Annotated in this window: 56 protein-coding genes and 1 pseudogene (1 of these 57 running past the window's edge); 22 read left to right on the forward strand and 35 right to left on the reverse strand. The window is 39.8% G+C overall.

Going from position 1 to position 57,671, the window contains the following annotated elements; all coding sequences use genetic code 11:
• Positions 1-258: 258 nt before the first annotated feature.
• The 4 genes from rplT to thrS form a co-directional block, all read right to left on the reverse strand.
• Positions 259-603, reverse strand: coding sequence for a 50S ribosomal protein L20 (gene rplT / locus Q0064_RS09045; RefSeq protein WP_094485147.1), 345 nt, complete (start codon positions 601-603; stop codon positions 259-261).
• Positions 604-696: 93 nt separating this feature from the next.
• Complete coding sequence (gene rpmI, locus Q0064_RS09050; protein ID WP_094485146.1) at positions 697-894, reverse strand: 50S ribosomal protein L35; 198 nt, start codon at positions 892-894, stop codon at positions 697-699.
• Positions 895-931: 37 nt separating this feature from the next.
• Positions 932-1,486 (reverse strand): translation initiation factor IF-3, encoded by a 555-nt coding sequence (infC, locus tag Q0064_RS09055; protein ID WP_094485145.1) that lies wholly within the window; start codon positions 1,484-1,486, stop codon positions 932-934.
• 23 nt (positions 1,487-1,509) lie between these two features.
• Positions 1,510-3,462 (reverse strand): threonine--tRNA ligase, encoded by a 1,953-nt coding sequence (gene thrS, locus Q0064_RS09060; RefSeq protein WP_298147471.1) that lies wholly within the window; start codon positions 3,460-3,462, stop codon positions 1,510-1,512.
• Positions 3,463-3,836: 374 nt separating this feature from the next.
• On the opposite strand from thrS, the gene Q0064_RS09065 reads away from it, so the two are divergent.
• Positions 3,837-4,217 carry a hypothetical protein gene (locus Q0064_RS09065; protein WP_298147473.1) on the forward strand — a complete coding sequence of 127 codons (381 nt, stop codon included), beginning with the start codon at positions 3,837-3,839 and terminating at the stop codon, positions 4,215-4,217.
• A gap of 10 nt (positions 4,218-4,227) precedes the next feature.
• Here Q0064_RS09065 and Q0064_RS09070 read toward each other — a convergent pair whose 3' ends face one another.
• Positions 4,228-5,070: an isoaspartyl peptidase/L-asparaginase gene (locus Q0064_RS09070; protein WP_298147476.1), complete on the reverse strand. Its 843-nt coding sequence runs from the start codon at positions 5,068-5,070 to the stop codon at positions 4,228-4,230.
• Between the two features lies 1 nt (position 5,071).
• Positions 5,072-5,968: a cyanophycinase gene (locus Q0064_RS09075; protein ID WP_298147478.1), complete on the reverse strand. Its 897-nt coding sequence runs from the start codon at positions 5,966-5,968 to the stop codon at positions 5,072-5,074.
• Between the two features lie 252 nt (positions 5,969-6,220).
• Between Q0064_RS09075 and cphA the strand changes: the two genes are divergently transcribed.
• The 8 genes from cphA to Q0064_RS14755 all read left to right on the forward strand — a co-directional run bounded on the left by cphA (position 6,221) and on the right by Q0064_RS14755 (position 16,976).
• Entirely contained in the window at positions 6,221-8,845 is a 2,625-nt protein-coding gene (gene cphA / locus Q0064_RS09080; protein WP_298147481.1) for a cyanophycin synthetase, read from the forward strand.
• Positions 8,826-9,530: a hypothetical protein gene (locus Q0064_RS09085; RefSeq protein WP_298147484.1), complete on the forward strand. Its 705-nt coding sequence runs from the start codon at positions 8,826-8,828 to the stop codon at positions 9,528-9,530. Before cphA ends, Q0064_RS09085 begins: the two co-directional genes overlap by 20 nt.
• A 65-nt stretch (positions 9,531-9,595) precedes the next feature.
• Positions 9,596-11,713: a DPP IV N-terminal domain-containing protein gene (locus tag Q0064_RS09090; protein WP_298147486.1), complete on the forward strand. Its 2,118-nt coding sequence runs from the start codon at positions 9,596-9,598 to the stop codon at positions 11,711-11,713.
• Positions 11,714-12,136: 423 nt separating this feature from the next.
• The gene (locus tag Q0064_RS09095; RefSeq protein WP_298147489.1) at positions 12,137-13,090 is read left to right on the forward strand and encodes an acetyl-CoA carboxylase carboxyltransferase subunit alpha; all 954 of its coding nucleotides are present in this window, start codon (positions 12,137-12,139) and stop codon (positions 13,088-13,090) included.
• A 141-nt stretch (positions 13,091-13,231) separates the two neighbouring features.
• On the forward strand, positions 13,232-14,788 hold the full coding sequence (gene dnaB / locus Q0064_RS09100; RefSeq protein WP_298147492.1) for a replicative DNA helicase: 1,557 nt from the start codon (positions 13,232-13,234) through the stop codon (positions 14,786-14,788).
• A 482-nt stretch (positions 14,789-15,270) separates the two neighbouring features.
• On the forward strand, positions 15,271-15,597 hold the full coding sequence (locus tag Q0064_RS09105) for a hypothetical protein (RefSeq protein ID WP_298147495.1): 327 nt from the start codon (positions 15,271-15,273) through the stop codon (positions 15,595-15,597).
• 850 nt (positions 15,598-16,447) lie between these two features.
• Entirely contained in the window at positions 16,448-16,669 is a 222-nt protein-coding gene (locus tag Q0064_RS09110) for a hypothetical protein (protein ID WP_298147498.1), read from the forward strand.
• Positions 16,650-16,976, forward strand: a complete 327-nt coding sequence (locus Q0064_RS14755) for a putative toxin-antitoxin system toxin component, PIN family (RefSeq protein ID WP_366095050.1) — start codon at positions 16,650-16,652, stop codon at positions 16,974-16,976. The genes Q0064_RS09110 and Q0064_RS14755 overlap by 20 nt, the downstream gene beginning before the upstream one ends.
• A gap of 418 nt (positions 16,977-17,394) precedes the next feature.
• Here the strand turns inward: Q0064_RS14755 and Q0064_RS09115 are convergent, their stop codons facing one another.
• From Q0064_RS09115 to Q0064_RS09125, 3 genes are all read right to left on the reverse strand, one after another.
• Entirely contained in the window at positions 17,395-17,637 is a 243-nt protein-coding gene (locus Q0064_RS09115) for a hypothetical protein (protein ID WP_298147501.1), read from the reverse strand.
• 53 nt (positions 17,638-17,690) lie between these two features.
• Complete coding sequence (locus Q0064_RS09120) at positions 17,691-18,071, reverse strand: hypothetical protein (protein WP_298147504.1); 381 nt, start codon at positions 18,069-18,071, stop codon at positions 17,691-17,693.
• A 500-nt stretch (positions 18,072-18,571) separates the two neighbouring features.
• A complete protein-coding gene (locus tag Q0064_RS09125; RefSeq protein ID WP_298147507.1) occupies positions 18,572-23,233 on the reverse strand; it encodes a T9SS sorting signal type C domain-containing protein in 4,662 nt (1,553 codons plus the stop codon).
• A 229-nt stretch (positions 23,234-23,462) separates the two neighbouring features.
• Between Q0064_RS09125 and Q0064_RS09130 the strand changes: the two genes are divergently transcribed.
• A complete protein-coding gene (locus Q0064_RS09130) occupies positions 23,463-24,725 on the forward strand; it encodes an asparagine synthetase B (RefSeq protein ID WP_298147510.1) in 1,263 nt (420 codons plus the stop codon).
• 385 nt (positions 24,726-25,110) lie between these two features.
• On the opposite strand, the gene Q0064_RS09135 is transcribed toward Q0064_RS09130, so the two are convergent.
• The 19 genes and pseudogenes from Q0064_RS09135 to tgt form a co-directional block, all read right to left on the reverse strand.
• Positions 25,111-26,013 carry a hypothetical protein gene (locus tag Q0064_RS09135; RefSeq protein WP_298147513.1) on the reverse strand — a complete coding sequence of 301 codons (903 nt, stop codon included), beginning with the start codon at positions 26,011-26,013 and terminating at the stop codon, positions 25,111-25,113.
• 138 nt (positions 26,014-26,151) lie between these two features.
• Positions 26,152-26,481, reverse strand: coding sequence for a superinfection immunity protein (locus tag Q0064_RS09140; protein WP_298147516.1), 330 nt, complete (start codon positions 26,479-26,481; stop codon positions 26,152-26,154).
• Between the two features lie 181 nt (positions 26,482-26,662).
• Positions 26,663-27,544 carry a TPM domain-containing protein gene (locus tag Q0064_RS09145; protein ID WP_298147518.1) on the reverse strand — a complete coding sequence of 294 codons (882 nt, stop codon included), beginning with the start codon at positions 27,542-27,544 and terminating at the stop codon, positions 26,663-26,665.
• A gap of 530 nt (positions 27,545-28,074) precedes the next feature.
• Positions 28,075-28,581, reverse strand: coding sequence for a hypothetical protein (locus Q0064_RS09150; RefSeq protein ID WP_298147520.1), 507 nt, complete (start codon positions 28,579-28,581; stop codon positions 28,075-28,077).
• 179 nt (positions 28,582-28,760) lie between these two features.
• Positions 28,761-29,363: a hypothetical protein gene (locus Q0064_RS09155; RefSeq protein WP_298147522.1), complete on the reverse strand. Its 603-nt coding sequence runs from the start codon at positions 29,361-29,363 to the stop codon at positions 28,761-28,763.
• Positions 29,364-29,602: 239 nt separating this feature from the next.
• Positions 29,603-29,998, reverse strand: coding sequence for a GNAT family N-acetyltransferase (locus Q0064_RS09160; RefSeq protein ID WP_298147524.1), 396 nt, complete (start codon positions 29,996-29,998; stop codon positions 29,603-29,605).
• Between the two features lie 402 nt (positions 29,999-30,400).
• A pseudogene (locus Q0064_RS14760) lies at positions 30,401-30,622 on the reverse strand (hypothetical protein); the annotation flags it as partial.
• Positions 30,623-30,642: 20 nt separating this feature from the next.
• On the reverse strand, positions 30,643-30,879 hold the full coding sequence (locus Q0064_RS09165) for a hypothetical protein (RefSeq protein ID WP_298147527.1): 237 nt from the start codon (positions 30,877-30,879) through the stop codon (positions 30,643-30,645).
• Positions 30,880-31,111: 232 nt separating this feature from the next.
• Positions 31,112-31,603, reverse strand: a complete 492-nt coding sequence (locus Q0064_RS09170) for a hypothetical protein (RefSeq protein WP_298147529.1) — start codon at positions 31,601-31,603, stop codon at positions 31,112-31,114.
• A 196-nt stretch (positions 31,604-31,799) separates the two neighbouring features.
• A complete protein-coding gene (locus Q0064_RS09175; RefSeq protein WP_298147532.1) occupies positions 31,800-32,090 on the reverse strand; it encodes a helix-turn-helix transcriptional regulator in 291 nt (96 codons plus the stop codon).
• Between the two features lie 2 nt (positions 32,091-32,092).
• Positions 32,093-32,437, reverse strand: a complete 345-nt coding sequence (locus Q0064_RS09180; protein ID WP_298147535.1) for a type II toxin-antitoxin system RelE/ParE family toxin — start codon at positions 32,435-32,437, stop codon at positions 32,093-32,095.
• A 684-nt stretch (positions 32,438-33,121) separates the two neighbouring features.
• Positions 33,122-33,325, reverse strand: a complete 204-nt coding sequence (locus tag Q0064_RS09185; RefSeq protein ID WP_298147537.1) for a hypothetical protein — start codon at positions 33,323-33,325, stop codon at positions 33,122-33,124.
• Positions 33,326-33,337: 12 nt separating this feature from the next.
• On the reverse strand, positions 33,338-34,114 hold the full coding sequence (locus Q0064_RS09190; RefSeq protein WP_298147539.1) for a hypothetical protein: 777 nt from the start codon (positions 34,112-34,114) through the stop codon (positions 33,338-33,340).
• 1 nt (position 34,115) lies between these two features.
• The gene (locus Q0064_RS09195) at positions 34,116-34,316 is read right to left on the reverse strand and encodes a hypothetical protein (protein WP_298147541.1); all 201 of its coding nucleotides are present in this window, start codon (positions 34,314-34,316) and stop codon (positions 34,116-34,118) included.
• A gap of 217 nt (positions 34,317-34,533) precedes the next feature.
• Positions 34,534-36,882: a DEAD/DEAH box helicase gene (locus Q0064_RS09200; RefSeq protein ID WP_298147543.1), complete on the reverse strand. Its 2,349-nt coding sequence runs from the start codon at positions 36,880-36,882 to the stop codon at positions 34,534-34,536.
• Positions 36,849-37,760 carry a Hachiman antiphage defense system protein HamA gene (locus tag Q0064_RS09205; RefSeq protein ID WP_298147546.1) on the reverse strand — a complete coding sequence of 304 codons (912 nt, stop codon included), beginning with the start codon at positions 37,758-37,760 and terminating at the stop codon, positions 36,849-36,851. Before Q0064_RS09205 ends, Q0064_RS09200 begins: the two co-directional genes overlap by 34 nt.
• Positions 37,761-38,179: 419 nt before the next feature.
• Entirely contained in the window at positions 38,180-39,064 is an 885-nt protein-coding gene (locus Q0064_RS09210) for a DMT family transporter (protein ID WP_298147549.1), read from the reverse strand.
• Positions 39,051-40,163, reverse strand: coding sequence for an LptF/LptG family permease (locus Q0064_RS09215; protein WP_298147551.1), 1,113 nt, complete (start codon positions 40,161-40,163; stop codon positions 39,051-39,053). The genes Q0064_RS09210 and Q0064_RS09215 overlap by 14 nt, the downstream gene beginning before the upstream one ends.
• A gap of 1 nt (position 40,164) precedes the next feature.
• Entirely contained in the window at positions 40,165-41,295 is a 1,131-nt protein-coding gene (gene tgt, locus Q0064_RS09220) for a tRNA guanosine(34) transglycosylase Tgt (protein WP_094487423.1), read from the reverse strand.
• A 323-nt stretch (positions 41,296-41,618) separates the two neighbouring features.
• Between tgt and Q0064_RS09225 the strand changes: the two genes are divergently transcribed.
• The 5 genes from Q0064_RS09225 to Q0064_RS09245 are packed head-to-tail and all read left to right on the forward strand — an operon-like array spanning position 41,619 to position 45,083.
• A complete protein-coding gene (locus Q0064_RS09225; RefSeq protein WP_298147554.1) occupies positions 41,619-42,224 on the forward strand; it encodes a SatD family protein in 606 nt (201 codons plus the stop codon).
• The gene (locus tag Q0064_RS09230; RefSeq protein ID WP_298147556.1) at positions 42,212-42,928 is read left to right on the forward strand and encodes a DUF3307 domain-containing protein; all 717 of its coding nucleotides are present in this window, start codon (positions 42,212-42,214) and stop codon (positions 42,926-42,928) included. Before Q0064_RS09225 ends, Q0064_RS09230 begins: the two co-directional genes overlap by 13 nt.
• A 6-nt stretch (positions 42,929-42,934) precedes the next feature.
• Entirely contained in the window at positions 42,935-43,465 is a 531-nt protein-coding gene (locus tag Q0064_RS09235) for a DUF1003 domain-containing protein (protein ID WP_298147558.1), read from the forward strand.
• An 11-nt stretch (positions 43,466-43,476) separates the two neighbouring features.
• Complete coding sequence (locus Q0064_RS09240; RefSeq protein WP_298147560.1) at positions 43,477-43,893, forward strand: hypothetical protein; 417 nt, start codon at positions 43,477-43,479, stop codon at positions 43,891-43,893.
• Positions 43,890-45,083, forward strand: coding sequence for a chloride channel protein (locus Q0064_RS09245; RefSeq protein WP_298147562.1), 1,194 nt, complete (start codon positions 43,890-43,892; stop codon positions 45,081-45,083). The genes Q0064_RS09240 and Q0064_RS09245 overlap by 4 nt, the downstream gene beginning before the upstream one ends.
• Here the strand turns inward: Q0064_RS09245 and Q0064_RS09250 are convergent.
• Positions 45,080-45,535: an META domain-containing protein gene (locus Q0064_RS09250; protein WP_298147564.1), complete on the reverse strand. Its 456-nt coding sequence runs from the start codon at positions 45,533-45,535 to the stop codon at positions 45,080-45,082. The two genes, Q0064_RS09245 and Q0064_RS09250, sit on opposite strands and share 4 nt — an antisense overlap.
• An 89-nt stretch (positions 45,536-45,624) precedes the next feature.
• Here Q0064_RS09250 and Q0064_RS09255 point away from each other — a divergent pair, with 89 nt between their 5' ends.
• From Q0064_RS09255 to Q0064_RS09280, 6 genes are all read left to right on the forward strand, one after another.
• Positions 45,625-46,407 carry a DUF2490 domain-containing protein gene (locus tag Q0064_RS09255; RefSeq protein ID WP_298147566.1) on the forward strand — a complete coding sequence of 261 codons (783 nt, stop codon included), beginning with the start codon at positions 45,625-45,627 and terminating at the stop codon, positions 46,405-46,407.
• Positions 46,408-46,588: 181 nt separating this feature from the next.
• A complete protein-coding gene (locus Q0064_RS09260; protein WP_298147570.1) occupies positions 46,589-47,983 on the forward strand; it encodes an FAD-linked oxidase C-terminal domain-containing protein in 1,395 nt (464 codons plus the stop codon).
• A gap of 94 nt (positions 47,984-48,077) precedes the next feature.
• Positions 48,078-49,352, forward strand: a complete 1,275-nt coding sequence (locus tag Q0064_RS09265) for an AAA family ATPase (protein ID WP_298147573.1) — start codon at positions 48,078-48,080, stop codon at positions 49,350-49,352.
• Between the two features lie 7 nt (positions 49,353-49,359).
• Entirely contained in the window at positions 49,360-50,118 is a 759-nt protein-coding gene (locus Q0064_RS09270) for an HNH endonuclease (RefSeq protein WP_298147577.1), read from the forward strand.
• A gap of 59 nt (positions 50,119-50,177) precedes the next feature.
• Positions 50,178-50,285 (forward strand): FAD-linked oxidase C-terminal domain-containing protein, encoded by a 108-nt coding sequence (locus Q0064_RS09275; RefSeq protein WP_298147580.1) that lies wholly within the window; start codon positions 50,178-50,180, stop codon positions 50,283-50,285.
• 127 nt (positions 50,286-50,412) lie between these two features.
• Positions 50,413-50,889: an outer membrane beta-barrel protein gene (locus tag Q0064_RS09280; RefSeq protein WP_298147583.1), complete on the forward strand. Its 477-nt coding sequence runs from the start codon at positions 50,413-50,415 to the stop codon at positions 50,887-50,889.
• Between the two features lie 128 nt (positions 50,890-51,017).
• On the opposite strand, the gene Q0064_RS09285 is transcribed toward Q0064_RS09280, so the two are convergent.
• From Q0064_RS09285 to Q0064_RS09310, 6 genes are all read right to left on the reverse strand, one after another.
• Positions 51,018-51,317 carry a type II toxin-antitoxin system RelE/ParE family toxin gene (locus Q0064_RS09285; RefSeq protein ID WP_298147586.1) on the reverse strand — a complete coding sequence of 100 codons (300 nt, stop codon included), beginning with the start codon at positions 51,315-51,317 and terminating at the stop codon, positions 51,018-51,020.
• The gene (locus Q0064_RS09290) at positions 51,305-51,487 is read right to left on the reverse strand and encodes a hypothetical protein (RefSeq protein WP_298147589.1); all 183 of its coding nucleotides are present in this window, start codon (positions 51,485-51,487) and stop codon (positions 51,305-51,307) included. The genes Q0064_RS09285 and Q0064_RS09290 overlap by 13 nt, the downstream gene beginning before the upstream one ends.
• Positions 51,488-52,149: 662 nt before the next feature.
• Positions 52,150-55,497, reverse strand: a complete 3,348-nt coding sequence (gene secA, locus Q0064_RS09295; protein ID WP_298147592.1) for a preprotein translocase subunit SecA — start codon at positions 55,495-55,497, stop codon at positions 52,150-52,152.
• Between the two features lie 96 nt (positions 55,498-55,593).
• The gene (locus Q0064_RS09300; RefSeq protein ID WP_022828503.1) at positions 55,594-55,815 is read right to left on the reverse strand and encodes a DUF2795 domain-containing protein; all 222 of its coding nucleotides are present in this window, start codon (positions 55,813-55,815) and stop codon (positions 55,594-55,596) included.
• A gap of 132 nt (positions 55,816-55,947) precedes the next feature.
• Positions 55,948-56,517 (reverse strand): cob(I)yrinic acid a,c-diamide adenosyltransferase, encoded by a 570-nt coding sequence (locus tag Q0064_RS09305; protein WP_298147595.1) that lies wholly within the window; start codon positions 56,515-56,517, stop codon positions 55,948-55,950.
• Between the two features lie 4 nt (positions 56,518-56,521).
• Positions 56,522-57,208: an ABC transporter ATP-binding protein gene (locus tag Q0064_RS09310; protein WP_298147656.1), complete on the reverse strand. Its 687-nt coding sequence runs from the start codon at positions 57,206-57,208 to the stop codon at positions 56,522-56,524.
• A 137-nt stretch (positions 57,209-57,345) separates the two neighbouring features.
• Between Q0064_RS09310 and Q0064_RS09315 the strand changes: the two genes are divergently transcribed.
• Positions 57,346-57,671, forward strand: partial view of a hypothetical protein gene (locus tag Q0064_RS09315; RefSeq protein ID WP_298147597.1) — the start only. It continues 349 nt past the right edge of the window; the window shows 326 of its 675 coding nt (coding positions 1-326); its start codon is at positions 57,346-57,348; its stop codon lies beyond the right edge, outside the window.

A 57,671-nucleotide genomic window follows, 5' to 3' on the forward strand; every position in this document is an offset into this window, starting at 1 on the left:
CGGCGACCTCAGAAGCCCCGCCGCAGCGATGCCGAACGGTTTGAAACAAACGCGCTTGAAGTGAAAGGCCCGGCCCGAAGCCTCTCCATTATTTCCACTAAACTGGCGAGGGGCTGCCCAAATAAAAAATCGGGAAAAGAAAAATGATTTGACGCTGATTGAAAAAAAATCAACATTGTAAAAAAGATTTCGAAAAGCCATAAACGAAAAAAGACCTGCTATTGCAAGTCTTTTCCGGTAAGTCAATATATTAAACGTTTATTTTACTTTGTTCAGAATAGCTTTGAAAGCTTCAGGATGATTCATCGCTAAATCAGCTAGAACTTTACGGTTAAGTTCGATTCCGGCTGCTTTTACCTTTCCGATAAATTGCGAATAGCTCATTCCCTCCAATCGTGCACCCGCGTTGATACGCATGATCCATAGAGAACGGAAATTTCTCTTCTTTTGTTTACGATCTCTGTACGAATACAACATCGCTTTCTCGACAGCATTCTTAGCAACTGTCCAAACGTTCTTTCTGCGACCAAAGAAACCTTTGGCCTGCTTCATCATTTTTTTTCTTCGTGCTCTTTTAGCAACCGAATTTACTGATCTTGGCATAATTTAATGTTTTTTTGTAGCAGGCGCTCGGCTTTCGAGACTTAATGGCCATACTCCATGGTTTAAAAATAATTTAACCTCGCAATTCTAGAATTAAACAATTCTCAATTGCTCCTTCACGCTTCGAAGATCACTAGTGTGAACTAAAGCTGAATGCGTAAGCGCTAACTTACGTTTCTTCGACTTTTTAGTCAGGATGTGGCTTTTGAAAGCGTGTTTCCTTTTGATTTTACCTGAGCCAGTAACTTTGAATCGTTTCTTAGCCGAGGATTTGGTTTTCATTTTAGGCATAATTTCCTAAGGATTAAATTGACTTACTATTATTGTGTTATTGCTTCTTTTTCTTAGGAGCAATAAATAAAATCATTCTTTTACCTTCAAGAACCGGCATGGCTTCCACCTTTCCGTATTCTTCCAAATCTTGCGCTAAACGAAGTAGCAAAATTTGTCCTTGATCCTTGTAGATAATCGATCTTCCTTTAAAAAATACAAAGGCTTTCAGCTTTGCACCTTCTTTCAGGAATTTTTCAGCATTTTTGCGCTTAAATTCATAATCGTGCTCGTCGGTTTGTGGTCCGAAACGAATTTCTTTCACCACCACCTGCGTCGATTTTGCCTTTAAAGCTTTTTCGCGTTTCTTTTGTTCGTAAATGAACTTTTTATAGTCCATGATTTTACAAACCGGTGGAACTGCGTTGGGTGAAATCTCAACTAAATCAAGCTCTTGCTCGTCGGCCATGCGAAGCGCATCGGATAATTTGTAAACGCCCGTTTCAATGTTTTCGCCTACTAGACGAACTTCCTGAATACCACGGATGTTGTTGTTGATGCGGTGTGCATCTTTCTTTTCGACCCTGGGTTGATACCCTCTGTTGTTTCTAATTGCTATGACTTAAATATTTTAAATTAAACGTTGAATGTTTTTAATGTTTTTGCGATTTCCTCGTTAACAACTGCTGCAAATTCATCGATACTCATCTTGATATTTTCACGAGATTGTTGCACTCTGCTGCGAACTGAAACAGTATTCGACTGTGCTTCTTCCTCGCCAACGATAAGCATGAACGGATATTTTTGCAACTCGGCTTCGCGAATTTTCTTGCCAATCGTTTCGTTGCGATTGTCAATTAGGGCGCGAATTTCGTGATTTTCGAGCAACTGTAAAACTTTTTTCGCATAATTTTCATATTTCTCGCTAAGACACAAGATGATAGCCTGCTCTGGAATTAACCACAACGGCAAGTTTCCTGCTGTGTGTTCTAGCAAGATTGCGATGAAACGTTCCATCGAACCAAACGGTGCACGGTGAATCATTACTGGGCGATGCAACTCGTTATCTGCTCCTTTGTACGTCAGATCGAAACGCTCCGGCAAGTTGTAATCTACTTGTATGGTACCTAATTGCCAGTGTCTGCCCAACGCATCTTTTACCATGAAATCGAGCTTCGGACCGTAGAAAGCCGCCTCGCCGTATGCCACAACAGTATTCAGCTGCTTATCGGCTGTTGCTTTGATGATGGCCGCTTCTGCCTTCTCCCAGTTTTCGTTACTACCAATGTATTTTTCTGGTTTTTCTGGATCGCGCAACGAAATTTGTGCTGTAAAATTCTCAAATCCTAAAGACCCAAAAACGTACAAGACCAAATCGATTACATTCTTAAATTCGGCATCCAATTGGTCTGGCGTACAAAATATGTGCGCATCATCTTGGGTAAATCCGCGTACACGAGTTAAACCGTGCAATTCGCCACTTTGTTCGTAGCGGTACACCGTTCCAAATTCGGCATAACGTTTCGGTAAATCTTTGTACGACCAAGGTTTTACGTTGTACATTTCGCAGTGGTGCGGACAATTCATTGGCTTCAATAAAAACTCCTCACCTTCAGCTGGTGTGTGAATGGGCTGAAAACTATCGGCACCGTATTTCGCGTAATGCCCGGAAGTTACATAGAGTTCCTTTTGCCCAATATGTGGCGAAACTACTTGCTCGTAACCTGCTTTCTTTTGTGCTTTCTTTAAAAACTGCTCTAAACGTTCGCGTAAAGCAGCACCTTTAGGCAACCACAAAGGCAAGCCTTGTCCAACACGCGGCGAAAACGTAAACAAATCCAATTCCTTACCAAGCTTTCGGTGGTCGCGACGTTTCGCTTCTTCCAACAGCTCTAAATAATCGGTTAGATCTTTTTGTTTTGGAAACGATATCCCGTAAACACGCGTTAATTGCTTATTTTTCTCGTCGCCGCGCCAATACGCACCGGCAACGCTCATGATTTTCATCGCTTTAATCAAGCCTGTATTTGGAATATGACCACCGCGACACAAATCGGTAAACGAGCTGTGATCGCAAAATGTAATGGTTCCGTCTTCCAAATTCTCGATCAATTCTACTTTATACGGATTGTTCTCTGCTTTATAGAAGGCCAACGCATCGGCTTTAGTTGCCGAACGCATTTTGAATTCGTGCTTTTCGCGTGCAATTTCCAGTACGCGATCCTCAACTTTTTTAAAGTCGGCATCGGTAATACGCGATTCGCCAAAATCAACATCATAGTAAAATCCGTTTTCAATCGCCGGACCTATAGTTAATTTAGCATCTGGAAAAAATTCGAGTATCGCTTGCGCCATCACGTGCGAGGTCGAATGCCAAAAAGCTTTTTTTCCTTCGGCATCGTTCCAAGTGTAAAGTACCAGCTTCCCATCGGTGGTTAGCGGCGTGGTCGTTTCAATCGTCGTTCCATCAAAAGATGCTGAAATAACGTTGCGTGCCAAACCTTCGCTGATGCTTTTCGCCACATCAAGCGCGCTAACTCCGGACTCGTAATCTCTAACCGAGCCGTCGGGAAGTGTAATGTGAATCATAATTTTTTAAAATTTAACGTGCAAAGATAGCCAATGCGCGGAAGCAAACAAGATGAATTTGATTTATTAATTAAGGCCTTTTGAAGAAAAAAGGTTGTTTGAAAAGGAAATCGAAACGCAGCGATTTAGGTTTTGTTTTACAAGCTGTTTTGCAGCTAAAAAATCGTAAAAAAAAGATCTTCATCGAAATACAGTCTAATACAAAACCAAATTGCGTTGATTCTTTTAAGTAAACGTATTACTTAAAACATTTATTTACAATACTATAGAGATATTCGTAGCCAAAGAAGTTGTTATCTCTAAAAAAAATGCTGTTAAAATTGGCAACCTTTTAACAATCGTTACGTCTAAAGAGTAACCAAGATAAACAAATTATGAAAAAATGGCTATTCATTCTCACTTGCGTTGCACTTTTTAGCTGCGACGATGATGAAAACTCCCCAATTAAGGAAGAGATTGTTGGTTTATGGCGTGTGGAAAGTGCGGTTATCTACGGCGATATTGCTGCGATAGTTCCGTATGATTGCCAAGTTACTTTCGATTTGATAAATCAGACGGTGACTTTCGATGAAGATTTTAACTTACCTGAATTTTCAATTCCCGGTAATTCGTACGATATCACAGGAAATGGTGCTCAGCTAAACTTCAATAACAAAACTTTTGGGTATTATTTCGAAAACAATAAGTTAATTCTGAACAACAATCCTCCAAATCAGGATGCCAAACCGGTAATTACTTTAGGACGAATTGAATAAGCAAAATTAGCTAGTCGAAAATATCTTCTTCGATGCCGTCGAAAACAGCATAAACCATCTTCGGATGTGAATCTAAATGGAAGCTGTTGCCGTTGGCGTCCAGAACAATAGCTCCGGCAAAACCATCAAAAGCCTTTAATTCGTTGAAGGTTTTTTTTGTGGCTTCTTCCACCGAAAAGCCGTCGGTTACGCGAGTAACAATTTTTGCAGCGACCGCTCCGCTAACAATGTCTTCGCCAACTCCGGTTAAGCTAACGGCGGCGACAGAAGTAGCAAAATTACCGGCAACAGTAGCCGAATCGGAAATGCGACCGGGAATTTCAAAACCTTTTCCGCCGGTCGATGTCGCGGCTGCTAAGCGTCCGTTTGCATCTAAAGCCACGCAACCTACGGTGCCCAAACCTTTGCTTTGTAGTTTCGCTTCGTACTCGTTCCGACGTTGTGGAATTTCCGTAGAAAAAACCTCAAATCCCTTCTGGCGTGCATAGCGTGTAGCCGGTTCGCCACCCAACACACGATCGTCTTCTTGCATCAGTACCAAGGCAACCTCAATCGGATTCTTCACTTCTTCGATATTAATAACACCGCTAAACTTCTGGGTTGTTCCGTCCATTAAAGAAGCGCTCATCCGAATTTTACCATCGGCTTGAATTTGCGAACCAATTCCCGCATTAAACAACGGATCATCTTCCAATAACTTAACGGCAAAAACCACCGTTTCCAGAGCCGAATGTGTTTGCAAATAATCGAAAGCTTTGCGAACAATTTGCTGTAAAGCGGCTTGCTTGCGCTGTTTGGTGCCGTCGTCGGTAGCCGATTCTGAAAAAAAACCTCCGTGAATAAGTACTTTCATATTAATCGACAGCTGGTCCTAAATCGGCAGCATATTGCGAATCGCGAATATGCATCTTATAGGTATTTAAGTCAAACGTATCGTTCATACTCATTACATGCGTCACCAAATGGTTGATCGAAATGGGTTGTCCGAGTTCTACTTGTGTTAAGTTGGTGTCTTTTATTTCGCGACCGTCGACAAGAATAACCAGTCCGCTGCCAATCGCTTCCATTTCCTTGTTATTCTTAATCAACAAGCCGGTATCTTCTCCCAGACCAATTCCCAGAACTTTCGGATTGCCCACGACAGCTTGAAACAGTCGGCCAATTCTACCTCGTTGTACAAAATGTGTATCGATAATTACGCCGTCAATCAGTCCTAATCCGCTGGTAATCTTCACTTCTCCTTTCAACAAAGCTTCTGAACTACTTCCTTGATAAATCATATTGTTCGACGCCGCTGCCGCTCCCGCTGAAGTTCCTGCATAGATAAAATCTTCATTCACGTATTTATCCAAAATGATTTCGTGCAAGGGCGTTCCTCCTAAAATTGATGTTAATCGCAATTGATCGCCACCTGTAAACATCAAAACATCGGCGTTCTTAATACGTCGCAAAACATCTTCATCACTCGCCATTTCGCGCTTTTCGATATGCAAAACATCGACATTCGAAGCGCCTAAATACTGCAACGCTTTTACATATTCGGGCCCGATTTCACGCGGAATCTTTGAAGCTGTAGTGATCACTTCAACGCGACTATCGCTTTTGTGCTTGGACTCATTGATAATACGACGCAAAATTCCGGTTTCAAAAAAGTTCAGGTTGTTGGCAACGTTTTTATCGAAATCCGTTTCGGTAAAACTGCCCTTATCGACAGCTCCTCCAATGATGATTAATTTTCCTTTAATATCCATAGTCATTCGTGAACGGTAAAAGTAGAAAAATAGGGTTTTAAAAGATTTTGCAAATTGAATTTTTTACAATTGCCTGGTACTCATAGAGTAAGATTGAGATGGTAGAAGATTTTTAACTAAAAACGAAGTAATTCGTATGAGAATTTTACGAAGTAAGTTAGGAGTACTTTACTTTTTGGATAAAATTCCGTTAATTTAGAGCACAGAAGTGCTAAAGACACACTGCACCAAACTAACCAAAACTGTAGACATATGAAGATATTGAAAATTCAAGCGTTGCGTGGACCGAACATTTGGAGTGTTCAAAGAAAGAAACTCATTCAAATGCGTTTGGATTTGGAAGAAATGGAAGAATTTCCAACCAATAAAATTCCTGGATTTCGCGAACGTATTGAAAAGCTAATCCCAACTATGATTGAGCACCGTTGTTCGGAAGGAACACGCGGTGGTTTCTTTTCACGAATCGATCGCGGCACTTGGATGGGACACGTTATCGAACACATTGCGCTCGAAATTCAAACGCTGGCAGGTATGGAAACTGGCTTTGGAAGAACTCGCGAAACCAAAACGCCTGGGACATACAATGTAGTTTTTTCCTATACCGAAGAAAACGTGGGTATGTACGCCGCTGAAGCTTCAGTACGAATTGCCGAAGCTTTAATCGCAGGAACCGACTACAATATAGAAGCAGACATCCAAAAAATGAGAGAAATTAGAGAACGGGTGCGACTCGGGCCTAGTACTGGGAGCATTGTGGAGGAAGCTGTTTCACGTGATATACCATGGATTCGTCTCGGTACAAATTCACTCGTACAGTTGGGATACGGCGTCAATCAAATGCGCTTTCAGGCAACGATAACTCAGAAAACAAGCCATATTGCCGTAGATATTGCCTGCAACAAGGAAGAAACCAAACGAATGCTCGAAATGGCGAGTATTCCTGTGGCTAGCGGTGCCATTTGTGTAGACGAAGAAGATCTACAAAACGTCATTAAAAAAATTGGTTATCCAATTGTCTTGAAACCGCTCGACGGAAACCACGGTAAAGGTGCGTCGATAAACGTAAAAACATACGAAGAAGCCGTTGCTGGTTTGGCTTTTGCACAGAAGTATTCGCGAAAAGTAATCGTTGAGAAATTCATATCGGGCTTCGATTTTCGGGTGTTGGTAATCGACAATAAACTGGTAGCAGCTGCCAAAAGAGTTCCTGCAAATGTGGTAGGAAATGGCGTTGATAGCATCGAAAAGCTTATTGAAGAAACGAATAAAGATCCGCGTCGGGGCTACGGACATGAAAACGTACTTACGCAAATCGACGTTGATCGCGATACGCTCGATTTACTCGAAAAACTCGGTTATACTTTGCAAACCGTACCAAAGAATGGCGAAATTGTGTATTTGAAATCGACTGCAAACCTTTCTACCGGAGGTACTTCAGTAGATGTTACCGATATGATGCACCCGGAAAACATTTTCCTAGCTGAGCGTATTTCCCGAGTAATTGGTTTAGATATCTGTGGAATCGATATTATGGCTGAAAATCTGACACAGCCATTAAAAGAAAACGGCGGTTGTATTTTGGAAGTGAACGCCGCGCCCGGATTCCGTATGCACTTGGCGCCCAGCGAAGGACTACCGCGAAACGTGGCGGCACCGGTAATCGATATGCTGTATCCGCCTGGAAAACCCTCACGTATCCCCATCATTGCAATAACGGGTACCAATGGTAAAACAACAACGACGCGCTTAATTGCACATATTGTTAAAAACAACGGATTTAAAGTTGGTTTCACCACATCGGACGGTATTTATATTCAAAACCACATGATGGAAAAAGGCGATACAACAGGACCGCTTTCTGCTGAATACATTTTAAAAGATCCAACGGTAGAGTTTGCCGTTTTGGAGACAGCGCGCGGTGGAATTCTGCGCAGCGGATTAGGCTTTAGCCGTTGCGACATTGCCATCATAACCAATATTCAAGAAGATCATTTGGGCTTAAACGATATTCACAACTTAGACGATTTGGCACGTGTGAAAAGTACAGTAGTTCGAAGTGTGAAAAAAGACGGTTGGGCTATTTTGAACGCCGACGATCCACAATGTGTGAAAATTGCCAATGAACTTACTTGCCAGATTGCGTGGTTTAGCATGGACGAAGAGTCGGAACACGCGAAGCGATTGAGTAAAGAAGGAAAAATTGTGGCTGTTTACGAAAACGGATTTGTCACCATTAAAAAAGGGGAATGGAAGATTCGTGTAGAACGCGCCACTTTAGTTCCGCTGACCATGGGTGGAAAAGCAAAATTTATGATCGCGAACGTTTTGGCGGCAACGCTGGCAAGTTATCTGTGGGGATTCAAAACCGAAGACATCAGCTTATCATTGCAAACTTTTATTCCGAGTGCCGCACAAACTCCTGGACGAATGAATATTTTCGACTTCAAGAAGTTTAAGGTTATGATCGACTTTGCGCACAATCCAGCGGGATATCGCGGAGTAGAAGATTTTTTAAGTACTGTAGATGCTACCAAGAAAATTGGGATCATTGCAGGCGTTGGCGATCGTCGGGATGAAGATATTCGCGAATGCGCAACCATCGCAGCACGTATGTTCGACCATATCATTATTAGACAAGAAAAGCACTTGCGCGGAAGAACAGCAGAAGAAATCAACGGACTAATCTTGGAAGGAATTAATGCCGCAGGCAAAGTGGTGACCTACGAATTGATTGACAAAGAAGTTGAAGCCATACGACATGCAATAAACTCGGCAGCAGAAGGAAGTTTCATCACGGCTTTAAGTGATGTGGTGACCAATGCAATCGACATTGTACAGCAATATCTGGACAAAGAAAATGAGGACGGACGCGCATAACCGACCCATTCCGGAGCTGATTTCCTACAAACTGCTTCGGAAAATGGTGGGTTGCATCGGATTTTTATTACCGATTGTGCTGTATGTAGGAGTTATAGTCGAGAAACTCTGGCTCAACCGAACCGAACATTTAGGTTTGATTGAGAATTTGAATTTCTTTAAACCCGAAAGTTCGATAAGCTTTTACTATTACAGCATCATGGGAAATGTTTTTGTAGGCATGGTAACAGCAATTGCCATTTTTTTGTTTGCTTACAAAGGACACGAAAAGGATCCAACCGATTTAATGTCGGATAACGTAGCGGGAAACTTTGCTTGTGTTTTTGCACTTGGCGTTGCGTTTTTTCCTTGTAATTTTTGTCCGGCAATAGAAACGATTTCGGGTACAATTCACATAGTTTGTGCTTTCTTGTTTTTTAGTACACTTGCTTACTTTTCGTTGGTGATTTTTACCAAATTCAAGAATGCTGTTACGCCTAAAAAGCTAATTCGAAATAAAATCTATAAGCGCTGCGGTTATACAATAATCGCAGCGCTTGGTTTTTTAGCTCTGGAAATGATTCCTGCTGTTCGAGATCTTACCAGCCCAACCATCTATTTTTGGGCTTGGGAAGTGGTTGCACTCTGGGCATTTGCCTTTGCTTGGTTGGTTAAAGGCGATTATTTTAAACGCTATGCCGATTAAACAATACGCCTAATTATCTTTGGCATTGTTGTACTAAACAAATTTTGACATTCAATTTTATAGAAATGAAACTTAAACAAGTCGTTTATTCCGCAGTACTTTTATTTTGCTTTTCGGCGGTAGCTCAAAAAAAACAACTCACTTTATCCGATGCCGTTATGCAGCAATTTCGGGCGTACGCAGCCGATAAAGTCGACGGATTTCAATGGATACCCGGAACCAACAAATATACCTTTACAAAAAATAAATACACCGAACTACACCTAGCGGCAGAAAACAAAACGGAGCCCGTCGAAATTTTAACGGTAGCAGAATTCAACAAAACGTTTGCTACCAATCTGACCAACTTTTTCGGTTACCGATGGATTGACGCCAATACGCTCGCTTTACCGAACAAAAACGGATTTATCGGCTTAACTGCGATGCCTGTAAAAGAAGCGTTCCGACTCGTGGTAAGCGACGAAGCTGAAAACGTTACACCATCCAACAATTATAAAATAGTTGCCTATACTAAAGCTAATAATTTGTTTGCGCTCGTAGATGGAAAAGAAGTTCAAATTACCGACTTCTCTGCCGAAATTGTTTCCGGACAGGCAATTGCCCGCTCTGAATTTGGTATTACGAACGGAATATTTATCTCGCCCGACGCCAAATACATTGCTTTTTATCAGAAAAACGAAAGCGAGGTGGCGCAATATCCGTTGCTAGACCTAACGTCGACGCCCGGAACCCTAAACAACATTCGCTATCCGATGGCCGGACAAAAAAGCGAAAAACCACGTGTAGGCATTTACAGCATCGAAAGTGGAAAAACCGTTTATGTGAGTCCGCGTGGTGCCACCGACGATTATTTGACCAATTTTGCTTGGACTCCCGACAGCAAAGCGTTTACGATTGCAGAAGTAAATCGGGCACAAAACGCCATGGAACTTAATATTTACAGTGCCGCTGGCCAATTTCAACGTACCTTATTCACAGAAACCGACAACACTTGGGTTGAACCTGAACATGCGGCGTACTTTCCAAATCCGAAGAAAAATGAATTTATTTGGATTTCAGAACGCGACGGTTACAACAACTTGTATTTGTACGACTTAAACGGAAAATTGTTGCGAAAGCTTACGCAGAATTTATTTCCGGTGATCGATATTTTAGGCGCAACGGCTAAAGAAATATATTTCACGGCTACAGGCGAAAACGGAACAAATACCTTGGTTTACGCTGTTGATTTTAAAGGAAAACAACGATTGATAACCAAGGACTTAGGTGTACATGCCGCAAAACTTAACGAATTTACCGGAACGCTATTCGATGAATATTCGAACCTCAATACTCCGAATATCAGCCAAATACTACCCGTAAAAGGAAGCGTAACGAAATTGGTAGAAAGCCCAGACAAGCTTAAGGATGTGGAGATAGGAACCACCGAAATTGTACAGCTAAAAGCGGCCGATGGAAAAACCGATTTGTACGCCCGCTTAATCAAACCGTCTAATTTCGATGCTTCGAAAAAGTATCCTGTTTTGATTTACGTGTATGGCGGTCCGCATGCGCAAATGGTTACCAACAGCTATTTAGCGGGAGCCAATTTGTGGATGCATTGGTTGGCCGAAAAAGGGTATTTGGTATTTACGGTCGATAACCGCGGCTCAAGCAATCGCGGTGCTGCATTTGAACACGTTATTCACCGAAATTTAGGAACCAACGAACTTGCCGATCAATTGAGTGGCGTGGCGTATTTGAAATCGCTTCCCTACGTTGATGCTTCGCGCTTAGCGGTACACGGCTGGAGCTTTGGCGGATTTATGACCAATACCATGCTGCTGAAAGCGCCTGATACCTTTAAAGTGGGCGTGGCTGGCGGACCTGTAACCGATTGGGCGTATTACGAAATTATGTATGGCGAACGTTATATGGATACGCCTGCCGAGAATCCGGAAGGATACAAAACGGCTGCCTTGCGCAATTACGTGAAGAATTTAAAAGGAAAACTCTTGTTAATTCACGGAACATCGGATGATGTAGTGGTTGAACAACACAACTTAGATTTGGTGAAGAATTTTGTGGAAGCTGGCGTACAAATTGACTACTTCCCCTACCCGATGCACAAACACAACGTGCGCGGTAAAGACCGAGTACATTTGATGGAGAAAGTGCTGAATTACGTTTTAGAACACAACTAATGGTTTAACATAAGTTCAAAACCGGATTACGACAAAGAAAAACTGCGAATTACACGCAGTTTTTTTGTGGGTAATTTTAAGTGACGATTTATGGTTTGAACGTGCGTTGAAAAAACAGACGATACATTTTTGCAAGCACTTCGCAGCAGGGAATGACGCGGAAATGCCGTGAAGCTAAAGCTGATTTTTGGTGTAGTGGAGCGTGCGACTAACAGAAGCGCCGCGAAGCAACTAACAAAAACAGCTGGAGCGAGCGCCATTGCAGCAAAATGCCCGACCCGCCGCAACCCGATTCCACTCAACGTGCGGCGGGTGCTGCCCGAATAATCCGAAAACGATTTATTAAATTTTGAAGTGGTGATTGCCCGTTTTTAATTTAAGGTTATCTTTGCCTTTCGAATATTAAGAAACCGTACTGCTACTATGGAATACTTAGATTTTGAGTTACCTATAAAAGAACTCGAAGAGCAATTGGATAAATGCCAAATTATAGGTCAAGAATCGAATGTTGATGTATCAACAACCTGCAAACAAATCGAAAAAAAGCTGGAGGAAACCAAGCGAAAAATATACAAAAATCTTACCGCATGGCAACGTGTACAACTGTCTAGACACCCGAACAGACCGTACACGATGGATCACGTTAAAGCACTTTGTGGCGACACATGGCTAGAGCTTTTTGGCGACCGAAATTTCAAAGACGACAAGGCCATGATTGGTGGTTTGGGAAAAATCGGCGGACAATCGTTTATGATTATCGGACAGCAGAAAGGATACAACACCAAAACACGTCAGTACCGCAATTTTGGTATGGCGAACCCAGAAGGTTACCGAAAGGCTTTGCGTTTGATGAAAATGGCAGAGAAATTCGGTTTGCCGGTGGTTTCGTTTATCGATACGCCAGGTGCATATCCGGGTTTGGAAGCTGAAGAACGCGGACAAGGAGAAGCTATTGCGCGCAATATCTTTGAAATGATTCGTTTGAAAACGCCGATCATTGCCGTAATAGTTGGCGAAGGTGCTTCGGGCGGTGCGTTGGGCATTGGCGTGGGCGACCGCGTGTTGATGATGGAAAACACTTGGTATTCGGTGATTTCACCAGAATCGTGCTCGTCGATTCTTTGGAAAAGCTGGGACTACAAAGAACAAGCTGCAGAGGCTTTGAAACTGACATCGACCGACATGAAAAAGCAGAAATTGGTCGACGACGTGATTCCAGAACCACTTGGTGGTGCACACTTCGATCGCGAAACTGCTTTCAAAACCGTGGAGCAATACATCCTTAAAAATTACAACGAACTTAAAGACTTATCAACAGCCGAACTTGTTGCCCAGAGAATGGATAAATACAGCAAGATGGGCGAGTTTAAGGAATAAAGTCAAGAAAAATTCATTTGTTATCCGAAGCCTCACCGTTTCGGATTTTTTTTGCGTTATCAACAAAAAAAGCGGGTTATAAACAATTTCGCGCTGATAACTCTGCCGGCAGAAACGCGCGGCAATGCATACTTTAGCACTATGGAAAACGTCAGAAATATAGCAACGGGATTTACCGAGAAATCTGCGGTAATCAATTTAGAGAAAGGAAAGCTTCCGCCACAAGCGGTGGAACTTGAAGAAGCCGTATTGGGCGCCATGATGATCGACAAAAAAGGTGTCGACGAGGTTATTGATATGCTGCAACCCGACGCGTTTTATCGGGATTCGCACCGACACATTTACGAGGCCATTCGCGAGTTATTCACACAAACGCAACCGATTGACTTGTTAACAGTTTCGGCGCAGCTTAAAAAGAACGGAACTTTAGAAGCTGCGGGCGGCGATTACTACTTGATTCAGCTTACACAGAAGATATCGTCGTCGGCACACATCGAATTTCACTCGCGGATTATTCTACAAAAATTCATTCAACGATCGCTGATTCGCATTTCTTCGGAAATCATCGAAGATTGCTACGATGAAACGACCGATGTATTTGATTTGCTCGACACGGCCGAATCGCAATTATACGAAGTAGCGCAAGGAAACACTAAAAAGAATTCGGAAACGGCGCAAATGCTGGTTTTGCAAGCGAAACGACGCATTCAGGAAATTGCCAACAAAGAAGGTTTGAGCGGCGTACCCACAGGTTTTGAAAAACTCGACAAAGTAACGTCGGGTTGGCAGCCGAGCGACTTGGTCATTATTGCGGCGCGTCCCGGTATGGGTAAAACGGCATTTATCTTATCGATGGCACGAAATATGGCGATTGATCATAAGGCGCCGGTAGCCATTTTCTCCTTGGAGATGTCGTCCGTGCAGTTAATTACCCGTTTAATTTCGTCAGAAACTGGACTTACTAGCGAGAAGTTGCGCACCGGAAAGTTGGAGCAGCACGAATGGGAACAGCTGAGCACTAAAGTGAAAGATTTGGAAAGCGCTCCGTTGTTTGTAGACGATACACCTTCGCTTTCGGTATTCGATTTGCGGGCAAAAGCGCGTCGTTTGGCGTCGCAGCACGGCATAAAAATTATAATTATCGACTACTTACAGCTGATGACTGCTGGTAGTAAAGACAGTAAAGGTAAGGGAATTGGAAACCGCGAGCAGGAAATTTCGACCATTTCGCGAAACTTGAAAGCATTGGCTAAGGAATTGAACATTCCGGTTATTGCGCTCTCGCAGTTGTCGCGTGCCGTTGAAGCGCGAACGGGCCACAAGCGTCCGCTGTTGTCCGACCTTCGTGAATCGGGAGCCATCGAGCAAGATGCTGATATTGTGTCGTTTATCTATCGTCCGGAATACTACAAAATTCCCGATTGGGACGACGAAGACAACTCGCCTACGCAAAATACGGCCGAGTTCATCATTGCGAAACACCGTAACGGATCGTTGGAAAACATTCGTTTAAAGTTTATTGGAAATCTCGGAAAGTTTGCGAATTTGGAGGAATACGGTTCTGGTTTCGACGATTTGCCTTCGAAAATGAACTCCGACAACTCACCGTTTTTCACCTCGAATTTACCGAGTCCGGATCAAGCGTTTGGCAGTTCGGCAAACACCTTAGACGACGATGATAACGGTATAGGGTTTTAGAATGTTTTTTAGAAGCTAGTCCCGATGGCTATCGGGATAGACTTTGCGACGTTCACCACTTTTCTCTCTTTTGCATGTCACATTTAACTATTCTCTTTTTACTTTTTTTAAGATGCGATTGTTTTTTAGAAGCTGATCCCGTTTTTCGCTATAGTCCTCAAAAAATACGCTGTTTTCACACGTGCTCCACCCGGCTTCTCACGGCGCCGTATGCAGCACGGTTCAAACAAGCGTCTTTTTCTCCGGGCTGCCGCTGCAACCGGGGCTAGGAAATACGTTGGTAAGGTTTGGTGTGAAATGGTAAATTCGTGAAAAGAAAGGAGATAGAGTTAGTGGAGGAATTGAGGGGTTGGAGGCACGAAAAAAATACGCAGGTGAAATAACTTCCAGCCAGCATTTTGAATTCCTAATTTGATTTTCAGGAATTCGAGTTAATTTATTGATTTTTAAGTAATAAAGTATTTAAGAACGAAATCGAAAGAATGACAAAATTTTTAATTTTCCTATCGGCAGTATTGCTTTTAAATGGAGAAAAAGAGCAGCAGATTATTGCATCCTATTCCGCAATTTCCTGTACCTGTGCTCAGTGGAAAGTTGAAGGAGAATTGGAAAATATTTATTTAGAAAGAGCAAATGAAAAAATTAAAGATGTAAATAAACTTTGGGACGGTAGCACATTGCCTTTTAAAGTAGCACTTACTGGTACATTTAAACCTGAAAAAGGAATTCCAAAAGATTTTCCAACAAAAGGAGAACCAAAAATCGCAAAAATCTTTGTTTACACTAAAGTTGCTGTAATAAAAAACTAAAGACTTAGCTTGCAATCGCTGCTGCGCATGAACATAAACTCTTGAATCTTAAATGCACAGTTAATGTTTTCAGAAAGTGTTCATTTATTTTAAATTGCTTTTGTTTTAAATTTGATTTGAACAATTTATCACATAATTTTGCATTGTTTATAACATGAAAGGTGTCATGTGAAGAAATAAATGAAGAAGATTTTTAAAATACAGAAAAGCAAGAAAGTGAAAACTGTTGTTAATCGCCCGATTAACGACATTGATGTGTCTGTAAAAATGATTCACACTGGACGTATTTTGACAGCTGAAGATGTTAATAGAAATAGGTCGAGTAAATATTCTTATCTGGTATTTGATTTTTCGTAAGTGGTTGCTTATGAATTTATAGACAATGGCTCCAAAAATGTCATTTATTTTATGGTTTAACATCAATTATTAATAATCGTCATGCAATAGACACTTTTCCAAAACCCAAGCATCCAGCTTCAACGCCATTTAAGCCACGATTTTTCCATAAAATCCAAAAAACTTGCTCTCTCCGCTATAAATCGGCAATTTCAAAACAAACCTTAGAAATTCCATTTCGTTTTGGACGCTAAAAGCACCCTCATCCCTAACCCAAAAACAACTACATAGCCGAAAATCTATTCAATTTTAAGTGACGTTAGCAAAACAAACACACATTTTCAAGAAATACTGTCTCAAGGAATTTGATAAAAACTGCAATTATTGAATCGTAATTTATCTACATTTGTGTAGGTCGGTGCATGAAATATGCAACATTTAGAAGCTACGAACCGCCGACGTGCATGCAGGTTAAAATTCCGATTGCAATCAAGGAATATCTAATTTTTGTTTTATGAGAACTTATCAAATAGAAATATTGAACCCTAAAGCTGTAAAGCTATTACAGGATTTGGCTGATTTAGAATTAATTTCAATGAGGCAAACAGATGATAATCTTCAAACAGTGATCAAGAGATTAAGAGAAAAAGCTTCCGCAAATCCGCCATCTATCGAAGAAATCACGAAAGAAGTGGAAATGGAAAGAGCTGAAAGATATGGCGCAAAAAAAAGATAGAATCATAATTGATACAAATCTTTGGATCAGCTTTATTTTAACTGATAATTTCTCAAAATTTGACAAAATTATTGCTGACAACTCCGCTGCTTTGCTCTTCAGCATCGAATTGCTAGATGAACTTTCGGCTGTTGCGAGTCGGCCAAAATTCAGAAAATACTTCTCGACAAAAGACTTAATAAGCCTTATATCGCAAATTGAGAAAAACGCAGAATTTATTAATGTTGTTAGCAACGTGTCTGTTTGCAGGAACCAAAAGACAATTTTTTATTATCGTTGGCACAAGATGGAAACGCAACACATCTAATCACAGGCGATAAAGATTTAACCGATTTGGAAAAATTTGGAGAAACAATCATTATTACAATCGCTGAATACTTAAAAGACAAATAGCAACCGTTTCGTTCCGACATTCTTTGATTGTACAAAGTCGAAAATTGGGTGTGGAAATTTCAACAAAACTATTAAAAAACAAAAAGCCCTTAAATCTAGCTCTTTAAGCAAACAAGCAACCCTTTCACTATCCAACCAATTACTTCTTGCCGCCAAAAGGGAAAACCGTTTGTAAAACTAATTCTTATAAATCCAAGTAGCACTTAGTTTCCAACTCAGTAATTTTGAAAATTGTTACTAACGTTTGGCGAGAAAACGTTCAAATTTGCATAATTCGAAAAAATACGCTGCGTATTATGGCATGTAGAAACAAAAGAAAAGAATTAGTGGGCTCATTGATCAACAGCATCTCTAAGGTGGTATTTGTTACCTACCTTAACCACTACTTTCTTCTGTTCAAGTATGTCAAAAAAATCTTTTTTCGAATAGCCCATGCCTCGAAGTAAGTTATGTATGATGAATTCGGGCACTAGTTCGATATGATTTTGGAACGGTAACGGTCTAGTTAAATCTGGTCTGGTGTATTGCGCATGACCTTTCTTATTCTTAATAAATTTACATAAGTAAAGCTCCAAAAAAGATTTTAATTGAGAAATTGTAATATTTCGCAGATGCTGCGTTGAAATTTTTAAGCAAGTTGCAAATTAACTTTTGAGTAATCTTTAATCAAATCTTTTGATTTAAACAATTGATTAAAGTGCTCATTTTCAGCTAACATATCTTCAAAATCTAGAGAAACTACTCTTCTTTTCTTTTTATTGACTGCCCAACCGAGATTTTCTAACTCTGCAAATAAGGTTTTCTCGTTGTGTGTATAAACAATAAACTCTTGTAGCACAGTTTCAAAGGACTCTCTTGCTTCCTCTTTACTTAAACCATAACCCGTTAAATCTAAAGCTGGAGCGTAAACATAAAATATATTGTCTTCTTGCCATAAGAATAATGAAAGACTTAACTCAACATTATATCGACCGTCTGAATATTTTGCGTTTGCTTGCTTTTTGTTCATTTTTACTATTATTCGTTTGAAACGTCATTAATCGTAATAAATCAACTAGATTCCTTACTTCAAACGTAGCAAAAAAAGAACAATTATTATCAATGCAAAAAGGTCTAACAAGTGTTACGAGAAACTGTAATTAGTACAAATCTGAATTAAATACACATACTGTTTTGGTAACCAAATTCGACAAAAGTGTTTATTTTTCATGGTAAAAACCTTTTTAATACAGAACAATTCTTATTCCGGAACGTTTCCCGAGAACAGGTTTCCGCATTAGCGATTGGCGCGAAAATAAAAGACGCTTTTTAAGCTAACGCTGCACAAGGCAAAACGCGACAGCGGGAGCGCTTTTGACTGTTGCTAGCGTGGTTAAAAAGCGTTTTTTATTGCAGCAAAAGCGCGACGCCGTTGACGAAACAGCTTTCTACCGAAATCAACGGCGGAATGCCCAAATAAAAAAAGGACACCCAAAATGGATGTCCTTTTTCATGATTCTAAAACCGGAATTAGTAGGCTAATTTCTTAGTTACTGTACCTTTATCGGTTACGATTTTCACCAACAATACTTGGTTAGACAAGTTGTTCGTTGCAACTGTAGTTTGGTTACCAGAAGCTTTTACGCTCGTAATTTGACGACCAGTGATGTCGAATACCGTTACTTGCTGTAACGTAGCCGAACCTGCATTGATTTGAATACCGTTGTTGTTACGAATGGCAACTACCGCGTTGTTTGTTTCAACTGGGTTGTTCACATTAAGCGTTGTTCCTTCGTAAACGATAGAAAAACGATCGTTGAATGTACCTATTTCAGAAGCAAAAGTAAACGGACCTTCGCTTAAGTTGTGAACCGTTCCTGTAGCGTAATCGCGGATGTAGATGTTCTGACCGTTTGCGAAAATACCATCGATATTTGCTAGTGTGAACGTAAAGTTACCAGCTGTTTCGGTTGAGAAACCTAAAGCAGTCTCATCTGATAAATCAACCGGATTGGCTTTTCCTTGAATGGTGTATTTTTCGTTATCCAACAAGGTGTAGATCGCTGCCGTGTTCGATCCAATCATTTTACCGTCGAAGTTGGTGTCAAATGCAGCAGTAGCACCATCCACGTATCCTAAAAGAACTTGGTTGTAGTTGGTTTCGCCGCTAGTTAGGTCGATCCACAAACGGTTTGGCTGTGAAGTACCTTCAGACATTGTTTGACGACCTGGACGGAAGAATTGGTTTCCGTGATCATCGATACGCATGCCATTGTTAAAGTTCACAGAAGTAATGGTTGGTGTAGCTGGCAATTGTACCAAGAAACCTTGACCGGTTTGGATGGTTCCGTTTGGTGTAGCACCACCGGCTGGAGCAGCAGCACCAGTACCGTTCCAAGTAGCGTAATTAGCCGCAGAACCTGCACCTTGTGTAATGTGTGCCCAGAAATAAAGCGTTCCGATATTTGGGTTAGCCGCTACAAACGATTGGCAAGAAATTGGCGATGGGTATGGGTTAGCTATGATATTATAACCGCTTGATGTACGTGTTACAGGTACGTTGTAAGTTCCGTTGTTTGGCACACCTACAAAAGTACCTGTCCAGTTTGTATTGGTACTTGGGTGATTGTTTGCTGAACGAATCATGTACCCACGACCTGCAACAAACGATGTTGTAGAAGGATCAACACTAACGAAATTGTTACTCGGCTCATCGAATCTGTAGAAACGGTTTGTAAGCGTCAACGGACTAAAATCAAGTAGGTTTTGACCTGCAACAGGTGCTCCCCAATAAATGTAATCTTGACGTTTTAATAAAGCTACGCGTTTTACGGTAATATTTCCGGCGTTAGCGTAGTTATTATTTTGTTGAATAAAGTTTGATCCGCTTTCGAAAACTACCGAACCTCCGTTTACAACTAAATCCTCAACCAAAGAGATAGTACCTAAGCCATTTGCAAGTACATCGCCAGAAGTAACAGTTAAGCTTTTCGCGCTAATGTCGCCATAAGTTGTCGTATTGTAATCACCGTCGATAATCGCTACTTTAGTTGCATTTGGCGCACCGTTTGTCCACGAAGCTCCGTTCCAAGTAGTGAATGTAGAAATGTAGAAGTTTCTGAAACGCGACGTGTTTGTACCTGCCGACATACGCACACGGACGAAGGCGGTAGAATTGATAAATGAATTAAAATCAATAGTTTGACGGAAGTTAACGTAGTTACTGCTCGTGTAGGTGATTGAACCAACAACGGTATAATCAATACCGTCTTCACTCGCTTCGAGTGTAAGCGTTTGTCCTGTATTTCCACCAAAAGTAGCCCCATCAAAACTTACCTCAACTAGACCAGCAGATACATCGATTGCTGGAGACGTAATCGTTCCGTTGATGCTCAACAAAGCATAACCGCCACCACCCGGGTTAAAGGCTGTAGCTGAGTATTGGAATCCTTGGAAACCTGCGTTATTGTACAAGGTTTGCGTGTTGAAAGCGTTGAAGTAAGGAACAGAAAAAGGTACGTAAACCGTTCCTGAAACGGTTACAAAAAATGAGCTTGTTCCGCCTCCAGAAATTTGTACTGAACCGCTGTAGTTGTTGGCACTTAAACCACTCGCCAAACGCACATAAACCGGAGCATTGGTAAGCGAGTTCCCTGTGTATGGCAATTGCACTGAAGGAGCAAAAGTGGTATTATCTATTGAAACCTCGAAGTTGGCTGGTGCAGTAATGGTTAGGAAATCATTTGCAGGCGTTAAATTCGTTGCATTAACCGTGATTGTCTGTGAAGACGATGGGCCATTTGCAACAGGGTAGTTCAAATTAGCAATGTTACCTGGAGTTGCATTTAAACTTGGGTTTGGTGTGTTTTCTACTGTACCAGTAAATACATAATTGTTCACACTTAAAGTAGCGGTAGATCCAGAAGTACCAAATCCGTATATTCTAAAGGTAATTTCGCTTGAAATATCTTGAATAGTACTGATATCAACCGTATTTATAAAACCTGGAGCTGCTGCTGCCGATAAAGTAGCAAATACAGTCGCAAAATTGTCGACACTAGTTCTGAATTGAATAGTTGTAGCGGAAGACTGCTGCAATTGCACTACAAAATTTGTAAAGTCGATTTGTTTACCCGTTCCCGGCGTAATTTTAAATTCGAAATATTTGTTTGGATCGAATGAAGGTACATTCCAAGTGTTAGCGTTGTAGCGATCGTTTGCGTTAGTTCCTACAATTGCACCTACTCCAGTACTTCTACCAACACCACTAGATGTTACATCTGCTGCTGTAACCATACCTGTTGTATATGGGTTAGAGTTATTTGGATTAGAACCCGTAATCGGATTTCCAACCAAAGTAGAAGCTACATCAAAAGCAGCACTGTTTGCACTTGTAACAGTACTATTTGCGGTAATTACTTGCCCCGTTCCTCCAAGAAGCATGGATACGTTAGCAAAAGTAGCTACACCGGCAACAGCGGCAGTTGACGTTGTCGAACCTGCTGCAAATCCTTGCGGAGTAGTTAATGAGATAGCATCAACAAAATCCAAATCTAAATTCGACAAAGCATCCACAGCACGTACAGTGAAGCTTGGTGTGATTGGCAACAAACTAAAACCTCCAAGTGGCTGTACGCCAAAAGCAAGTGTTGATGCTGTTACTTCAATTCTATTTTCGTCAAGCGTAGTTGAAGATGATGCGCCACCAGCGTTTCCAGCAGCAAAAAGTGAACCAGCTAAATCAGCAGTAGCAGAAGTAATAGTTACTTGTGGTCTCGTGTTATCAGTAACGCTAGCTTTGAACGTAATTAAAAGTGAAAACAATTTTGAAGAACCTGACGCTGCAACTAAATTTAAGCCTGTAAAATTTAGTGTTGCTGCAGCAGCTAATTCCTGAATTTCAGTTGTTCCGTCGTATAATGCAACACGCTCTACTTGTGCCGATTGTGTCATAGACAGCGTTAATGCTGTAAGTGTTGTAGCAAACCCGTCGTCTGGGCTGCCCGCGACGTCGTTTAATGAGAAACGTACCAACTCATAGCTTGCTGTTGTTACATCAGTCCCTTGAAATAATGCATAATTTACATTACTTGCTGGTGTGTAAGCGCCAGATACGGTAATCGTTGAAAGCGAATTCGTTGCGCTTTGAACAGGGCCTTGTCGTGGAGAGAAAGTTTCACTTCCATTTTGTGTTCCCTCAGTTGAGATTGGAGTTACTGAAAAGCGGATAAACTTTCCAATTTCATTATTAGTCAATGTATACGTTGAGCTGTTGGCACCGTTGATTGCAGCTTCATTCAAGCCCGACGCGTTGTCTGCGCGATACCATCTGAAAGTCGAAGCTCCTTCTGGATTATTCTCAACGTCATTGTACGTGTACGAACCTGTCAAAGTCTGACCAACAAACAAACTACCCGTAAAAGCCACATTTGTAGCAGATGGTGCATTGTTAGCAGCGGTAGCATTAGCTGTTATGCTCACGTTATCAACTGTTAATAGCGGTGCGTTACTTGTAGTAGAACCAGTACTTACCGAATATCTCCAAGCAAAGTAAAACGCTTGACCATTCGAAATAGGTGCAGCTGGAGTAAACACTTTATTACTTACCGAAGTAGTTGCTCCTGGAGCGACTGTATAACCCGTATTATCTGCATCTGCAGTAAAACTTGTTACAAAATCAGGCCCGCATGACGTCCAGCTTGTTCCATTGGTCGAATAAAACAACTCCATAGTAAAGTTTGCATTAGTGCCTCGACGATACTTTTCTACATCATATGTTATATTGAAAGATGCAATATTTGATGCACCAGTATTTGAGAGATGATAGTAAACTGAAACTGTTCTAGAAGCAGATCCAGAAGACAATCCTCCAATTGCACTTTCATTAGTTGCTCCATTAGCATTGCCGCGATAAATACCATTACCCGCAGTACCAGAGACGTTATTTCCTGCCGCAAGTTCAACCGCACTAACCGCTGTGGCAAAATTTACTATAGTCCGCTCATTGGCACTTTTTGAAACCCGCCAATTCGTTGGAAGAGCTGCGGTAGAGGATGCCCCCAAACCATTAAAATCTTGGGAAACCGTAGCTCCCGCAGAAATACTTTGTTGTGCTTGTACCGCTGGCGCAACAAAAAACGTCGCAACAAAAGCCAAAGTAGCAAAACACAATCTTTGTAATCTTGTTTTCATAAAGTTTTAAATTTTTTCGGTACAAAGTTAATTACAATTTATTTGCAGCAGAGTACTTTGTGTAACCAAATTGTTAAGGTTTTTTTTTAGATTGTTGATAACCGCTAGCAAATTCCCATTTTTACAGCCTACTAATTCGATATTTTTAAGAATTCTCTAAGCGCGTATTTAACGACTCTTTTAAATTATTTTCAGCGAAATCGGTTATCTTCGACACTTTCAAACGACCATGAAAAAAATTGTTATTCTTTTCCTCGTACTTTCAAGCTCATACAGCTCCTTTGCTGGTTTTTTGCTACTTCCCATGGACGAAGTGTCGCAGCAAAATCACCTGAAAGCCTATGGGGTTACCTACTGGGTGCTCGCTCAAAATTACAAAGCGAGTTGGCTGCTCAATTACCGCGGCGGCTCCTTCCTCCTACCCGATACCGCCGAAATCCGCAAAGAATGTCAGATTCGCGGTGTGAGTTTCGAAATACTTTCCGACAGCGAGGCCGCTCAAATTCAAGACGAAATTTCCTCGCCTTCGCAAAACATGGAAACGGTCATTCTCGAAAAAGCACCAAAAATTGCCGTCTATACACCTAAAGGCAAACAACCCTGGGACGACGCCGTGACGCTCGTACTTACCTACGCCGAAATTCCCTTCACTCCTATATACGATGAAGAAGTACTCGCCGACGGACTCCTACTGTACGACTGGCTGCACCTGCATCACGAAGATTTTACCGGACAATACGGTAAATTCTACGGTTCCTACAAAAATACACCTTGGTATATCGAGCAAAAACGCGATGCCGAACTCCTCGCCACCCAACTCGGCTTCAGTAAAGTGTCGCAAGCCAAATTAGCAGTCTCCAAAAAAATACGCGATTTTGTCATCGGCGGCGGATTCATGTTTGCCATGTGCTCGGCAACCGACAGCTTCGATATTGCACTCTCGGCAGAGGGCGTCGATATCTGTGAACCCATGTTCGATGGCGATCCGAGCGATGCGAATTACCAAAGTCAGATCGATTACAACCAAGCTTTTGCCTTCAAAAATTTCATTTTAGAACGAAATCCGAATGCGTACGAGTTTTCGGATATCGATACCACCAACAAGCGCGCCATGATTCCGATGGAGAAAGATTACTTTACGCTCATGGAATATTCGGCCAAGTGGGATCCGATTCCTACCATGTTGTGCCAAAACCACACGCAATTGGTGAAAGGATTTATGGGACAAACAACGGCTTTCGACCGCGAATTGGTGAAAAATAACGTATTGGTTATGGGCGAATGCCTAATCAACGGAGAAGCGCGTTACATTCACGGCGAGCGCGGAAAAGGCATGTTTACCTTTTTCGGCGGACACGACCCAGAAGATTACCGCCATCAAGTAGGCGATGCGCCCACAGTTCTCGATTTACACCCAAACTCACCCGGCTACCGACTCATCTTAAACAACGTTTTATTCCCGGCGGCACGCAAAAAGAAGCAAAAGACGTAGTAGTTTTTGGGCAGCACCCGCCGCACGTTTAGTGGAATCGGGTTGCGGCGGGCCGGGCATTTTGCTGCAATGGCGCTTGCTACAGCTGTTTTTGGTAGCGCTTTGTCGGCGCTTCTTTCAGTCGCACGCCAAACCGCACCAAAAATCAGCTTTAGCTTCACGGCATTTCCGCGTCATTCCCTGCTGCGGGGTGCGTGCTCGAAAGAATGCAACACGGAAAAATTAGTGTTTTAATAGCGATAAGGTCATTTTAAAAAAATACCACAAATTTGAATTAAGACCAGTTTGAATTAGGAGAGGCCTTTTATTTGAAAACAATTGTACTCGGGAGAAAGTGCATTCCATTTCGGCCGCTTTTACGACGGATTTCCTGAAGCTAGCAACTTTATTGTTCGATGTATTTCACAATCTTTGCAACCTCCTTTTTAAAGTTCTCATATTGTTGAGTGACTTTAAAATTCTTTTGATAACACTCGCAGTAATCTCTCCAAGCAGCCTCCTCTAATTCAATTGATTTATTGCTTGCTTTTTTGTCTGTCAAATCAGATGCTAAGTACTGTTCGTATTGTTCTTGTGAAATCGCGTACATGCTATCATAAACCGACATACATTCGCTTATTTCATTAATTGGTTTGTCGGGATTTTTTTGAACAATATAAATGTAATCTTCAGTAACTACGAAAACAAAAATGTTGTCTGGAGGAAATCGTCCAATATCTTGTCCAAGTAATCCAAGACAGGCATAGATTTGACTGCTTTTATCTGACGAAGAACTCTCTGAATAATAAACAGTTGCACTAGCATCAGAGATTAATGACGTAAAAATAGTGCTCAATTGCGCTTGTGAAAGATTATGGACAGAAGTAATTTTTTGGGATTTAAAGTAATCGAAAAAGAGTCCTTTAGAGGTTACAAATACTCTGGAAGATTTAGTGTTAAAAAAGAGACCGTCAAGATTTCCAAAACCTAATTCGGGTATTAAAGTTTCTAAGTTTATTTTTCCGAATTTGACAACGCTTTTAACGGGTGAATCTTTCAAAATTTCACGCAGCATTTTTTCCAATACCAGCAATGAGTCGCTGTCTTGCTTTAAAACTTCATCTGAAATGTTGGTGCTGCTTTCAAACTGCTTTTTGAAATATCGAGTAAAATTATTTCGAACGTTTAAATACTCTTGTTCCTTTTCTAGCAGTTTAACGTCATTTGAAATAGCGTCTTGATTGTTATCGTTCTTAGTCGAACAAGCAAAAAGAAGAGATAATGCTAGTACACAAAATAGATTTTTCATAGCTTTTTTTATTGTCTGGTCAAAAAACCAGAAAGCTGAGTTTATAGAATTAATTTCCGCTGATTCAAAAAAGAGCTCGAACTTGCAACTTACTTGGTATTAAACGCGGGAGTTTACGAGTTTTGCGTAAATGTTGGTTTAAATTTCGTCGTCGTCTTCATTTTCCATTTCAGCCGTAAAATCGATTTTTACCTTGCTTTCCGCTTTTATAGCCCACAACAAGGCAATAAACCATCCAAAGATAGTCCATCCAGTGAGTAAGTTAAAAAGAGCGATAAGCTTCCACTTTTTCTTATCGCGCGCAATTATCGTAGGAATAAAATAAATCGCTAAACCAACCAAGCTAGCAGTTACTTTTTCGACTGTAATTTCATTATTTTCAAACGGAAGACTACTAAGAAGTGGCTGCCCATAGCTAAAGTTTACACAAAACAATGAAGGGGCTACTTTTGGTTTTTGAAGTTTCATAAACAATTCGAATTAGCGAATTTTTTAATAGTTTCTAGTTTCTTTGGCTTGCTACCGACACACATTCAAGCTGTTTTTAAGTATGAAATGAGCTAACAAAAAACTTAAAACAAACTTACTAACTTCGAGAGAATTCATGTATGACGAGTTGCTTTTTGAAAACGCCTCTGAAGACCAAGCTTTATTTTTTGTGCTGGTTCCACCATGTCGTCAATTTGTTTATTCTTTCTGGATCTGTCTTGGCACAGCTTGTCAAGGCTGTTGGATACGAAATCTTATTTTTGAAAGCTTCGACAATGTCCATTACTTGTCCACCAATTGTCGAACTATCACCAATCGGCAAATAGGACGAGATAGATTGCACGACACATTTCGCGGGCTCTGTCGATCTAATCAAGGGCATTAAGTCATCTATTTCCTTTCCAGTAACCCAGTTTTCGGGTGCTTCCATACCAACAGAGAGGAAATTAATTTGTTTTAGATTTTGATTGTCGACCTTTAGGAGTTCGATAAATTGATATACTGTAATTTCGTTAAAATCGACAAAATAATTATCTAAACTGCTATCTAACAGTCTTTTAATTTCTTGAATGCCATCAAAAAGTGCTCTAAAATACGCCTCTGCTTTCAAACTTGGAATAAATATCTGGTCAATAATTTGCTTGGTTTGATAATCTGATATTTGTTCTGTAATCCCATTGCCATTTTGAATTCTAATAATTTTAAATCCTTTTGAAATAGCAATCAAAATTCCGTTAGCTTTCTCTGTTTTACCAAAATTCCAAGCATTAGCAAGCCGAAGTGTCAGCGCATCAAATCCTTCCTTAGATGTTGCACTTGCAGGAATAGTAACAATCGATATTTCTGTTGTGGTTTTCTTTTCATAGTCTACAATCAGACTATCCAAAGTTTTTTCTTCTTCATTTGTAAGAATGTCCTCAAAATCGTTGACCCAACCCACAGGTTTTGGCAGATTGTTCCAAAAATTGTCCGCTGAAGGTTGTCCATTAGTGATGAAAAAAATACTTAAGAGTACTGTTAAAATCATTATCTTTCTTAACATAGTTGCTCGTCTTAAAATTGGGTACTAACGGATGTGGATTTATAATGTTTCGCATTTGCGCCAAAGTTTGATGCCGAAAACTAAACGTTGATTATCGACTAAAGTACAAAAACCGTTTTTAGAAGTTAATTTTAAACTCCGGTTTTTAAACGCCGCATGCACGACTTAAAAAAACTAATCGATTTGTTTGGGCAGCTCCCGCCGCACGTTTAGTGGAATCGGGTTGCGGCGGGTCGGGCATTTTGCTGCAATGGCGCTTGCTCCCGCCGTTTTTGGTAGCAGCTTCGCGGCGCTTCTTGCAGTCGCACGCCAAGCCACACCAAAAATCGGCAGGCGCTTCACGGCATTTCCGCGTCATTCCCTGCTGCGAAGTGCGTGCACAGGTCAACGTTTTTTAAGATTTTGAGCTGGGCAAAGACAATCAAAACACCTTTAAAACGATTCAAAAAAAAACGTTTTTGGTAATTATTTTGAACTGGTAGTTTTTGAGTGGAGTTGTGCGGCGGTTGTGTTTGTTTGCAGCAGCTTTTTCAAATTTCCATTTCTTTTTTCCTTTTTCGAAACTTGCTATAATCGTAAATAGAAAATATGCAGCAAATAAACGACAGTACTAAAATCGAGTACTTCGAATCATCGAGCGTTCCTAAACTGTAAATTACCTTGTTTTCGATTTCTACTTGAGCTGGATTTGAATAAGTATAACCGCTCGTATAGATTATATATGTTTTTCCCACATTGCTCGAATCTCCAATTTCTTTCCAATAATTTTTGTATTGTTCGCTAAATGTCCATTCTCTGCCATTTTCCATTGAAATGATTAACTCAAAATCTTTTATGGTAGAAAAACCTTTTTGCCTTTCCGTAACATCTATTCTCGATTTTTTGAAAACTTCTACACTTTTATCGTAGTCGTTTAAGTCTTTAGATAAATCTGGTACCACAAAAATGATTGAAAAAACAAAAAAAAGTCCAGAGCCTATGTAGAATAGTTTACGTCTCGTTTTTAAATAGGAATTATGGTATTCTTCGTATCTCATTGACTTAAAAACTATTTCAAAATTGTAAATAACTTTTTTAAGAAGTGCGAATTTAGCGATTTCAAAGCACCATTTATCAAGAATACACCTATTCTTATTCGAAGTCGAAGAGTTTTTGCCACCACGAACGCCGCACTTTTGGGTAGCTGCAGTTAGCTGCTAGCTGTTTTGTTTCCATTTCATTCTTTGTTATAAAAACATTGACTTCCGATTGCACCACCACCATATTCTAAAACAACTTTTCTATTTACCATAATGTAGTTACAACTGTCATTATATCTTACCTTTAAGCTATCGGGTATTGGTTTGTCAAATACATTAAAAGAATACATTCCGAAACCACTTCTTTGAAAACTAATATTACAAGGCTCTCCGCTTGTAATGCCAATACAATTTGCCTTGTCTAGTTTATTTTTAAGTGTTTTTAAAGTTTCCTTTGTCCAGCCAAGTTTCTGTAATAAAGTGTCAGCTTTGCCTGACTCAATTTCTACGTCCCAATTACTTTCAAAATTGTCTCCCACTTTTAAGTGAAAAATCCCCAAAGTATTATCGTCTTCAAATTCTATGTGAACTAATTTGTTTGAAGGAACTATTTTGTTTATATATGCTTTAACTTCATAAATTTCAGTCCTTTTATTAGCAAAGTTCTCTTTTAATTCCGTTACAGAATAGTCTTTGTCAAAACCGCCAAGGGCAGAAAAAATCATTAATACATAGGCAATAAAAATTACGAGTCCAATTCCGCATAAAATCAAAAAGCCAAAAAATATTTTTTTTACCATTATCTATTCTGTTACTTGGTTTGTCAAGATTACCACTAACACTTTTGGAATTTGTGTACTGGCGCGTTTCGAAGCACTTCACTGCCAACAAAGCACCAACTTTGATACCAGCACAATCGCGATAGCTATCGAAATAATTTAACCACAGAATCGCCAATTTATTGTAGGTGCTGTTATACGTTGCAGATCGACACAAAATATTACATCTTGTTGGTTCCTTGTTTTCTAGTTTCTATTTCTTATTGAGTCATGTCGTACTTATCCAGGTCACGACCATAACCTGATTTTATGATTTCGGTTACAGTCATTCCCATTTTCTCATAAAATGAATAGGTGTGTTGACTTGTACCAAGTACCATAATGTGATTTGGGCATTCTTTTTCGATAATTTCCTTGCGGTAATTATAAAGTGCTGTTCCGTAACCTTGTTTGTGAAAATTAGCATGAATCATTCCCCAAGCTAATCGAGCTTCCTTTTTGTCTTTTTCTATATAAAACCCACCGCAGCCAACAATGCCAGACTCAGGCAGTTCAAGCACGTAATAAGCGTCTTTTTCCGAGTTAGTATAGGTCGGACTTTGGTATATCGCGCCCGTACCGCCCTGATGGTCTAACCAATTAACAAATAGGCTCAATTCACTTTTGTCGAAAAATTTAGGATAATTGCTTTGAAATATCGCAATGCACTGTTCTTTGTCCTCTGGTATATATTTTCGTAAAATCATCACTTTCTGGTTGCAGGTTTTTTGTGTAACTAAAATTCGTTTGGCCTTGTACTTTTAAGTTTTGGGCAGTAGCCGACTCTGCCTCACAAAGCGACCATTGCTATTTCTTACTAAGATAACTGTTTTTTGCTTCCTACCGTTCGGTACGCTTGAAGCGTGAAAGCAAAAGAAAGCGCTTTTAAAACGATTTAAGGAAGGGCGGTTTTGGTAGTTATTTTGAAGATGTGGTTTTTGAGTGGGGTGTGTAAGGGTTACGCTTGTTAGCGGTAGTTGCTATTTTATTTTTAGGTTGTCTGGGTTTTGTCTGTTGTCTCACAGTGTGTGAATTATAATTTGGTTTTGGTTAAATTCATAGAATAATATGAAGTTTTCAATGATTAATCCACGAACAGATTCTATTTCTGTTTTAATTCCGATTTCAGGTTGTTTTTTTAGAATTAAAATTTCTTCAATTAGTCTTTTGTATAGTTTAAGAGAATAGGCCTTGCTTTTATTTCTTTGAGTATAGAACTCCATAATGTCAAGGAGTTTATTAGTTGCATTTCTTGACTAAATTATTTTGCGCTTGCCCATTTTGCAACTTTCTTGTCTAGCGTTTTCTGGTCCATAAATAAACTTTCCTGCATTTCTTTCTTTGATTGCATAATTTCTTGTCTTTGGTCTTCGGTTAACATTAGCACTTCTGCGTCTGTTTTTGAGTCAAGAATTGTTTTAAGAGCCTTAAGAAATGAAACATCGTTAATCTCGGATATTCTATGCACTAATAGTTTTTTTAGTTGAATTGCTGTCATGTTTTCTATTTCTAGTTGCACGAATTTACAAAATATTTCCGGTCTTATGTGCTGTGCGGTGCAATTATTGCTAACGTTCCTTCGATAGCCTACTTTGGCGATACAACGAAACAATTATTCTCTCACTAAGATAAACGTTTTTTGCTTCGAAACGTTCGCTACGCTTGGAGCGTGAAAGCAAAACGCCTGCTTTGCAATTACCTGCCATAGCGGCTGTTACCAGCTGGCAAGTTTAAATGAAATCAGTGTCAGATAATATTAACCAATTATTACCTTCTCCATTAATGTCAATATGCCCAGAGCTTTGATGAAATTTCTTTATGGTTTTTTTGTCACACGGTGAATATATTATTTGAACGCTGTTTAATTTTCTGACGTTATAACCTGATTTCACGTTGAATATAAAAGTTATCTTTTCAACGCAATCCAATTCTTCACCACAACTAATCTCCACACTTTCGATTCCAATTGCATCTAACTTCTGTTGATACTCTTTTGTAACCTTTTTGGATAGTTCTGTTAAATTTGGTTTCTCTTTAGTACACAGATATTTTGAGTTTATATTCTTAATTAGTTCTTCAAATTGGCTCCTGTTTTCTGCAAACTCTTCAGAATTTTGCTTGAATAGTTTCTCATAATTTGGATTTGTCCAATCGTAAATAAACCACGCAATGATAATTCCCAATATTATGTAAGCTATGAAGACTACTTTCTGAATTTTCATTTTTTAGTTATGGTTGTGATTGCCTCCTGATGACGTTCTCTCGCCAACCAACTATGGCTCGCCTAGCGAACACGTTTATTTCTTCCTAAGATAAACATTTATTGAGTTGAAACGTTAGTGCCGCTTGAATCGTGAAAGCAAAATGCCAAACTAGCACATTCGAGTCATAGTGGCTAGCGTCTGTTAGCAAATGTAGCTATAGTTCAATTTGAATTTTCACTTTTCCACCCAAACCTTTTTCAACAATATCGTACAAGGTTTTTAGCGTTAAATTACTTCCGTTATTTTCAATTCTAGAAATATATTCTCTTTTTTTGTCAACTAAATCTCCAAGTTCTGTTTGAGTAAGCTGTTTCTCTTCACGAGCTTTTTTTAAGAGTAAACCAATTTTAAAACCTTGGAAATCTCTTTCAAGTTCATCACGCCTTTGGGTACCTTTTTCACCGTAAACATTGTTTTTAATTTCTTTCCAGCTTTTAGTTTCCATAGTTATTTAGCTTTTTTTTCTGCGTAATATTTAGTCATTAATTTCAGCGCTTTGTCCAGTTCATTTTTAGGTGTCTTTTGCGTTTTCTTTTGAAAACCATTGAGAAGAATCACAAGCTTTCCATGGTCAAAGAAGCAAAATACGCGCCAAATGTTTGAGCTGAGTTGAATTCTAGCTTCGTACAGTCCATTTGTTCCTTCAAGAGATTTCAAATAATTTGAAGGAACTCTTTCTAGGGTTTCAATTGCTTGAATAATCTTAAAAATCTTATCCTGAACTTTTGTTGGCTGTGCAAGGAGGAAATCTTCAAAATGATTCTCATAGGCTATGACTTCGCGCACTTTCATTTTTCAAAGGTAACTTAAAAGTTACATAAATTCCAAATGTTATCCAGATTACTATCAGGTTTTTTTGGAGGAAACGCTATATCTGCTAACGTTCTGCTACCATTCGACTGTTGCAAACTATGCGTGAGGCATTTCTTCCACTAAGATAAACGTTTTTTGCTTCGGACTGATTGCTTCTCTCGGGTCGTGAAAGCAAAACGCCATTTTTGTAAATTCGAGACACAGCAGCTAACGGCTGTACCTGTTGCACAACGTAAAAATAAACATACATCCTTGTAACCGATAGCTATCGGTTTTGCAGTAATCTTAGTATTTTTAGTCATGCAAGAAAAAAGAATTTTCAGCCGCAATTGTTTAGCTCGGGTTAACTTGATTGACCTTTTTTAACTGATGGCGAGTTTAATCTATAATCTCAAAAAATACCTGAACTTCATTATCAAAAAAACGTTGGTTCAAGTTGTTGTTGCATCTGAAAAAACAATGAAACAACGCGCTTCTTCGAAAACGGCAATTCACCGACTAAAAAGAAGCGTTTTTATGCCTTTCAAAATATAAGGGTTTGCTCCACGAGCTTCACACAACAACTGCTTTAAACGGCTAATTTGATGTCGTTTTAGCTGCACAAATCAACGTTTTTGAGCAGAAAGGGAGTTGTGCAACGGTTACGGCTGTTAAAGGCAGTACTTAGATTTTTCTACCACAACTTCCACAATATTCTGGTGCAACAGCAAAGGATTTAGTTAAAAAATCGCTTGAATTTATAATACGGTTAAATGTAAGATCTTTGTCAAGTGAATCTAAAATCTTTAAGGTTTTTTTATCATCTTCATCTTTGTAAAGTTTGTTTTCGATTTCTTTTTTGACTTGTTGCAATTTTAATGTAAGCATGATATTTAGTTTTTAAAGTGATTCAAATAATGATGTTGCTTTTTTTGTTAATTTTTGTCCAATAAGTTTTTCACTCAATCCTAGAAATACACCAAATATTATCGCCGTAAACGAATCTGTCGTTATAGACTTTGTCGATATTTTACCAATTTCAAGAACTATGGCTTCTTTGTAAAATAGCAAAGAAAACATTAAAGCCATTACGCCAACAAAAATTAGCCGAATAACTGGTTCTAGTCTGTCTTCTTCAATTGTTGTTAATTCTTCAAACGTCAGTACAGTCTTTCGGGCACCAAAGGATAACCAAACTCCAATCAAACTTGCACACCAAACAAATAGAAAATTTGAGAAAGTACTAAGATTGTTTATGATGTCGTAATTTTTAAAATAGTAGATTGTTTTTATAGTTAAAGCTACAATAAGAATTGGAAGTCCAAGATAGGCAGCTTTCAAACCTAATGTTTTGAAATAAGTGTTTTTAACTTCTCCAGACTTTTTATCAATTATTTCTGCTTTCAATTGTTGTAAAGCATTAAAAGAAATTGTGGGTTGAGCGTTCTCTTCTGGGACCAAACCTGCCTGAGCAAGTGTTAAAAGTTGAGAAAAATAATGTTGAAGTTCTATGGGTGTATTCTCAAATAGTTTTCTAACAACCACTAAAGTCTTTTCAATTTCTAAATGAAGTTTTTGCTGATTTTCACTTACTTGGCTTATACTTGGTTTTACCGAAAATATAATATCATTCGGAATCGCTTCATTCTTTACAACAATATAACAACCTTTTTCCATTTTACATGTTTTTACCGCAATTTGGGCAAGTACTACTTGCAACTGCAAATGATTCAAAAATCTTTTCTTGAAATATGTATCCCTCGAATGTATAGTTTTTTTCTACAAAATTCAATTCATTTAAAAGTTGTTTCTGTTTATCATCTAATTTAGGAAGATTTGACAAATGTTCTTTGATTGATTTTAATTGTTTAGGTAACATACAATTATTGATTTAGTTAATATTTTTCTGTGTTTACGTGTGTTGCAGCTGTATTGCCACTAGCGGTTCTCAGCTATACGCAGTCAGGGCATTTAACCACTGAACTTCCTATAAAAATCTGTACTTTATTCTTACCGCTTTCCAGTACTATGAAGCACGAAATCCATGCCTGCCTGAGATGATGTTGGGTGCTGGCTTTTTTGTCAAGTTGTCAGTTTTACTCCTCAATTATTTTCTTTATTTTTTTGTAAATCGATTTTTCATAACTGTCGAAACTATTAAAAATTTCCTTACTTGTGGCAATGTTGTTAGAATCATAGTAGTCAATTATTCTCTGCGGCACACCATAGTCACTTGCAATTCTTGCCTCTTCACTAAATGCGTTATACTCTAATTTAATGAGTAGTTTGTCAATGCCATTTACCTCTTCAAAATTAATGCCGTACGTATAAGAGAACCAAAACTTATACATCAAATTAAAAACACCTAAAAACTTTACCAACTGATATTTATAAGTGTTAAATATTAGTGTTGATGTCTTTCTCATTGCAGTATTCACTGCATTTTTATTTCCGGCGCTTCTTTCTGAATGCAAGTAAAACCGATAAACACCCTGAAATCCATATTTTACATAACTATTTAATGAAGCATACAAAATAGAGTATGAATTTGGAGAATAATTGTCTTTAAATTTATTTTCAATTAAAGCTCTTAGATTTTCATTTTCTACAAATTCAAATATCAGGTCTAATATTACTTGGAAACCATCTTTATCAATACTAAGGTTAGGAGAGTTCAATCTCGAAATTAGTCTTCTGATTCGCACATGATAAACCTGTGGGAGGCCTCTAATTTTATCAAACATTTTAACTTTATCACGCCTACTTATTACTTTGAATTGAGAAATAATCTCGTCTGGAATGCCTCTTTCAATTTGAAGTGCCTTTATTTCTTCTAAACGCTGTTTGCTTCTGTCATCTAAAAATTGTGGTGGGGTCATTTCATCATCAATTTCTTTTCTGTTGTCAGAATTTTGATAATTTGTATGTTCAATTTGGTTGCCTGTTTTATTAATAACATCTAAGAATTCCTTGTCCAAAGAAATTACTCGACCTTTATAATGTTCCATAAATCGACCTGCTCTACCTGCAATATTTTTTGCATCAAATGTTAATAATGGTTTCCCATTTTTTCCTGCTCCTTTCTCGCTTTTGTAAACAATCATATTTTTTGCGGTGGTATTTACACCTTCGGTAATAGTAGTAGTGGAGGTTAGAATGTTAATTCCTGATTGAGGAGTATTAAAAAGGTTAACTATTTCCTTTTGGATATATTTTGGAACTACTCCGTGATGAACACCAATTCCTTTTTCAAGAGATTTTATTACAACCCAATCATTATCATATCTACTTTTCAAGTGTTCCAAAAAAGATGAAAAATAATTTGAGTCTATATTTACTCTTTCATATTCTGTTGCTACTTTTTCAGCATTTGCTTGTGTGTTGCAATAAACTATTACGTTTTCATCTTTTAGAAGAAGTCGATTAATAATTTCTTGTATTCTGGCCTTTTTAGTTGTTTTTCTACTAAAGTCAAATTCAATTCCATCAATGTTTATTTTCCCCTTTTCTGATTCAATTTCATTTTTACTGACCTTGACTATTTCGTATTGGTTTCTTAAAAGTTTAGTAATCTGAAAGTCAGACAAGAATAAGTCAAAAGAAGGATTGTAATTTGGGGATTCTGGCTCAAAAATTTCAATATATGGCCCCGCTAATAGCAAGTCTACATCTAAGAATCTTGACATTCCATAAAATATTGCCATTCTGTATGCAACATCTCTTTCGTTCTCTTTTGCCTCATTGTCAATTATATAACCGTTATCTATCTTATAAACTTCATCAACAAATATAAAATCAAGTGTTATGTTAAAATTCGGTTTGTCTAGAAATGATAGAAATCTTTCTGGTGTAAAAATGAAAATATTTGTCTCGCCATAATCATTGTCTATATCACTAAGAGTATGGATTTTATATTCTATTGGAAACTTTATTTTTCCCTCTTTGATTTTAGATAAATTCTCGGTCAACAAGGCTATACTAGGGAAAATGAGTGCAATATTTTTATACTGCATTTTCTTTATTACCTCATAAACTAGGTGTGTCTTGCCAAATGAAGTTGAAGCAGAAAGGAAAAATCTATTTTTTTGACCTTCAAAAAATAGATTAAGAATTTCCATTTGATACTGATGAAGTTTTGAGTTGTCATCTGTATATAATGAACATTCATACAACAAAGAGGAAAGTGTATTCAAACCAATATTCTCGTCATCTATAGATGAGTTGTATGCAGCATTGAATTTGTCAAGTATATCGTAGTAATGCGGAACCCCTGCTTTATTTGATAAATAAAGTAAAAACCGTTTGTCTGAATCATCAAGCTCTTCATCTTTGATAAAATCAAAAAAGTCACAAACTTTGTCAAGCAAATCGTGAGAAGCCAAATTTCCGTTATTGAAGGAGTTTAAAGCCTTTACAACATCAAGGGTTCTTTCTTGTCTATCCATTCAATAATTGTTTCTTTAGATTTTTTTACATCTTCAATTGGCATAAGAATGAAAAATATAGAATATTCAATGCTAATATTATCAAATTTCAAATGGCTGTAATTATCATTTATATGCTTAATCGCAGCTCTAATTGTCTCATTATAGTCGTTCTCAACGGTATTGAAAGTAACCAAAACAGGATAAACCAATTTAATTTGATTATCTCTTAATTCATCTTCTAATGATTCAATTATGCATTTATCCCATTTGTCGAGAATCTCAAATAACTTGGATTCTTTGTCAATTATATTTCCTTTCTTCTGTAGTATTGTTGTGAAATTAGTGTTCACTAAATAATCATCAGAGATAGCCTTCTCAATATTAATGAACACTTTGTCGATTGCGGCTATGCCATCTTCATAAAATTTGGTTTCGCCAAACCACAATTCGATTTCATTTCCTCTTTGTATTAATTGAAAAGAATCATAACCTGTCACTTCTGACTTTTTCTGGATATCATAAAAGTATCCACGAGATACTAAAGTATTTGCATTATATAATTGATGAAGAACTGCGTAAAGCAAAGATTCGCCATATATACCTAATCGTCTTTTTGCAAGGTCTGATGCAGAATGGTTGTACTTGAACTTAGTATTAAACGCTTTTACGAACATTTTTTGATGGTCACCATCCAAAAGTTGAAACTCATCATACGCATAGTAAAGAATACTTTCATAAATAATCCTGTTCAAATCTTCTGAATTTCCGCATTTGTAACAGTCATCATTTAAATCTTTATGTGTGATGCAGGTCTTATCGATTCCTAGATCTAAGTTAGACAACCTATATTCTAAGATGATTGTGTTGTTTATTAGTTGTCTTAAACTATCCTTCATTCACTTCATTTGTTATACGATTGTTGACTTTAAAGCTTACTGCTAACTCAACAATCGGTAAAGTCTCCACTCTCTTTCCAATTTTTACAAAAAACAAACATAAATTATTTATTAACAGTACGTTACATTAATAAATCTATGCGCATTTTGTCTATGCTAAATCGGGCACTTGTTTCGCCTCTTGCGCTACTAATTAAATTTGTACATCGCTAAATTACGGGATTCCCACTTCCCAAAACTACCTACTTATAGGTATTTTTTCACGAATTTTTGGTAACGTATTTCCTAGCCCGGATGGTAGCGGCAGCCCGTAAGAAAAATACGGTATTGTGAAACGGTTGGAGCGTGGTGACCCAAGAAACCGCGCGCAAACCGATTGAACAAACCGGATTTTTTGCGGACTATAGCGAACAGCCGGATTAGCTACTTACGGTTGTTCTTGATTTGATGTAGCCGTTTAGCAATACCGTGGCCAAAATTACCGCGGCGCCCACGTAAAAACCGAGACTCATTTGCTCGCTGTCGCCTAAAATAAAGTACGCTAAAAAAATGCCGTAAACCGGTTCCAAATTAGTGGTTAACATAACCGTGTACGGCGAGAGCTTTTTCATGATGTCGACCGAAGCCGTAAACGCATAAGCCGTGCAAATACTCGCCAAAATCAGCAAGTAAAACCAATCGCTGCCGGAAAGTTGAAGTAATTCGGCGGTAACTTCGCCCGTTGCCAACAAGTACACACTCACAGCTAGAAATCCGGCGAAAAATTCGTACACCGTTAAAATAGAAGCGGGATTGTTGCGCGTTAATTTTCCGTTACACAAGGTAAATAAAACGCCCATAATTAACGAAAACAGCGCACAAACAGCACCTTCGAGATACTGCACCTCGACTTGTATGATAAAACTGAGTCCGGCAACGATTATCAATCCAAAAAATACTTCGTACCACAGCATTTTACGCTTGAAAAAGAAGGGCTCGAGCAAAGCCGCAAAGAACGAACCCGTTGAAAATACCGCTAAGGTGATCGAAACATTCGAGATTTTAATGGCTTTGAAAAAGAAAATCCAATGTAAAGCAATTAGCAAACCTACGCCTGCCGTTTTGAGTAACAGCGCTCGAGAAATGGCCAAATTTACCTTCTGACTGCGTTGCCACAAATACAAAAAAACCGTAGCTAAACCCATGCGAAACCACACCAAACGGTATTCTTGTATGCTGATTAAATCGCCCAAAACAGCGGTAAAACCCCATATAAAAACGATGAGGTGCATTTTGAGATGTGCGCCGGTTTTATCGTTTAGCATTGCGAAGCAGGTAAATCGCTAAAGTACCGAAAAGTACGTTTGGTGTCCACACGGCCAACAAAGGCGGAATACTCGATTTTTCGGCCAAAACTCCAAAAATTTTATCGAAGAAGATATACGTAAATGCCAAAGCTATACCGATAGCCAAGTTAATTCCCATACCGCCGCGACGTTTCATAGACGAAACCGCCACCGCAATTATGGTTAGTATAAACGCCGAAACCGGAATACTGAATTTCTTGTAATACACCACCAAATACGAACTAATGTTACTCGAACCGCGGTTACGCTCCTTGTCGATAAAACTGCTCAACTCGTGTAAACTCAAGGTTTCAGCCACGTAAACGGTGGGCGTTAAATCTTCTAAATCGAACTGAAAAATCGTATCCATTTTTGGTTTCGACTCTAATTTATCCGACAGCGGTCCGATGGTGCGCTTTTTGTACCCGTACAGCGAAAAATTCTTCTTAATCGGATTGTATTTAATTCGATCGGCATTGATTTTAAACACCATTTTGTTATTGGCATCGAACTTCTCGTACGAAAAGTTGAACGCCATTTTGGCATCGTGATTAAAGGTACCTACGTGAATGAAATCGGTTTTATTAACTTGTCGGAATACGTTGCTGTTTTTCCGAATTTGCGCTTTTCCACTACTGCCTTTCAGATAGTTATACCGGAAATTATTAAAACCTTCGCTGGCTTTTGGAACGATAAAAATTCCCATCAGCAGCGAAAACAAAGAAACGATGGTGGCACCAAAAATGTAGGGTCGTAAAAATCGGGTAAACGATATTCCGCTGCTCAGTATGGCAATGATTTCGGTGTTGTTAGCCAACTTCGAGGTAAACCAAATTACGGAAAGGAACAGGAAAATCGGGAAAAGTAGGTTGGCGAAATAAATTGTAAAATCGAGGTAATAGAGTGCAATTTTACCGAAAGGTATTTTGTTTTCCATCATTCGATTGACCTTTTCGGCAACGTCGATCGTAATTCCGATGGGAATAAAAAGCATCAGCATCACCGAAAAGGTAGCTAAATACCGGTTCAGGATGTACTTATCGATTATCGTTAACTTCCCCATCTTTAGTTTTTGCATATTACAAACGCTGGTTCATTTGTTTTACCATCTTATTTTTCCATTCGGCGAAAGTGCCTGCAAGAATTTGTTTGCGTGCTTCGCGCACCAACCACATGTAAAACCCAAGGTTGTGAATGGTTGCAATTTGTTTGCCGAGATACTCGTTTGCTGCAAATAAATGGCGCAAATACGCTTTCGAATATTCGTGATCTACAAAGGTTGTTCCGTTTTCATCTAAAGGTGAAAAATCGGCTTCCCACTTTTTATTCTTGATGTTAATTGTGCCGTTTGCGGTAAACAACATGCCGTTACGGGCATTTCGCGTAGGCATCACACAGTCGAACATATCTATTCCCAACGCAATATTCTCCAAAATATTGATTGGCGTACCTACTCCCATCAAGTAACGCGGTTTATCTTGTGGCAGAATCTCAGTTACGACCTCGGTCATTGCGTACATTTCTTCGGCAGGTTCACCCACAGATAAGCCTCCGATGGCGTTACCTACTTGGTTGGAATTTGCTATGTATTCGGCTGATTGTCGGCGTAAATCCTTGTACGTACTTCCTTGAACAATCGGAAAAAATGCTTGCGAATAGCCGTATTTGTAGGGAACTTTTTCTAAATGAGCGATACAGCGATCGAGCCAGCGGTGTGTCATGTGCATGGAACGCTGTGCGTAGCGGTAATCGCACGGATACGGTGTACATTCGTCGAACGCCATGATGATATCGGCTCCGATGGTGCGCTGGATTTCCATCACATTTTCGGGTGTGAAGAAGTGATACGAACCATCGATATGCGACTTAAACTTAACGCCTTCTTCTTTTATTTTTCGATTGGCCGAAAGCGAATATACTTGATAACCGCCCGAATCGGTAAGTATGTTTCGGTCCCAATTCATGAACTTATGCAAACCTCCTGCCCGCTCTAAAATATCGAGCTGCGGACGCAAATACAGGTGATACGTATTTCCGAGGATGATGTCTGGATTAATTTCTTCGCGCAATTCGCGTTGGTGAACGCCTTTGACCGAAGCCACGGTTCCGACCGGCATAAAAATGGGCGTTTCGATGATTCCGTGATCTGTAGTAATTTTTCCGGCGCGCGCACGCGAATGCGGGTCGGTATGTAGCAGATTAAATTCCATAGTATTTTTAACGGCTGCAAAGATACACAAAGCCTCGGCATCGTCAGCATTTGTACCTGATCGCTAAACCACTTTTAATTTTCGTGTGAATTAATGTCTTTCAACAGTTTGCAAATTCTTAGACTTATGAAACAAAATCAATTTCCGAATACGCATGAATACTCTGTACAACCAGCTCTTTAAAAAATGTCTTGCTTCGGTTTATTTTAAATAATTGGCGTAAATAAGTCTATTTATAGAAATTGGCTTAAATAAACCTATTTTTAAAAATAGGCGTAAATAAACCTATTTTTTTTGTATTTTTGATGAAATAATACTTGGATATGTATGCAGTGATCACAGGCGATATTATTGCTTCAAGAAGTGTAGAACCAAACCGTTGGCAACTTTTGCTTGAGAAATTTCTACAGGAAAATGCCGAACCCGCTCACGATTACGCTATTTCGCGAGGCGACAGTTTTCAAATTCAGGTTGTGGCTTCTAGCTGTTTGGAAGTGGCCATACAACTTTCGGCTTTGCTGAGCGCCGAATCGGGCGTTGGTGTTCGTATGGGAATTGGCATTGGAATAACGGAATTGTCGGAAAAATCTATTTCAATGAAAATGAGTGATGCGCATATTTTTTCTGGTAAAGCATTCGACATGCTCAAAAACGACCGCCTTCGCATCAAAACTAAAAACCAAGAATTCGATGAAACGCTAAACGTAATTTGTAGCTTTATCGGAATTTTGATAAAAAACTGGAAACCCGCAACGGCTGCAACGATTTATCACGCTTTGAAACGAAACGACTTATCGCAAAAAGCCTTGTCGGCACTGCTGCAAAAACACGAAACCAGTGTTTCAAAAGCATTAAAACGCGGCGGATTTCACGAAATAGAACAAGCCATTAACTTGTTTAAAAAAATGCTCGAAACATGCTCGATTTAGCACTAAAAATACTGTTAGCCCATTTGTTGGGCGATTTCGTCTTGCAGTCGTCTCGGATGGCAGCAGCTATCGAAAATCGAGTGTTAAAATCGCCCATGCTTTACCTGCACACCGGCATTCACCTGTTCTTGTTGCTGCTGTTTACGCAATTTTCAAAAAACTTAATCTTGCCGTGTATTTTACTGGCTGCCAGTCATTTTTTAATCGATGCGTTCACAAAAACTGTATTAAAAAAACGGCTGAGCCCTATTGCTGTTTTTAGTTTCGATCAGTTGCTGCACTTTGGTGCTTTAGCGCTGTTTGTGGCCTATCATCAGACATACGAAATAGATTGGGAACGCATTTTCGGTACGAAAACCCTTTTGGCTGCAAACGCCGTTTTGGTTACTACCTTTTGTTCGGCTGTTGTGATGAAGAAATTGATGCAGTTTTTTCCGTACGAAGCGCCAAAAACGGGACTTGCAGAAGCCGGGTTTTACATTGGAATTCTGGAACGTTTGCTGATTTTCATTTTCATCACTTGCAATTTGTGGGAAGGCGTTGGCTTTTTACTTGCCGCGAAATCTATTTTCCGCTTTGGCGATTTGCGTGAAAACAAAGAAATAAAACTAACCGAATACATACTTATCGGAACGCTATTGAGCTTCACGCTTGCTATCGTAACCGCACTAATTTATCTAAAGATCCGAGTCACACTAAATTAAAAAGTTATGCAAACCGAATTTGAATCTGCCGAAGATTTTGCTGTTGACCAACTGCGAAAATTACGCGAAATTGTTTCTAAAACACTGGAAGAAGAGCAATTAATTACCGAAAATCTGTTGCATCCACCGCGCGAATACCTGACTCAAGGACAGAAAATTTCTGATAAAGTGGCACGTTTTGGCGGCAGCTGGTCGTTTATCATCAGCTTTTTTGTTTTGCTGGTCATATGGATTTTATTCAACAGCTTGGCATTAACGTCTGAGCGCTTTGATCCGTATCCGTTTATATTGATGAATCTCATCTTGTCGTGTATTGCTGCTTTGCAAGCGCCGATTATCATGATGAGTCAGAACCGACAAGAGGAAAAAGATCGGCAGCGTTCTGAAAACGATTATTTAGTAAATTTGAAATCCGAACTCGAAATTAGAAGTTTGCACCAGAAAATCGACTTAATCGCCGAAGAACAACTCAAAGCGATTTACGATTTAGAAGCCAAAATACTGACGAAATTAAACGATTCTAAAATTCAAGACTAGCTATTCGACACATGGCAACGAAAACTTGGCAACAAAAATTCGATCAACGCAAGGAAGCAGAAGTGAAGCGAATCGACAAACGTTTTGCCGACATTCCCGAAAACGCACTCATGCTTATTGCAACTCCACAAATTTTTGCCGATTACATTGCACAAATTCCTGCGGGAACTTTGGTATCTATGACTGATATCCGGAAAGATCTTGCACTCACCCACGGTGCAACGCATACCTGTCCGGTAACGACGGGCATTTTCCTACGGATTGTAGCCGAACTCAATTACGAAAAGTATCAAGCAGGAACACCCTTAAGCGAAATCACACCTTTTTGGCGGGCAATTGCTCCCACCGCTCCTCTGGCGAAAAAACTAAGCTTTGGAACCGATTTTCTTCAAAAAAACTTAGCCGCCGAACAAGAAGTTAACGCTTGAAACGCTTGGCCTTTCCTAAAATAACGCCCATTAAAGAACTGATTCGCTGGATCATTGCCCTGCTGCTCTTATCTAGCTGCGTTGGCTTGGTTTCGGGCGTGTTTTTGTATGTTTTGGACGGCGTTACGAATCTTCGTTTACAGGTTCCGTATCTCATATTCGGACTTCCTTTTGCGGGCTATTTCATGGTTTGGTATTATCAAAAATTCGCGCCCAGTTATCAAGCCGGAACAAAAATGTTGGTTGCAGCTTTACAGAACGGTAATCAAAACTGGAACTTCTTTTTAGCGCCGCTCATCTTCGTAACCACTTTACTTACGCACCTATTCGGGGGCAGTGCCGGACGCGAAGGAACCGCGGTACAAATGGCCGCCGGACTTGAATCGGCCATTAGTAAACTAGTTCCATTCGATGCAACAAAGCAGAAAACCTTTTTGCGTTGTGCGCTAGCCGCCGGATTTAGCGCTGTATTTGGCGTTCCCCTCGCAGGATTTGTCTTTGCTTTCGAAGTCGACAAAACTAAAAGCATCAATGCGTTTTCTGTGGCATCGGTGTGCTTTTGTGCCCTTGTGGCAAATGTCGTGGCTTTATTGCTTCCTATTTCGCATGCAACGTATAAAACGGCGGTTCTACCCGATTGGAGTTTTGGCTTATTCCTCGCTTTACTTGCATGCTCCTTGGCCTTCGGATTTACTGCCCGCTTGTTCATCGAATTACAAGAAAGAATAGGGATTGTCTTTCAGAAAATTACTGATAAAAAGCCGTTGCAAGCCTTCATCGGTGGCTGCATACTTATTGCACTAGTCTTTGTTTTACAAACCGACCGCTATCTCGGATTAGGTATTTCAGAAATTGAAAACGCTTTTCAACAACCCACCGACGGAACTGTATTTGGCTGGAAACTCTTATTTACCGCAATTACATTAGCAGCCGGATTTAAAGGTGGCGAAGTTACCCCGCTGTTTTTTATCGGTGCAACGCTTGGAAGTTTTCTCGCCTTGCAGCTTGGTTTACCTCTTGGTTTTGTTGCAGCACTAGGCTTTGTTGCCGTATTTGGCGCAGCTGCGGCACTACCATTAACCTGTGCCGTTATGTGCCTAGAACTATTTGGAATACCATACTTTTTGGTTGCGTTTCCGGTTTGCCTTATGGCTCGCATTTTTGCCGGTAAAAAAAGTATTTACACTTAGTGCACGCGAACCAAACGCAGCAGCGGAGCCATACGTGCTTTATTCAGCGAAAGCGTGTCGCCACGTAACGTAAAATTGTCTACAACTTCCAATTTTTGCAAGAATTCGCGTTCCAAACTCATGTCGTTACAAGCCATCATAGTGCTTCCCATTTTGCTGAACTTCAAACGAAAACTTCCGTCTGTTTCAAACGAACCAAAGAAATTATTGCAACTAGCGTTACCCGAAATACGACCCGCTTTCTCTATGGTAATCACCGGCGTTTTCAAGCCAGAAGTTACCGCTGCTGCTTTCCCGTTAAGTTCAATCAACTGCCATTTACTGTATAAACTAATCGGTTCGTTGTTTTTTGCATCCGACAAAACCGCGCGCTGCTGGCAAGCAGTAACTAAAATTACTGCTACTAATCCAACGCCTAACTTCAATAATTTGGTCGTTTTGCTGCTATCCATAATTCCATTTTTTTGAGATTTGAAAATACTAAAAATAAAAGCTGTTTCTGTTATTAACGTACTTTTACGGACAACTAACTACTAAAACTATGCCGTTAAAATTCCGTTATCTGTTGCTCTTTGCTTTTCTCTTGCAAGCAATAAACGCCCAAACCACACGCATCACCGATCGCAACGACATTGGCTGGTACAATTATTTCGGAACCTTCAAAGTGGCCAACAAGTGGAGCGTACACACCGAATACCAATGGCGCCGCGACCAAACCATTTCCAATCCGCAGCAAAGTTTACTTCGCCTCGGAGCAAACTATCAAGCAAGTCCGAAATTGCAACTGCGCTTGGGCTACGCTTGGATAGAAACCTATGCTTACGGCGATATTCCGTTAAACGGCTTCGGAAAAACATTTATTGAGCACCGCAGCTTTCAAATGGCAACGATAACCGATAAAATTTGGAATATCGATCTCTCGCACCGCTTCATGCTCGAGCAACGCTGGGTGGGTCGGTTCAACTCGGCAGCATCGACGTCCGAAGACGAATACCTGTTTTTAAATCGACTGCGCTACATGTTTCGCCTGCAAATTCCTTTGGCTAAAAATCCGAAACCTAAAACACCGTATCTAGCGGTTTACGACGAGATTTTCCTCGGATTTGGCGAAAATATCGGTGCCAATGTCTTTGATCAAAATCGCCTCGGACTCCTACTCGGCTGCAACCTCACTTCTAATTTAAAAATCGAAGCCGGCTACCTCAACCAAATCGTGCAGTTTGGCAGAAACATCAACAATCAGGACGTTTATCAATACAATAACGGTTTGATTGTCAACACTATATTCAATTTCGATTTCCAGAAAAACAAAGAAACCAAATAACCGATTTTCAACTTTATTTGGGCGTTCCCGCGAGAACGAAATCGCTTCATCTAAAATCGTAACTTCGCGGTCGGGCCTTTCGCTATAATCTGTTTAGCGCCTTAAGCGGCAGCGCAAAACAGGATTTCCGCTTCAGTCCCTAACGCAAAATCCGTAACCGAAAAATCGTTTTCAAAAGAATATGCTTACCGATTCGTTTCTTTCCGAACTTCAAAATATTCCAAACCTCGACTGCTACCGCGATACAGAAACGCTGTTGCATTACGGCCACGACGAAACCGAAGACCTGTCGTTTCCACCACATATCGTGGTCAAACCAGCTACCGTTGAACAAGTGTCGGCCGTTTTAAAAATCGCAAACCAGCATCAAATTCCCGTTGTGACCATCGGCGGACGCACCGGCTTAAGCGGCGGAGCATTAGCTGTTCATGGCGGCATTGGTCTATCGATGGAACGTTTCAATCAAATTCACGAAATCGATTTGAAAAACTTGCAGGTAACCACCGGAACGGCTGTCGTTACCCAAACCCTGCGCGATGCGGTGGCGCAACACGGCTTGTTTTATCCGGTCGATCCGAGCAGTCAAGGCAGTTGTTTCATCGGTGGCAACATCGCCGAAAATGCCGGTGGAGCACGTGCGTTAAAATACGGCGTTACCAAAGATTACGTACTTAATTTACAAGCGGTTTTGGCCGACGGGACAATTATCGAAACCGGCGCAAATACGCTAAAGAACGCTACCGGCTACAACCTGACGCAATTGTTGGTAGGCAGCGAAGGAACTTTAGCAGTTATTACCCGAGCTACGCTAAAACTCTTGCCCTTGCCTACTCAAAACGTTTTAATGCTCGTGCCGTTTCGAAACGAAGCCGAAGCTTGCGAAGCTGTTTCAGCCGTTTTTCGAGCCGGATTTGTTCCGTCGGCGCTCGAATTTATGGAACGTGATGCCATCGACTGGGCACTGCAATTTATTGACAACCTGAATGTTGTAGTTGCGCCAGACGTAAATGCACATTTGTTGGTAGAACTCGATGGCAACAACCTCGACCAACTGCTCGAAGAAGCCGAAAAATTGTGCAGCGTTTTCGAAGCTTACGACATAGACGATATTCTTTTCGCCGATTCTACCGAACAGAAAAATCAACTTTGGAAAATGCGACGCAGCATAGCCGAAGCGGTTAAAGCCAATTCGGTCTACAAAGAAGAAGATACTGTCGTTCCGCGCTATGCCCTACCCGAGTTGTTGCAAGGCATTAAGCGCATTGGTGCGAAGTACGGTTTTAAATCGGTTTGTTACGGACACGCCGGCGATGGAAACTTGCATGTAAACATCATTCGTGGCGCGCTCAGTGAACAGCAGTGGCAGGAAGATATTCCAAAAGGCATTACCGAAATTTTTGAGCTAACAGTGGCGCTTGGTGGCACACTTTCGGGCGAGCACGGCATTGGTTACGTGCAAAAAAATTACATGCCGATAAAATTCCCGACGCATCACATCGATTTAATGCGTGGAATCAAAAACGTCTTTGATCCAAACGGGATTTTGAATCCAGGGAAGATTTTTCCGGATTATTAAAGAATAATCAGAAATAGCACCTTAAAGTATTTCATGATAAAATGGAGATTTTTGGTATCTTTGATTTAGACACTAAATTTTTTCTTACTTCATAATGAATATCAAGAAAATAACAATCCAGAACTTTAGAAATATTTCTGAGGAAAGAACTTTTTACCTAGACCCCTCATTTACTGTATTTATAGGTGTAAATGGTAAGGGTAAGTCAACTATTTTACATGCTCTACGGATAGCAAGTGGCGCATTTTTTTTAGCGATACCTGAGGTTAAATCTAGACATATCGCAAAAGACGAAATTCGAATCTTAGACCAAGGAAAATTCTTACTTCAGCAATTTCCAGTAAAAGTTGAAGCTGTTGGTCGTTTTACTGGAAATTCTGAAGAAATTACTTGGCGAAGAAAATGGCTGGAAGGAAAAAGCGCATCAACATATAACAGTACAGATGTGGGTGAAATAAAAAAAATTGCAGCTGACAGACATAATCTGATGGTTAAGCATCATACAGATAGAATTGATTTACCAATCATTGCATTCTTTGGAATTTCAAGAGCTGTTGGTGCAGGAAGAATGTCGAAAAAAAGTAAGATTCAACGACTAGGACGACAAATTTTTAAGGAAGGATATCAAGACTGGGAGGAAATGAAGGCAGTCAAATTTCATTATCATGAATGGCTACAAACTTACGACACCTTAGTTCGGCTTGGCAAAGAATATAATGGAACTAAGGAAGCATTCTTTTCAGCAATTAGAACAGCAAATCCCTTTATTACTGAAATTGAGTTTATAAATGGCGAGCTTTGGTTAAAAATTAAGATTGACGATGAAGAAACTGGATTTTTACCGATAAGCTCTCATAGCGACGGTATTCATTATTTCACAGCTATGGTTGCAGAAATTGCCTACAGATGCATCGCCTTAAACGGCTACAGAATGCAAAATGCAATTACCGATACAAATGGAATAATTTTAATTGACGAAATAGATTTACATTTACATCCAAGGTGGCAAAGACATGTAGTGCAGGATTTAAAAAAAGCTTTCCCAAGAATTCAATTTGTCGTAACAACACATTCTCCTTTCATAGTTCAATCGCTTAATTCAAATGAACTTTACAACCTTGACGATGAGTATTCTGACGTAAACCCTACAGATTTATCTATTGGAGAAATAGCGCAGAAAGTTATGGGGACATCAAGCACAATGTCTGTTGAAAATGCTAAAAATGAACAGCTATCACTAGAGTATCTGCAAACCATAAAGAGTAAGCCCGTCAACGCTACGGAAATTCTAAACAAAATTGAAATTGAAGTCTCAGATCCCGGTGTAAGGGCATTATTAAAATTAAAACGACTTGAAAGTAAATTATAATATTTGAATGCGTCCTATATTTAAAGGAAATACACCTCAGTTAAATGGAGTTGACAAAATAGTTACCGATTACAAAGATTGGAGAAGCGATCTTATTGAAAGAATAGGTAACTACTGCTGCTATTGTAATATGATTTTGAACGATAGTCCTCAAGTTGAACATGTTGTTCCTAAAAACCCTCAAACAGATCAACCCGCAGGGGATTTGTTAGCATGGGAAAACATGCTACTCGCGTGCGGACCATGTAATAGAGAAAAAGGAAATAAGCCACATACGTCAGAAACTCATTACATGCCTGATAAAAACAACACACATTTGGTTTTTGAATATTTTGTAGTTTCCATACTAACAAACCGTGAGCAAAAGGCAGGTTTAGTTAGAGCTTTTAGTACTTTAGGATTTGACCAGCTAAACAAAGCAAATAACACAATTAGTCTGCTGGGTTTAAATACTATAAAAGTTAATCCTCGGGCAACCGATCTAAGATGGAAATACAGAGCTGAAGCATGGTTTTCCGCTAACGAAGTTTGGCGGACAGCCTGGAATAACGGATTAATAAGTGTATCAGACTTTACACCTTTACTCTTAGATGCAGCTAAAAGTAAAGGATTCTTCTCAATTTGGTTTAAGGCTTTTGATGATGTACCGCAAATAAAAATAGCTTTGATAAATGGGTTTAAAGGAACTGATTCAAATTCTTTTGAAAACATTGAACCTTTTAACCCAAAGAATCGAAATCCAGAAAATGTAGTTGACACTATTTGATTAACATTATACTTTTCAGTAATGCATTGCATATCAAACCCTTAATAAGTAAAAAAAACATGCCCATAAAATTCCCGACGCATCACCTCGATTTAATGCGCGGCATCAAGAACGTCTTTGATCCAAACGGGATTTTGAATCCAGGGAAGATTTTTCCGGATGCATAACTGCCCAAAAGGGAATTGACTCCATTGATTCACTGCGCGATCACGCAGTGAAAAATACGTCATTTGTAGTATTTCAGAAGATTAGCTCACAAAATAGTTTTGACTCATAACTAATAAACATTTAATTATGAGAAAATTACTATTTGTATTGGCTGCTCTTGCCGGAACTTTCGCTACACAAGCGCAAGAAACAAAATTTGGTGTTAAAGCAGGTGTTGATTTAGCGTCTACAAAAGTGGATCTTGGTCCGTTAGGCGAAGTAACTGGTTCGGAAACTGGTTTTTATTTGGGAGGATTTGCAACACTTGGCATTTCCGAAAAATTTGCAGTACAACCCGAATTGATGTATGTATTAATCAAGGACTTTAATTTCTTAAGCGTACCGATTTTGGCGAAGTACGAGTTAGCGGATAGTTTCCATGTAATGGCTGGACCAAGTTTAAACTACTTCACCGAATTGGAAGAAGAGAAGTTTAAAATTAACGTTGACTTTGGTGCGTCGTACGACATTTCGGAGGAGTTCGACGTAAACGCGAAATATTCGCTGGGCACAGGAGATGTGGCTATCAGCGGTATTTTCATTGGTGCAGGCTACAAGTTTTAGTCTGCCGATTTTTTGTTTTAGTTGGAGCGCCGAACGGGTTTTTCGTTCGGCGTATTTTTTTGGTAAAATCAGTAAGATCATATCGTGAAATAAAGGGTAAACTGACTAAAAATCACTAATGTGTTCATTTACTTGATTTCACGTCTTGTCAAATCTCGTGAAGTATGATGAATGGTAAGGATATCTACTTTGTTTTTATCAATTATCTTATAAATTATTCTATAATTACCTTCTATTAATTCTCTGATTGCCAAGTTTTCCTTCTCAGCCACCTTTTTACCTATAAAAGGTTTAGACTTTAAAATTAAGGTTCGTGTTTTTAATTTGAGCGTTTGAAGTTGTGCATACTTTTTAGAATCTTTCGCAATATAATCGAAGATACCTTTTAAATCCTCAACGGCAGTCCTTGTCCAATTTATTTGAACCATTTTTCGAGCTCTTGGTCTAATTCGGTTTCTGTAATGGTATTACCGACTTCCGATTCTCTTTCAGCTCTTTCTATTTTATCAAGCAAAATAAGTCTGTCAATCAAATCTTCTATAGAGAACTGTTCTGGAAGTTTATCTAGTGTTACTGCAAGTTGCTTTTTAGTAATCATGAGAAAGTGATTTAAACAGAAAAAGGTTTTCCACCTTAAAAGTACAAACTTTCGAGTGATTTTAGGTGCGTTCTAAAAAAAGTGTTCTTCTTCGTCATCATAAATTCTGTTGCACAGTACGTTTAAGCTAAGTGGAAAGTGTAAAACTCGCCCAGAAAAAAAGTTAACGCTTTCTTGCTCTCTTTTGGCTAAAACAAACTTATGGTTTAACCGCCAAATTGGTCGCTAAATGGCTTTTTAACGTTCACGGGCTTAAAATCAAAAAAAGTGAATTCACATTTTAAATGGCTTTTAAGCTGAGAATTTGTAAGGCTTTCTATTGCTCTAAGATTTGCGAATTTTAAATCGTAATATCGCAATATTACCCATTATAAAAAAATGATTATCAATATTTTAATTAGATTAAACACATGCATACTTTTAAGAAATAAGGTTCGAAATAATATAACGCTTTATTCGCACAATTGCTGGTAACGATTGCCGCGCCAACGATTACCTGCGGTCAGTTCGGCTGGTAGCCTCGGGTGAGCCGATACCCCACAGGCGGTGTAGCGCAGCGGAACTCGCCGAGGAGTAAAGGCGAAAGCGTGCCCGGGCGCCCAAAAAAAATCTGCCTTTTACAGCAGATTTCTTTGATTTATAAAGCAATTTTTGCGTTTCTCTTACGCTAAAACCCATTCGCCGGATTGCAATAACGACTCGGCTTTTTTGTACTTCATGGTTTCGGTTTTCCCACTCAAAACGTGTTTAATGGTAACCGTATCGTTTCGATTGATTTTCGGCGTTTCCCGAACTATCGTTTCAGTTACTTGTTTGGGTTGGGTTTGAGCTGCTTCACGATTTTGAGCTGCCGCCTGATCGCTATTCGGAATTTCATCTTTCGAAGTTTGGTAATTTTCTTTTTGCTTTACTTCGCGAGCTTCCTGTATTTGCGGTGCATTCTGCTGCGGTAAATCGCCTTTAAACAAGAACGAAATCACGTCGCGATTCACGCCATTCAACATATTGCTAAACAACTTAAACGCTTCAAATTTGTAAATCAACAACGGATCTTTTTGTTCGTGAACGGCCAATTGCACCGATTGCTTCAACTCATCCATTTTACGTAAATGCTTTTTCCAAGCCTCATCGACTATCGCCAACGTGATGTTCTTTTCGAAATCGGTAATCAGCTGCTTGCCGCGCGATTCGTAAGCTTTCTTTAAATCGGTTACCACGTTGAGCGTTTTCACTCCGTCTGTAAACGGAACTACAATGCGCTCAAATTTGTTTCCTTCGTTTTCGAAAACGCCCGCAATGATTGGAAATGCTTGCTCGGCGCTGTTTGCTGTTTTCGATTCGTAAAAATCTAAAACCGACTTATAAACGGTATTCGTTAAATCGTTAGCCGATTGTTTGTTGAAATCCGATTCAATTACGGGCGATTCGATCGAGAAATAACGGAACAATTCGAATTCGAAATTCTTGAAATCGCCTGCCGCTTTCGCTTGATCTACCAACAATTCACACGTATCGTAAATCATGTTTGCGATATCTACTTTCAATCGCTCGCCTTCTAAAGCGTGACGTCGGCGTTTGTAAACCACTTCGCGTTGTGCGTTCATAACGTCGTCGTATTCCAACAAACGTTTACGTACACCAAAGTTGTTTTCTTCTACTTTTTTCTGAGCGCGTTCAATCGATTTGGTCATCATCGAATGCTGAATTACTTCGCCTTCTTTCAATCCCATACGATCCATGATTTTCGCGACACGATCCGAACCAAACAAACGCATCAAGTTATCTTCGAGCGATACGTAAAATTGCGAACTTCCGACATCTCCCTGACGACCTGCACGACCGCGCAACTGACGGTCGACACGTCTTGAATCGTGACGTTCGGTACCAATAATCGCTAAACCACCAGCGGCTTTTACCTCTGGAGTTAACTTAATGTCGGTACCACGACCAGCCATGTTTGTAGCAATAGTTACCACACCTGGCTTACCCGCTTCTTCCACAATTTGCGCCTCCTGCTTGTGCATTTTCGCGTTCAAAACATTGTGATTCACACCACGCATCTTTAACATTCGCGAAAGCAATTCGGAAATTTCCACGGAAGTGGTACCAATAAGTACCGGACGACCCGCTTCGGAAAGTTTCGTTACATCTTCGATTACGGCATTGAATTTCTCACGCACCGAACGATAAATCAAATCTTCGTGATCGATACGTGCAATCGGACGGTTGGTAGGAATTTCCACCACATCTAATTTATAGATTTCGAAAAGCTCGCCCGCTTCAGTAACGGCAGTACCTGTCATACCAGCCAGTTTACTGTACATACGGAAGTAGTTTTGCAAGGTAATGGTTGCAAAAGTTTGCGTAGCTGCTTCGATTTTTACGTTTTCCTTAGCTTCGATCGCTTGGTGTAAACCATCGCTGTAACGACGACCGTCCATGATACGACCGGTTTGCTCATCTACAATCAAAATTTTATTGTCGATGATCACATATTCTACATCTTTCTCAAATAAGGTGTAGGCTTTCAGTAACTGCGTTAAGGTGTGAATACGCTCACTTTTCTGCGCAAATTCGTTGAAAAGCTTTTCTTTAGCTTCAATTTCTGCTTCTTTAGGCAATTTTGCCTGTTCGATTTTCGCGATTTCTGTTCCCATATCAGGAAGTACAAAGAAATCCGAATCGGTATCGCCAGAAAGTGCTTTGATGCCGCTTTCGGTCAATTCAACCGAATTATTCTTCTCTTCAATCACAAAATACAAAGCTTCGTCAACTTTGTGCATTTCGCGATTGTTGTCTTGCATGTACTGATTTTCCGTTTTCTGCAAAAGTTGTTTTACGCCGTCTTCACTCAAAAACTTAATCAATGCCTTGTTTTTAGGCATGGCACGGTGTGCGCGAAGTAAGTTGAATCCTCCGTCTTTGGTGTTTCCTTCTTTGATGAGTTTTTTCGCTTCAGCTAAGAAACCGTTTGAAATTTGTCGTTGTAAGTTAACGAGTTGCTCCACTTTTGGTTTTAGCTCATTAAATTCGTGACGATCGCCTTGCGGAACCGGACCGGAAATGATCAAGGGTGTACGTGCATCGTCGATCAATACCGAGTCAACCTCATCGACAATGGCGTAATTGTGTTTGCGTTGCACGAGTTCGGCAGGTGTGTGCGCCATGTTGTCGCGTAGGTAGTCGAAACCAAATTCGTTGTTCGTTCCGTAGGTGATGTCGGCTTCGTACGCTTTACGTCTACCGTCGGAGTTCGGTTGGTGGTTATCGATACAATCTACAGTTAGTCCGTGGAATTCAAACAAAGGCGCTTTCCATGAGCTGTCACGCTTGGCTAGGTAGTCGTTTACGGTTACCAAGTGTACGCCTTTTCCAGGAAGTGCGTTAAGATAGAGCGGCAAGGTTGCCACCAACGTTTTACCTTCACCGGTTTGCATTTCGGCAACTTTACCTTCGTGCAAAGCAACACCGCCAATGAGCTGTACATCGTAATGAATCATGTCCCAAGTAATTTGTTTACCGGCTGCATTCCACGAATTGGCGTAAATGGCTTTATCTCCTTCGAGTGTGATATAAGGTTTCACGGCTGCCAACTCGCGATCTTTCGCAGTAGCAGTAACTTCAATCGACGTGTTTTCTTTGAATCGGCGTGCGGTTTCTTTCACCACAGCAAAAGCTTCGGGAAGAATGGTAAGCAATACTTTTTCGGTAGCTTCATAGGCTTCTTTCTCGAGACGATCGATTTCCAGATAGAGCGATTCTTTTTTATCGATATCCGAAACGGCCTCAATTTCTTGGAGCAGTTTAGAAATTTTTTCGTCTTGCGCTTTGCGTCCTTCCTTTATGGTTTCTTTAAAGGCAGCAGTTTTGGCGCGCAGTTCGTCGTTCGATAAAGCTTGTAAAGCTGGTTCGAATGTCTTTATTTTAGTGATGTAAGGCTGTATGGCTTTGATATCTTTTTGAGATTTGTCGCCAACGAACGCCTTGAGAATACTACTGATAAGACTCATATATTTGATTCTTTAGTTGCTGAAAAATTGTGTGCAAATTTATGCAAAAAAAAAGCCTCTACTTGAGAGACTTTTATGCTTTTGAGTGATTTCTTTTTAATACTCATCCTCGTTCCAAAGATAATCTTCGTCGGTCGGATAGTCAGGCCAAATTTCCTCCATTGATTCGTAGATTTCACCTTCATCTTCGATTGATTGAAGGTTTTCTACGACCTCTAGCGGAGCTCCGGCACGAATCGCATAGTCAATCAACTCGTCTTTTGTTGCCGGCCATGGAGCATCGCTCAAATAGGAAGCAAGTTCTAACGTCCAGTACATTTTGTTGTCTAATTAGGTTTATGCAAAAATATATTTTTTACTAAAATTTCAAAGTAAAAAACACTTTAATTTCAATTTGATAAGAACATAGTGTTTACGCGCTATTATCGAAATAATTTTAAGAAAAAATGATTATTTTCTCGGAATCCACTTCACTTCAACCGCGTTTAGCTCCTTGGTCAACATCCGTGCCAAAACAAAGAGGTAGTCGGATAAACGATTTAAATACATGATCGCCATCGGTTCTATCGGCTCTTCATGACCTAAATGTACTGCCAAACGTTCTGCTCTACGACAAACGCAACGTGCAATATGACAAAATGACACCGTTTGATGGCCGCCTGGCAATACAAAATGCGTCATCGGTTCCAGACTATCTTCCATACGGTCGATTTCCTTCTCGAGAAAATCGATGTCTGTTTGCAGTAATCCCAAATTCTGTAATCGACGCTCGCCGTTTTTCAAAAATTCTTTATCCTGTGGCGTAGCTAAAATAGCGCCCACCGTAAACAAACGATCTTGAATTTCGATAAGCGTTTGTTTGTGAATCTCTGAAATATCTTGATCGCGAATTAAACCAATGTACGAATTCAACTCATCAACGGTACCGTAGCTGTCAATTCGAATGTGGTCTTTTGGAACACGTGTACCGCCAAAAAGCGCTGTAGTTCCGCCATCGCCGGTTTTTGTATATACTTTCATCTTATTATTTCTGATTGTCTGATTCAATTAAACCATCGCGCAAACGAATCACGCGGTGTGCGTAAGCGGCAATGTCTTCTTCATGCGTTACCAAAATTACGGTATTTCCGTTTTGGTGAATGTCATCGAAAAGCTTCATGATTTCGACACTGGTTTTGGAATCTAAATTTCCAGTTGGTTCGTCGGCTAAGATAATCGACGGCTTGTTCACCAAAGCTCGAGCAATGGCTACACGTTGCCTCTGACCACCCGATAACTGGTTGGGTTGGTGATCCATCCGATCGCCGAGATTCACTTGTTCCAACACTTCTTTGGCTCGAGCGCTGCGTTCGGCTTTTCCGTAACCGGCGTAAATCATCGGAAGCGCTACATTATCCAATGCTGTAGTTCGCGGCAGCAAGTTAAAAGTTTGAAATACGAAACCAATTTCTTTATTGCGTATCTCCGCTAATTCGTCGTCGCGCATCTTGCTCACGTCTTGTCCGTTCAAAATATACGAACCCGAAGTTGGCGTATCCAGGCAACCCAATAAGTTCATCAAGGTCGATTTCCCGGAACCCGACGGACCCATTAGTGCCACATATTCACCTTGATTTATCGTTAAATCGATTCCTTTTAGAACACGAATCGTTTCCGCGCCCAGCGCAAAATCTCGTTTAATCGACTTGAGTTTAATTAATTCTTTCAAAATCTCTTTTTAGGGTAAGTAGCAAAATAGCATGAGTTGTTACAGTTTGTCTGCGTGCTAATTGCGTAACAGTTGTTTCGAATCGCATAAGGCTCGCTGTATCGCAGCAAGATACCTTTACTAAATAAAATAAACAAGTTATGAAAAAATTTATCGTAGGATTTTTGGCCGTGCTCGCCATCACTTTAGGAAGTTGCAAAAGCAATACCGAAAAAGAGGCTGAAATAGCCGTTAAAGAATATGAAGATTATGCCGATTCGATCTCGAAATTAAGTTTCGACAACATCAAAACGAACTGGAAAACCATCGAAAACGAATTTGCTGCCAAAGGAAGTCGCGTTGACAGCACTTTAATTACCCACGAAAATCGCGTTGAAGCTACCGACCGTATCAATGTTGCCAAATCGAAATACAATGAAATTCTGGCAGAAATCGAAGCCGATTTAGACGAAGCAGCAAACCCAAC

The sequence above is a fragment of the Flavobacterium sp. genome (assembly GCF_027490375.1).
Lineage (GTDB): Bacteria > Bacteroidota > Bacteroidia > Flavobacteriales > Flavobacteriaceae > Flavobacterium.

Coding starts and splice junctions, on each gene's coding strand:
- Q0064_RS09155 (WP_298147522.1), bottom strand. CDS start 29,363: ATGGTAAAAAAAATATTTTTTGGCTTTTTGATTTTATGCGGAATTGGA.
- Q0064_RS09065 (WP_298147473.1), top strand. CDS start 3,837: ATGAAAAAATGGCTATTCATTCTCACTTGCGTTGCACTTTTTAGCTGC.
- Q0064_RS09170 (WP_298147529.1), bottom strand. CDS start 31,603: ATGAAAATTCAGAAAGTAGTCTTCATAGCTTACATAATATTGGGAATT.
- Q0064_RS09250 (WP_298147564.1), bottom strand. CDS start 45,535: ATGGATAGCAGCAAAACGACCAAATTATTGAAGTTAGGCGTTGGATTA.
- Q0064_RS09240 (WP_298147560.1), top strand. CDS start 43,477: ATGGCAACGAAAACTTGGCAACAAAAATTCGATCAACGCAAGGAAGCA.
- Q0064_RS09270 (WP_298147577.1), top strand. CDS start 49,360: ATGCGTCCTATATTTAAAGGAAATACACCTCAGTTAAATGGAGTTGAC.
- Q0064_RS09145 (WP_298147518.1), bottom strand. CDS start 27,544: ATGTTAAGAAAGATAATGATTTTAACAGTACTCTTAAGTATTTTTTTC.
- Q0064_RS09180 (WP_298147535.1), bottom strand. CDS start 32,437: ATGAAAGTGCGCGAAGTCATAGCCTATGAGAATCATTTTGAAGATTTC.
- Q0064_RS09090 (WP_298147486.1), top strand. CDS start 9,596: ATGAAACTTAAACAAGTCGTTTATTCCGCAGTACTTTTATTTTGCTTT.
- Q0064_RS14755 (WP_366095050.1), top strand. CDS start 16,650: ATGGCGCAAAAAAAAGATAGAATCATAATTGATACAAATCTTTGGATC.
- Q0064_RS09075 (WP_298147478.1), bottom strand. CDS start 5,968: ATGGATATTAAAGGAAAATTAATCATCATTGGAGGAGCTGTCGATAAG.
- thrS (WP_298147471.1), bottom strand. CDS start 3,462: ATGATTCACATTACACTTCCCGACGGCTCGGTTAGAGATTACGAGTCC.
- Q0064_RS09210 (WP_298147549.1), bottom strand. CDS start 39,064: ATGCTAAACGATAAAACCGGCGCACATCTCAAAATGCACCTCATCGTT.
- Q0064_RS09105 (WP_298147495.1), top strand. CDS start 15,271: ATGACAAAATTTTTAATTTTCCTATCGGCAGTATTGCTTTTAAATGGA.
- Q0064_RS09125 (WP_298147507.1), bottom strand. CDS start 23,233: ATGAAAACAAGATTACAAAGATTGTGTTTTGCTACTTTGGCTTTTGTT.
- secA (WP_298147592.1), bottom strand. CDS start 55,497: ATGAGTCTTATCAGTAGTATTCTCAAGGCGTTCGTTGGCGACAAATCT.
- Q0064_RS09175 (WP_298147532.1), bottom strand. CDS start 32,090: ATGGAAACTAAAAGCTGGAAAGAAATTAAAAACAATGTTTACGGTGAA.
- Q0064_RS09215 (WP_298147551.1), bottom strand. CDS start 40,163: ATGCAAAAACTAAAGATGGGGAAGTTAACGATAATCGATAAGTACATC.
- Q0064_RS09200 (WP_298147543.1), bottom strand. CDS start 36,882: ATGGATAGACAAGAAAGAACCCTTGATGTTGTAAAGGCTTTAAACTCC.
- Q0064_RS09265 (WP_298147573.1), top strand. CDS start 48,078: ATGAATATCAAGAAAATAACAATCCAGAACTTTAGAAATATTTCTGAG.
- dnaB (WP_298147492.1), top strand. CDS start 13,232: ATGGAAAACGTCAGAAATATAGCAACGGGATTTACCGAGAAATCTGCG.
- Q0064_RS09225 (WP_298147554.1), top strand. CDS start 41,619: ATGTATGCAGTGATCACAGGCGATATTATTGCTTCAAGAAGTGTAGAA.
- Q0064_RS09300 (WP_022828503.1), bottom strand. CDS start 55,815: ATGTACTGGACGTTAGAACTTGCTTCCTATTTGAGCGATGCTCCATGG.
- Q0064_RS09135 (WP_298147513.1), bottom strand. CDS start 26,013: ATGAAAAATCTATTTTGTGTACTAGCATTATCTCTTCTTTTTGCTTGT.
- Q0064_RS09110 (WP_298147498.1), top strand. CDS start 16,448: ATGAGAACTTATCAAATAGAAATATTGAACCCTAAAGCTGTAAAGCTA.
- Q0064_RS09185 (WP_298147537.1), bottom strand. CDS start 33,325: ATGCTTACATTAAAATTGCAACAAGTCAAAAAAGAAATCGAAAACAAA.
- Q0064_RS09165 (WP_298147527.1), bottom strand. CDS start 30,879: ATGACAGCAATTCAACTAAAAAAACTATTAGTGCATAGAATATCCGAG.
- Q0064_RS09230 (WP_298147556.1), top strand. CDS start 42,212: ATGCTCGATTTAGCACTAAAAATACTGTTAGCCCATTTGTTGGGCGAT.
- Q0064_RS09130 (WP_298147510.1), top strand. CDS start 23,463: ATGAAAAAAATTGTTATTCTTTTCCTCGTACTTTCAAGCTCATACAGC.
- Q0064_RS09305 (WP_298147595.1), bottom strand. CDS start 56,517: ATGAAAGTATATACAAAAACCGGCGATGGCGGAACTACAGCGCTTTTT.
- Q0064_RS09095 (WP_298147489.1), top strand. CDS start 12,137: ATGGAATACTTAGATTTTGAGTTACCTATAAAAGAACTCGAAGAGCAA.
- Q0064_RS09195 (WP_298147541.1), bottom strand. CDS start 34,316: ATGTTACCTAAACAATTAAAATCAATCAAAGAACATTTGTCAAATCTT.
- Q0064_RS09070 (WP_298147476.1), bottom strand. CDS start 5,070: ATGAAAGTACTTATTCACGGAGGTTTTTTTTCAGAATCGGCTACCGAC.
- Q0064_RS09190 (WP_298147539.1), bottom strand. CDS start 34,114: ATGGAAAAAGGTTGTTATATTGTTGTAAAGAATGAAGCGATTCCGAAT.
- Q0064_RS09290 (WP_298147589.1), bottom strand. CDS start 51,487: ATGATTACTAAAAAGCAACTTGCAGTAACACTAGATAAACTTCCAGAA.
- tgt (WP_094487423.1), bottom strand. CDS start 41,295: ATGGAATTTAATCTGCTACATACCGACCCGCATTCGCGTGCGCGCGCC.
- Q0064_RS09085 (WP_298147484.1), top strand. CDS start 8,826: ATGAGGACGGACGCGCATAACCGACCCATTCCGGAGCTGATTTCCTAC.
- Q0064_RS09260 (WP_298147570.1), top strand. CDS start 46,589: ATGCTTACCGATTCGTTTCTTTCCGAACTTCAAAATATTCCAAACCTC.
- cphA (WP_298147481.1), top strand. CDS start 6,221: ATGAAGATATTGAAAATTCAAGCGTTGCGTGGACCGAACATTTGGAGT.
- Q0064_RS09275 (WP_298147580.1), top strand. CDS start 50,178: ATGCCCATAAAATTCCCGACGCATCACCTCGATTTAATGCGCGGCATC.
- Q0064_RS09205 (WP_298147546.1), bottom strand. CDS start 37,760: ATGAAGGATAGTTTAAGACAACTAATAAACAACACAATCATCTTAGAA.
- rpmI (WP_094485146.1), bottom strand. CDS start 894: ATGCCTAAAATGAAAACCAAATCCTCGGCTAAGAAACGATTCAAAGTT.
- Q0064_RS09120 (WP_298147504.1), bottom strand. CDS start 18,071: ATGAACAAAAAGCAAGCAAACGCAAAATATTCAGACGGTCGATATAAT.
- Q0064_RS09235 (WP_298147558.1), top strand. CDS start 42,935: ATGCAAACCGAATTTGAATCTGCCGAAGATTTTGCTGTTGACCAACTG.
- Q0064_RS09150 (WP_298147520.1), bottom strand. CDS start 28,581: ATGAGATACGAAGAATACCATAATTCCTATTTAAAAACGAGACGTAAA.
- Q0064_RS09255 (WP_298147566.1), top strand. CDS start 45,625: ATGCCGTTAAAATTCCGTTATCTGTTGCTCTTTGCTTTTCTCTTGCAA.
- Q0064_RS09285 (WP_298147586.1), bottom strand. CDS start 51,317: ATGGTTCAAATAAATTGGACAAGGACTGCCGTTGAGGATTTAAAAGGT.
- rplT (WP_094485147.1), bottom strand. CDS start 603: ATGCCAAGATCAGTAAATTCGGTTGCTAAAAGAGCACGAAGAAAAAAA.
- Q0064_RS09280 (WP_298147583.1), top strand. CDS start 50,413: ATGAGAAAATTACTATTTGTATTGGCTGCTCTTGCCGGAACTTTCGCT.
- Q0064_RS09140 (WP_298147516.1), bottom strand. CDS start 26,481: ATGAAACTTCAAAAACCAAAAGTAGCCCCTTCATTGTTTTGTGTAAAC.